The following is a 55,017-nucleotide window of genomic DNA, read 5'->3' as shown; positions in this document are numbered from 1 at the left end:
GTTTTTGCCGCGGATTCACAATGGATGACCGGGGACTGGGGCGGTGAGCGCACCGCGCTGCTCGACAAGGGCATCGATATCCAGATGGAATATCTCGGTGAATCCGCCAGTAACCTGCGCGGCGGCTACGACAAACGCCATACCACGCGCTACGCCGATCAGTTCACGTTGGGCGCTGAGTTCGATCTGCAAAAGCTGCTGGGTTGGCAAGACGCGACATTCGCGCTGGAACTGAACAACACCAACGGCAAAAGCCTCAATGACGAACGCATCAACGATCCGCGGGTTGAAGGTTTGTCAGCGACTCAGGAGGTTTCGGGCAACGGCAGTGTTACGCGACTGAGCAAGCTATGGTTGAGCAAGGGCTGGTTTGACGATGCCTTGAACCTCAAGGCCGGCCGATTCGCGGTCGGCGATGACTTTGCGGTGGAGGACTGTGAGTTCCAGAACCTGGCCTTCTGCGATTCGCAACCTGGCAACTTCGTGGACAGCTTCACCCAGAGCCCTGTCAGCACCTGGGGTGCACGGGTCAAGTACAACGTGACGGATCAGGTCTATGCGCAAGTGGGTGTGTTCGCTGTCAACGATTCCTACGCCGACAACCACAATGGCTTCAAGCTCAATGGTGCTGGCACCTCCGGGGCGATGATCCCGGTGGAACTGGTGTGGGCGCCTGCATTCGGTCAGCTGCCAGGTGAATACCGCGCAGGGTATTACTACAGCACCGCCAAGGCTGACGACCTGTACAAGGACGCCGACAATCGGCCAGCGGCCGTGACTGGCAATGATTACCGCCGCGATGACAGCCAGCATGGTTGGTGGTTGACCGCCAAGCAGCAACTGACCACGGTCGGCGGTGACGCTTCGCGTGGCCTGGTGCTGTATGCCAACATCAGCGCCTTCGATGCGGCGACTACTCAGGTGGACAGCCTGCAGAAACTGGCACTGGTGTACAAAGGGCCGTTCGATGCGCGTCCTGACGATACCCTGGGCCTGGGCGTTGCGCGCCTGCACGCCAGCAGTCGATACCTGCACAACGCCCGTGCGGCCAATCAGGCCAGCGGTTTGAGCTACGACGATGCGGACTTCGTGCCTGAACAGCACACCGAGTACGACATCGAGCTGAACTACGGTATCCAGGCCACCGAGTGGCTGAGCATCCGCCCCAACCTGCAGTACATCGCTCATCCGGGTGGTGTGCGTGAAGTACGCAATGCCGTGGTCGCCGGCGTGCAGATTCAGTCCACGTTCTGATTCCATGCAGTGATTGGCTACAACCCTGTGGAGAGGGGGCTGGGTCCCGATGCGGCGGGACTGTCACAAGCTTTTCGTGTGACCCGCTGTATCGGAGCAAAGCCCCTCGCCGCAGGGAGTGCAGGGTCATCGGCGTCAGATCAGGGCCGCCGCCAGGAGTGCGATCTGTTCGTCTTCCTGGGAGGTCAGGGTGCGAACGTTGCCCTCGAGATTCAGCCAATGCAGGCCGTTGACGATCCGCTGGCGCACCTCGTCGTCATGCTCACCTATCCCGCCAGTGAACACCACCAGGTCCACGCCCTCCAGCACCGCAACCATTGCAGCGATTTGCTTGCGGGCCGCTTGGCAGAACATCTCGATAGCCAGCCGCGCATCCGCGTTGTCGGGCGCCGCCTGATGCAGTTTGCGCATGTCGCTGGCCACCCCGGAGATGCCCAGCAGCCCGGATTGGTGGTCGATCAACTGTTCCAGTTTCGCGACGTCCAGTTTTTTTTCCCGCAGCAGATAGATCAGTACACCAGGATCGAGGTCGCCGCTGCGCGTGCCCATGATGATCCCGCCGCTGGGCGTCAAACCCATGCTGGTGTCCACCGACTTGCCCTGCTTCACGGCAGTGACGCTGGCGCCATTGCCGAGGTGGACAATGATCAGCCGCTCCGGAATCTCGTCCTCCAGCTGGCGCACGATCGAGGCGCAGGACAGGCCATGGAAACCATAGCGGCGAATGCCCTGAGCATGCAGCGCGCGGGGCAAGGCCAGGGTCTGCGCCACCGCTGGCAGGTCGGCATGGAAACCGGTATCGAAACAGGCGACATGGGGCAGTGTGCTGAAATGGGTACGGGCCTGGTCGATCACTTCCAGGGCCGCCGGTGTGTGCAATGGGGCGAACACGCTGGCCTGTTGCAGTTGCTGACGCACCTGCGCATCGATCAGGCACGGCTGCAGATGCTCTGGGCCGCCGTGCACCAGGCGATGACCGACTGCGTCCAACGTCGGTAACCGCGCCCGTTCGAGCACCTGGCCGAGCCGCTGCATGACGCCATTGACGCTCGCGTCGGCGAGCGTCTTCTGCTCGATGCCGGTGGCGCCAAACGTCGCGCCATCTTCACCCAGGCCCTCGGCCTCGCCGCTCAGCAGGGTGTCTATACGCTGGCCATCGACACGGTAGACCCCGAATTTGAGCGACGACGAGCCGCTGTTCAACGCCAGCACCGTGCTCATGGCGCCGTCCATTGCCAATCGAGGATTTCCGGCAGGTCCTCACCTTGTTCGCTGACATACAGCTTGTGCCGCTCGATGCTGGTCCAGTAGCGCTTCTGCGCCTTGTCGACCTCAGCGTGAAGACGCGGTACGCGCATGATCGCGTCCAGGGCCAGTTGGTAGCGGTCGAGGTTGTTGAGCACCACCATGTCGAACGGCGTGGTGGTGGTGCCTTCCTCGCGGTAGCCACGCACGTGGAAGTTGTCGTGATTGCCGCGGCTGTAGGTGAGTTTGTGGATCAACGCCGGGTAGCCGTGGAAGGCGAAGATCACCGGTTTGTCGGCGGTGAACAGCAGGTCGAAATCCACATCCGTGAGGCCGTGGGGGTGATCGGCGCGGGTCTCCAGGACCATCAGGTCGACGACGTTGACCACACGCACCTTGAGGTCCGGCACGTATTCGCGCAGCAGCGTCACCGCGGCCAAGGTCTCGAGGGTCGGCACGTCGCCTGCGCAGGCCATGACCACGTCTGGCTCGGCATCGCCGGTGTTGCTCGCCCATTCCCAGATGCCAGCACCGGCGGTGCAATGGCGCACGGCGGCGTCCATGTCCAGCCATTGCCATTCCGGCTGCTTGCCGGCGACGATCAGGTTGACGTAGTGATGGGTGCGCAGGCAGTGGTCGGCCACCGACAGCAGGCAGTTGGCATCCGGCGGCAGGTAGATGCGCACGGTCTCGGACTTCTTGTTGGCGACGTGGTCGATAAAGCCCGGATCCTGGTGCGACAGGCCGTTGTGGTCCTGGCGCCAGACGTGAGAGGTGAGCAGGTAATTGAGTGAAGCGATGGGCTTGCGCCACGGGATGGTGCGCGTTTCCTTCAGCCATTTGGCGTGCTGATTGAACATCGAATCGATGATATGGATAAACGCTTCGTAGCACGAAAACAGCCCGTGGCGGCCGGTCAGCAGGTAGCCTTCCAGCCAGCCTTCGCACAGATGCTCGCTGAGCACCTCCATCACTCGGCCTTGCTGGCTAAGGTTGATGTCGACTTCTTCGACCTTGGCCATCCAGGCCTTGCCCGAAACTTCGAGCACCGCTTCGAGGCGATTCGAGGCGGTCTCGTCGGGGCCGAATACGCGAAAATTCTTGCTTGCCAGGTTGAGCTTCATCACGTCGCGGATGAAACCGCCGAGCACGCGTGTGGCTTCAGCCCGTACACTGCCAGGCTGGCCAACCTTGACCGCGTAATCATGAAAGTGCGGCATGGCCAGCGGCTCGAGCAGTTCGCCGCCGTTGGCGTGAGGGTTGAAACCCATGCGCTGATGGCCAGTGGGGGCCAGCTCGGCGTATTCCTGAAGCAACTGGCCGTTGGCGTCGAACAGCTCTTCGGGTTTGTAGCTTTTGAGCCAGCTTTCGAGTTGGCGCAGGTGTTCGGGGTCTTTGAAATCGGCGATGGGCACTTGGTGTGCGCGCCAGGTGCCTTCGACCGGCAGGCCGTCGACGATCTTTGGCCCGGTCCAGCCTTTGGGCGTGCGCAGGATGATCATCGGCCAGCGTGGGCGGGGCAGGGGTGTGTCACCCTGGTGCGCGCGGGCAGCGCCTTGAATATCGCGGATCTTGGCCAGCACGGTGTCCAGCGTGGCGGCCAGGTCTTGATGGACCCGTTCCGGATCATCGCCTTCGACTCGATGGGCCTCGTAGCCATACCCCAGCATCAACGCATCGAGCTCGGAATCGTCGATACGCGCAAGCACCGATGGATTGGCGATCTTGAAGCCGTTGAGGTGCAGGATCGGCAGCACCGCGCCATCGCTGGCCGGGTTGAGGAATTTGTTCGAGTGCCAGCTGGCAGCCAGCGGACCCGTTTCGGCTTCGCCATCACCGACCACGCAGGTGACGATCAGGTCAGGGTTGTCGAACGCCGCGCCGTAGGCGTGTACCAGGGAATAGCCCAGCTCGCCGCCTTCGTGGATCGAGCCAGGGGTTTGCGCCGAGACGTGACTGGGAATGCCCGCCGGCCAGGAAAACTGCCGAAACAGGCGATGCAGGCCGTTGCGGCTGCGTTCGACGGCCGGGTAGCGCTCGGTGTAGGAGCCTTCGAGGTAGGTGTTGGCGACCAGGCCGGGGCCACCGTGACCCGGGCCGGTGATGAAGATCATGTTCAGGTCGTTGTCACGGATCAGTCGGTTGCAATGCACATAGAGCAGGTTCAAGCCGGGGGTGGTGCCCCAGTGGCCGAGCAGGCGACGCTTGACGTGTTCCTGGCGCAGGGGCTCTTCGAGCAGCGGGTTGTCGGCAAGGTAAATTTGCCCTACCGACAGGTAGTTGGCCGCGCGCCAGTAGGCATCCATCTTGCGCAGCTGTTCGGTCGAAAGTGTCTTGCGCATGCTGTTCTCCGCGATAGACGCGGCCCGAACGGGCCGCGGTATTGCCTTTAGGCAGGGCGCGTATAGCCCTCCAGGAAACCTCGGCCGGGGGTCAGATTCCAGGCCGCGATGATCGGTACGTTGGCGTGTTTCGGGTCTAGCGTCAGTACGCTCAGCGAGGCCGTGGCCAAGGGGAAATGCCCGGCCTCGGTCAGCGCCTGGCCCAACCAGCGAGTCGCGAGCACACAGCCGACATGGCCGTGGGCGAACAGCGCGACATCGCCGCTAAGCGTCTTGAGGTGTGCAATCAGACGGTCCATACGGGCCGTCATCTGGGCAGCGGATTCGCCTTGCGGGCAGCCGTCGCGAAAGATGTTCCAGCCAGGTTTTTGTTGCCGAATCTCCGGGGTACGCAGGCCTTCATAGGCACCGTAGTCCCATTCGGCGAGGTCGGGCAGAATCTCCACCTGATCGCCCAGCCCGGCCAGGTCGCAGGTCTGCCGCGCCCGTTGCAGCGGGCTGCTGAACACGTGGCTGAAGCTGACGCTGCTCAGCAACGGCGCCACGGAACGGGCCTCGGCTTCGCCCTGTTCGGTGAGCGGTATATCACTGCGCCCGGTGTGTTGGCCGGTCAACGACCATTCGGTCTGGCCGTGGCGCACTAAAAACAGTCTCAGTTGCGGTGCAGCTGCATTCATTTAGGTTCCATCCCGGCAGTGTAGCGGCCTTGAACGGCGGCGCGGTTGAGCGCAGCGCGTTGCTCCAGTTCCTTTTGCGCGGCGGCCACGTTGGCCGCTTCACCGTTCCAGGCATTCAGCGCCGGTTGCTGCAAGGCCCGGCCATAGGAGAAGGTTAGCGCCCATGGCAACACGCGACCTTGATGCATGTCATTCAAATGCGCTGAAGCCAGGGCCGGCGATTGCCCGCCGGAGAGAAAGGCGATGCCCGGTACTGCGGCCGGTACGCAGCGCAGCAAGGTGTCGAGGGTCGCTGCCGCGACGGCATGCACGTCCGCCTGCTCGGTGCTGTCGGCGCCGCTGGTGACCATATTGGGTTTGAGCAGCATGCCTTCGAGCAACACGCCTTGGATGTTCAGTTCGGCGAAGACCGCGTGCAGAACCTTTTCGGTGACTTCGCTGCAGCGTGCCAGTGAGTGGGCGCCGTCCATCAGTACTTCGGGCTCGACGATGGGCACCAGCCCGACGTCCTGGCACAGCGCGGCGTAGCGGGCCAGGGCATGGGCGTTGACGGCGATGGAGGCAGTGCTGGGAATACCGTCGCCGATGTTGATGACCCCGCGCCACTTGGCGAACCGGGCACCGAGTCTGTGGTAATCCTCCAAGCGCGCGCGCAGGCCGTCGAGGCCTTCAGTAACGGTTTCGCCTGGATGCCCGGCCAGCGGCTTGGCGCCCAGGTCGACTTTGATACCGGGGATCATCCCGGCCTTGACGATCAGCTCGACGAACGGCGTACCGTCTTTTTTCGCCTGGTGAATGGTCTCGTCGAAGAGGATCAGGCCGCTGACGCTGTCGCTCAGCCTGGGTGTGGTGATCAGCAGCTCGCGGTAGGCGCGGCGCATTTCTTCGGTGTCTTCGATGCCTTGCTCGACAAAGCGCTTGCGGCAGGTCGAGCTGCTTTCATCCATGGCCAGCAGGCCCTTGCCATCTGCGACAAGGGCGTTGGCAATATCGATCAGTGCTTGGGTGTTCATGATCTGTCCCCATTAACCGGAAGGTCGCGCCGTGCGCTAGAGCACTACGACGCACTGGGGTGTGACCATACATCGCGCGAGATGTTTCGTGTAGAAAGTGTCATCCCACAAGAGGGAGCAAAACTTGCTCGCGAAGACACCAGCTGCATCACTGCACATCATGAGACTGAACCTGGCACCGGCATCGATGCTTCGCCCCAAGCCTTTCAGTACAGCCCCAGCCCTTGTTTGCGCAGCACCTCGGCGAGGATTTCGCGGCCATGCAGCGAGCCTTTGTCGCGCAGCCGCTGCACCACTTGCTCGCCCCATTTGCCACTGACCTGACCCTGCTCGCGGCTGAAATCGGCGGCGACTTGCTCATAGGCGGCGATCCGCTGCGGCTCCGCATCATCGACCTGGTAGGTTTCATGGTGCAGGACCACGTCCTGGCCCAGGCGCGGCTTGATTGCGGCCGGGGCTTGCGGGTCCGGATAGCCGACGCACAAGCCAAACACCGGGAACACCAGCGGCGGCAATTGCAGTTCGTCGATCACCGCCTGCACGTTGTTGCGCAGCGCGCCGATGTACACGGTACCGAGCCCCAGCGACTCGGCAGCCACCACGGCATTCTGCGCGGCCAGCGCGGCGTCGATGCTGCCCAGCAACAGGCTGTCGAGGTAGGCCGGCGCTTGCAGTTCGATGGCGCGGGTGTCGGCGATGCGCTGGGCGCGGGAGAAGTCGGCCAGCCAGATCAGAAACAGCGGCGCTTGGCGAATATGCTCCTGATCGCTGGCAATGGCCGAGAGCCGAGCCTTGCGGGCTGGGTCTTGCACGGCCAGCACGCTCCAGGCCTGCAGGTTGGAAGATGACGATGCGGACTGCGCCGCAGCCACTAAGGTCGCCATGGTGTTCTCAGGCAGCGGCGTGGTCAGGTAGCGGCGCACGCTGCGATGGTCGAGCAGGGCGTCGATCACCGGGTTCGCGGCCCGCGCAGTGTCACTGGGGGTTCGGTAGCGGTGTTGCCAAGGGGTGTCTGGCGCGGTGGTCATGGATAAATTCCGGTAGATGGACGGAGTAAAGCCAGGCTGGCGGAGGGCGGTCGATCGGGTACACATCCGTCAGGATGCTACCCCCTATCACTCATCAAACAAATACGACCGCCCGATGATTTCATAATTGGCGTGTGCACTCGGCGGATGCCCCCCCGGCGCGGACATCGCGATATAGCCGCTCCAGCTCGTTTTTCTTCGACAACGAGGCGGCTCCGGCGATTTCCAGTGCCAGATTGACCACCTGTTGCGCCGATTCGACCGCGTGCTGTTTGGCCGCGAGGATCACCGCCGCCCACAACGGCCCATGGCGTACGCGATGGTCCCAATCGCCGGCTATCCGTTGCAGCAGCGCCTCGATGCTGTCCAGGGCGATCGCGGCCTGGACCACGGCGTGCTGGGTAAGCGGTTTATGGGCATAACTCTGGCCACCCAGCACCAGCGACGGGCGCTGCTTGGCAGCACCTGTGGAATAAGTACGAGCGAACAGGTTTATATACGCCTATATCGTTGTTGCGGGCACGGCGTTGAGGTGGGCGCCTGCGTCGTTGGTCATGCCCTGTAGAAATGAGCCGTGAGATGTGCATCCGGGCGGCGACGAGGCCTCTACAGCTGGCACGAATACCAGAACCCGCCCCAGTTCTTTGAATAGAACCAACAGGTCTTGGAGTTCCGGCCCCGATCCCGGCAACGTAATGCGCTATTTGTCCTAACCAAGGAGCGCTGCATGAGTCAGGATTTCGCAGGAAAAGTCTATTGGGTCACCGGTGCCACGGGCGCGCTGGGCCGGGCCACGGCGCTGGCGTTGGCGGAGCTGGGAGCTACGGTGGTCGCCTCTTCACGCTCGGTGACCGCCGCGCAGTTCGCCGACTGGCCCAAGGTGTTCGCCTTGCCGCTGGATGTGGGCGACAGCCACGCGGTGGACCAGGCCACCGCCGCCATCGTGGCCGAACACGGCCGAATCGATGGGCTGGTCACCAGCACCAACGTCGGCGCCTTCGGCGAATTTCTCGAGTTGGCCGATGAGGACTGGCAACGGGTGATCGACGCCAAGTTGCTGGGCAGTGTGCGGCCGGTGCGCGCGGCGCTGCCGCATCTGATCGCTGCAGGCAAGGGTGCAGTGGTGGTGATCAGCGGCCGAGGCGGGATCGATCCGTCGCCGCAGCATTTCATCGGCTCCAGCGTCAACGCTGCCCTGGACTTGCTGGTGCAGGGCCTGGGGCGTCGTTATGGGCCACACGGGGTACGGGTCAACGCGGTAGCGCCCGGGCCGATCGAGTCGCCGCGCCTGGCCGAATTGCAAGGCGCGAGCCTTGAGAAGTCCGAACCCTTGACGCCGCTCGCCGGGCCCGGCAAACCCACCGATGTGGCCAACGCCGTAGTGTACCTGCTGTCCGATGCCGCGGCGTTCGTCAACGCGTCGCGGCTGTATGTGGATGGCGGCGGCAAGCGCTACGCTTGATCCGCATCAGTGGGATTGCCCGTGCCACGGTACCAGTCGGCGTTGCAGCGCACGCAGGCCCAGCTCCATGGCAAAGGCGATCACGGCGATCAGCAGAATCCCGAGGATCACCACGTCGGTCACCAGAAACTGCGCAGCCGACTGCACCATGAAACCCAGACCTTGCGTGGCGGCGATCAGTTCGGCCGCCACCAGCGTCGACCAGCCCACACCCAGGCCGATGCGCAGGCCGGTGAGAATGTCCGGCAGGGCGCTGGGCAAAATCACATGGCGGATCAGCTGGGCGCGGGTGGCACCCAGGCACTGCGCGGCACGCAACCGGGCCGGGTCGACGGTGCGCACGCCGTTGGCGGTGGCAATCGCGATCGGGGCGAAGATCGCCAGATAAATCAGCAGCACCTTGGACAGCTCGCCGATGCCGCACCAGATGACGATCAAGGGAAGATACGCCAGCGGCGGTACCGGCCGGTAGAACTCGATCAACGGGTCGAAAATGCCTCGGGCGATACGGTTGCGGCCCATGGCCAGCCCCAGCGGGATGGCGGTCAGCACCGCGGCCACCAGCGCGATGCCGATGCGCCCCAGGCTGGAGCCCAGGTGTTGCCACAGGGTGACGTCCATGTAGCCGTTGTTGAGCACGTCCCAGCCCTTGGCCAGCACCGCGCCGGGACCGGGCAGGAACAGCGGGTCGATGAACCCCCAGTGGGTCACGGCCCACCAGATCAACAGCAGCGCGGCGATGGTCACTGCGCTGATGCCGCGGGTATCGTTGGACGGTGCTTTCGGTATGGGCGGGGGCTGGGTGGCTGTCGTGCTTTCAAGCAGTTCGATGCTGCTCATGTGGGCTCCTGAGCGCTGGCTTGCTGCAGGCTTTGTTGATAGGCAAAGACCTGCGCGAGTACATGTTCACGGGTGGTGATGAAGGCTGGATCGGACTTGATCGCGCGGGCCGGCTCACCGGCGGCGTGACGGCGGCCGAAGTCGAGTTGCAAGCGCTCGACGATGCGCCCCGGATGGGGCGCCAACAGCACCAGATCGGTGGCCAGGAACACTGCCTCCTCGATGTCGTGGGTAATCAGGAACACCGGCTTGCGCGTGCGTTGCCATACGCTGAGCAGCAGCTCCTGCATCTGCTCGCGGGTGAAGGCATCCAGCGCGCCGAAGGGCTCGTCCATCAGCAAAACCCGCGGTTCGGCGGCCAGTGCACGGGCCAGGCCGACACGTTGGCGCTGGCCCCCTGAAAGCTCCCAGACCTTGCGCTGCTCGAAACCCTCCAGGCCGACCAGTTGCAACAGCTCGCGCCCGCGGCGCTCACGTTCGTTACGGGCGATGCCGGCCAGCTGCAAACCGAAGCTGACGTTGGTCAACACGTCCTGCCAGGGCAGCAGCACGTCGTCCTGGAACACCACGCCGCGATCGGCACCCGGCCCTCGAACGGGCTTGCCGTCGAGGGTCAGGGTGCCGGCCGTAGGGGCGACGAAACCGGCGATCAGGTTGAGCAGGCTGGTCTTGCCGCTGCCGCTGGGCCCGAGCGCGACCACCAGTTGGTCGGGCTCCAGGCGCAGCGACAGATCCTTGAGCACCGGCTCCGGCGCCCCGGGGTAGTGGGCGCTGATGTTTTGCAGTTCAAGGGTTGCCATGGCTCTGGCCTCAAGGGATGTATTTGGCGCTGACGAACGTGCTGTAGTCAGGGAGTACGTCAGGGATCTTTTTCTGTTCCTTCAAAAACGCTGCGGTGGCGGCGATGTCCTTGGCGGTACCGCCACCGAGCAGGGCGGCGCTTTTTTGTGCAGCAGCGTCGGGGTAGGTCGCGCCTGCCAGCAATTCGGGAACGTCGGCGGCGTTGGAGCCGGTAAGCCTGGCGATGGCCTTGACCGGCACCGAGTCGGCGGTCCATTCAGCCTTGTGCGCAGTGTAGTCAGCGTAGGCGGCGAGGGTGGTACCGGCGAACTTGGCGATCACGTCAGGGTGCTTGTCGGCGTAGTCCTTGCGGGCCACCCAGACCTCGAAGGTCGGCGAACCCCAGCGGCCGACTTCGGCGGCGTCGGTGAGCGTCTTGCCGGTCTTGCGGATCTCGCCCAGGGCTGGCGACCAGACGAAGGCGCCGTCGATATCGCCGCGCTTCCAGGCCGCGGCGATCTCCGTCGGGTTGAGGTTGACCACCTTGACGTCCTTGCTGGTCAGGCCCCAGTGCTTGAGGGCGCCGAGCAGGCTGTAGTGGGAGGTCGACACGAACGGCGTAGCGATGGTCTTGCCCTTGAGGTCTTCGGGTTTTTCGATGCCGCTGCCAGTGCGCACCACCAAGGCTTCGGACGAGTTGATCTGCGCCGAAACGATAAAGGCCACGATCGGGATGTTGCGCGACGTGGCGGCGGCCAGCGGGCTGGAGCCGAGGTTGCCGATCTGCAGATCGCCGGAGGCGAGCGCCGCGACCACTTCCGGGCCGCTGTTGAAGCGGCGCCAGTCGATCTTCTGGCCGGTGGCTTTTTCATACTCGCCGTTGGCCTGGGGCACCTTGCTCGGATCGGTACCGGTTTGATAGCCGATGGTCAGGTCGGCGGCCTGGGCCGTCCAGGTAAGGCCAGCCAGCAGGGTGGCGACGAACAACTGGCGAAGCGAGGGCAGTGTGGACATGTGCGATAGGCCTTGTGCGTTTCGGAATGGCATAAATCTATTTGATCTAAAAAAGGTAAATCCAATAATTTAACTGCATATCCATATATCGGCGGCAGATTGTTGTGTTTGGAGGGATAAGGTTAGCGGGTATATCGGGATTGGGCAGGTTCGGCCTCTTCGCGGGCAAGCCTGGCTCCCACAGGTGCATCATGCACTAACGTGGGAGCCAGGCTTGCCTGCGAAGGGGCCAGTCGCCTCTCCACGCCTATCATGAAATCTTCTATGCAAAGACCATTGGTTATTGGACCAACCCGCCTGCATGGTCGATGCTAGGCCCTTTGACCATCAAGGGGCCAATGCCATGAGCACTTCCCGGCAACTCAAACTCGGCGCCTTCATGCGTCCGGTCAGCATCCATACCGGCGCCTGGCGCTACCCCGGTGCCTGGGCCGATGCCAACTTCAATTTCTCGCGCCTCAAGCGCCTGGCGCAGACGCTTGAGCGCGCCCGCTTCGATGCCTTCTTCATGGCCGATCATCTGGCCTTGCTGAACATGCCCATCGAGGCCCTCAAGCGCAGCCACACCGCGACCTCGTTCGAACCCTTCACATTGCTCTCGGCCCTGAGCCAGGCCACCGACCACATCGGCCTGATCGCTACCGCCTCGACCACCTTCGACGAGCCGTTCCATATCGCTCGGCGTTTCGCCTCGCTGGATCACCTGAGCAACGGCCGCGCCGGCTGGAACATCGTCACCACCTCCAACCCGGACGCGGCGCTCAACTTCGGGCTCACTGAGCATCGCGCCCATGACGAGCGCTATGCCCGCGCACGGGAGTTCTATGACGTGGTCACCGGGCTGTGGGACAGCTGGGCCGATGACGCTTTCGTGCGCGATGCCGACAGCGGTATCTTCTTCGACCCCGACAAGCTGCACACCCTCGACCACAAGGGCGAGTACCTCTCGGTGCGCGGCCCGCTGCACATCGCCAGGCCGCCCCAGGGCTGGCCGGTGATTGTCCAGGCAGGCGCTTCCGAGCCCGGCCGGCAACTGGCCGCGCAAACGGCCGAGGTGATCTTCGCCGCCCACGGCACGCTGGAGGAGGGGCAGGCGTTCTACGCCGACGTCAAAGGCCGCATGCCGGCCTTCGGGCGCGATCCCGAGCACATGAAAATTCTGCCCGCGGCTTTCGTGGTGGTGGGCGATACGCTCGAGGAGGCACGGCGTACCCGTGCGCATCTGGACAGCCTGGTGCACGAGCAGAGCGCTATAGCTTCGCTGTCGGTGTCCCTGGGGGTGGATGCCAGCAAGTTCGACCTGGACGGCTATCTGCCGTCGATCCCGGAGACCAACCAGAGCAAGAGCTCGCAACAGCGGGTACTGGCGCTGGCCGACCGCGAGAAGTTGACCGTGCGCCAGTTGGCGCAGCGCCTGGGTGGCTATGCGGGGCTGAGTTTCGTTGGCACTGCCAACAGCATCGCCGACGAGATGGAAGGCTGGCTCGAAGGGCGAGGCAGCGACGGCTTCAACATCATGTTCCCGTGGTTGCCCGGTGGCCTGGACGATTTCGTCGCCAAGGTGATTCCCGAGCTGCAAGGGCGGGGGATTTTCAGGCGTGAGTATGAGGGCAAGACGTTGCGCGAGAATCTCGGGTTGCCGCGGCCGGCGAATCGCTTTTTCCCGTGAGTGAGTCGCGGCGAGCAACCGTGACCGTGCCGGATGACGCGCGCGAACCATGATCCGCAGATCAAGTTCCCGCGTGGCGACGCATATCTTTCAATCGAGCCCATAGGCTCAAGCAATTTAGGCACAGCGCTCGGCGTGGTTACCCTCATGGACTCAAACCATAAGATCCATGAGGGATTTCCTAATGAAAACAACTACTTTTTCCGGTCACGCGGTCAGCGTGCTGGCGTTGAGCATGCTCTTTTCGTCAGCCTTCGCTGACACGTTGACCCGTGATAATGGCGCCGCCGTTGGCGACAACCAGAACTCGCAGACCGCCGGCGCCAATGGGCCAGTCATGCTGCAAGACGTGCAACTGTTGCAAAAGCTGCAGCGCTTCGACCGCGAGCGCATCCCGGAGCGCGTGGTGCATGCCCGCGGCACTGGCGTGCACGGCGAGTTCGTCGCCTCCAGCAACATCAGCGATTTGAGCAAGGCCAAGGTGTTCACCCCGGGCACCCATACCCCGGTCTTCGTGCGCTTCTCGTCGGTGGTTCACGGCAACCATTCACCCGAAACCCTGCGTGACCCGCGCGGCTTCGCCACCAAGTTCTATACCGCTGACGGTAACTGGGACCTGGTCGGCAACAACTTCCCGACCTTCTTCATCCGCGACGCGATCAAGTTTCCGGACATGGTTCACGCTTTCAAACCCGACCCGCGCACCAACCTGGATGACGATTCGCGCCGGTTCGATTTCTTCTCTCACGTACCTGAAGCCACCCGCACTCTGACGCTGCTGTACTCCAACGAGGGGACGCCTGCCAGTTATCGCTTCATGGATGGCAATGGCGTACACGCCTACAAATTGGTGAACGCCAAGGGCGAAGTGCACTACGTGAAATTTCACTGGAAGAGCCTGCAAGGCCTGAAAAACCTCGACCCTGCCCAAGTGGTGCAAACCCAGGGCAAGGATTACGCGCATTTGACCCACGACCTGGTGGGCGCCATCAACAAAGGCGATTTCCCCAAGTGGGACCTGTACATCCAGGTGCTCAAGCCTGAAGACCTGGCCAAGTTCGCCTTCGACCCGCTGGATGCCACCAAGATCTGGCCCGACGTACCTGAGCAGAAGATCGGCCAACTGGTGCTGAACAAGAACGTCGACAATTTCTTCCAGGAAACCGAACAGGTGGCCATGTCGCCAGCCAACGTCGTGCCGGGCATCGAGCCGTCCGAGGATCGCCTGTTGCAGGGCAGGGTGTTCTCCTACGCCGATACGCAAATGTATCGCCTGGGCGCCAACGGCATGAACCTGCCTATCAATCGCCCCTTGGTGGCGGTCAATAACGGCAACCAGGACGGCGCGCTGAACACGGGTCACACCACCACGGGCGTCAACTACGAGCCCAGCCGCCTGAATCCGCGCCCGGCCGACGACAGCGCGCGCTACAGTCAGATGGCCGTCAGCGGCAAGACCCAGCAGGCGAAGATCCAGCGCGAGCAGAACTTCAAGCAGGCCGGTGATCTGTATCGCTCTTACTCGCCCAAGGAGCAACAGGATCTGATCAACAGCTTCGGCGAGTCGTTGGCCGACACCGATGCCGAGAGCAAGAACATCATGCTCTCGTACCTGTACAAGGCCGATCCCGCCTATGGCACGGGTGTGACCAAAGTCGCCAAAGGCGACCTGGCCAAGGTCAAGCAACTGGCCGCCAGTCTGCAGGACTGACCTGTGGGGTCACCGGCCGCCATTGCGCGGCCGGTGACCGCAATGCGAGTGAGGGATGTGCCATGCGTGATCTGATTTTTTTCCTGTTCGTGGGCCTGATGGCGTCTAGCGCTTTTGCCGACGACGCGCCGGCGGGCGATACCCGCCAACAACTCCAGGCCCTGTATTTCGAAGCCGCCCGCGAGGGCAGCACCGATCGCCTGGGGGTCTTTATCGATGCCCACTACGACCTCGATACCCGTGATGAAAACGGCTACACCGCGCTGATCCTTGCCGCCTACCACGGCCAGCAGGCCGCAGTGGAGCAGTTGCTGCACGCGGGCGCCAATCCGTGCAGCCAGGACAAACGTGGCAACACGGCGTTGATGGGGGCGATTTTCAAGGGCGAGCTGAGCATCGCGCACCGGCTGATGAATGCCGATTGCGCGGTGGACGAGCGCAATGGCTCTGGGCAGACCGCGGCGATGTACGCGGCGTTGTTTCAGCGCAAGGATATTCTCGATGCGCTGGCGGCAAAGGGCGCCGACCTGGATGCACGGGATGCGACGGGCAATGATGCGCGGTCGTTGGAGAAAGGGCAGTTCAGTGCGGCGCCGGTGCGGTGATCGAATTCCGGCCGACGGTTAACCGCGCGCATGCTGACGGGGCAAACTCGACTTATCGTGATGGATGGCGGTGGTTGAATCAGGCAATGACCTTCGCCATCTCCGACGTACCCTTCCACCCCAACCGTTCATACACCGGTTTGCCGACCTGAGTCGCGTGCAGTATCGCGAAGCTCAATCCCCGGCGTTTGAACTCGGCATCGGCCAGTTGCATCAATGCCGACGCCAGGCCGCGACGGCGGTGGCTGGGTTCGACGAAGACGTTGAGCACATAGCCGCGCTGGTCATCAGTGGGATGGGAAGGGTGCGGCGGCCAGTCGATGCTCATCAGGCCGATGGCGGCGATGGGGCGATCGGCGTCGAGCAGGGCGAAGCCATAGTAGCGGCCATCGGCGAGCCGCGGTTGTAGCCACGGGCGAAAGTGCGCGGTCATGATTTTCAGTGTCTCAGGATCGCCACCGGCTTCGAGGAACATATGCTCGCGGTGTTCGCAGATCATTTCCAGGTCGTCTGGTGTGAACGATCTACAAGTCCAACCTGCCCGTTCGATGTCGTCTGCCATCTTGATCCCTGCCTGTGTCCGGTCGTGGCGAGCGATAGTAGGAGACTGCAGCGACGAGCGTCAGATACAGATCGATGGATAAAACGCCATACAGCCACCTTGCCCGTCTGCGGGTATCCGATCGTCCCGGCTATATCCTTAGCGTGCGAAGTTCTAGGGCTGGCTCAAGCGTAATCAGTAGAGTGGAACATCTGTCTTTCTTACAGGAAAAATTCCATGTCTACAGGTGCCGAAGGGGTCGTCTGGATCACCGGTGTCGGTGCGGTTGAAGGGCTGGGCGCGGCGCTGGCACGGCGTTTTTCGGCCGGTGGCTATCGCGTTGCGGCTTGAGGATATCGCCGAAGCGTATTGGTATCTGCATTCGCAGCCGCGCAGTGCCTGGACACAGGAGCTGGATCTGCGGCCGTACAAGGAGTCTTTTTGATCCGCTGCGGTCGATCATGATACCTCTGCGGTGAGTCGGCTGGCCTGTTCGCGAGCAAGCTTTGCTCCCACGGTGCACACTCTTCATGAGTCATGCACCTGTGGGGCTTGCGCCTGACCGTAGACTCGGATTACTTCGCCGGACTCACCCACGCATCATACAAATTGGAAGGCGAATCCAGCTGCGCCTCGAACCCCAACCCGTGCAGCGTATCTTTCGCTGCAATCTGATAACTCGGCGCAAACAACGGTATCAGATAGGCCTGGTCCACCGCGCGCTGCTGGATGCTGTCCAGAATCGGCTGCCGAGCCTTGAGGTCCGAAGTGGCCCGCGCCTTGGCGATCAAATCCAGAATCAGCGGATCCGCCTTGTCCCGCACGCCGCTATAGAAACCCGGACTGCCGAGCACATCGCGCAGCGACAGGGCGGTGTCGGACGGGTTGAGCGTGTTGGGGTAGATGCTCCAGGTGCCATCGACCCGACGCTTGGCCCAGTCGCCGCCGGTGGTGATCTTGAGGTCGAGGTCGAAGCCGATGTTCTTCTTCACCGCAGCCTGGATCGACTGGATCAGCACGTCGCGGTTGTCACGCACGAAGGGCTGCGGGAAGCCGACTTCGATGCGCAAGCGCTCGCCGTCCTTGGTGCGGTAGCCCTCGGCATCGCGGCCGGTCCAGCCGGCGTCGTCGAGGAGCTTGTTGGCGGCGTCGATCTTGTTGCCCCAGGTACCTGCCAGCGCTTTGTTATAGGCCGGGTTGTCGGGGCCGATATTGGACCACGCGCGGGGAACCGTGCCCAGGTACAGGCTCTTCACCAGCGCATCGACATCGAAACCATCGCGCAGTGCCTGGCGTACGCGCACGTCGGTAGCGACGCCGTGGGTGTAGTTGATGTTCAGAGTGAAAGACGTTTCCGCCGACGGGCCGACCAGATACTGAAAGCCCTTGGCGTCCTTGAACAGCGAGATGTCGGTGGGCTGCACGCCCTCGATCAAGTCGACCTGACCGGAGCTCAAGGCGCCGGCACGCACTGCATATTCGGGGATGAAGCGGTAGGTCACCGAGTCCAGGTAGGCGGCGCCAGTGTGCTTGGCGTAGGCCGGACCCCAGTTGTAGTCAGGGTTCTTGACGAAGCGGGCAGTCTGGCCGCGCTGGTAGTTCTGGAAGATGAACGGCCCGGTGCCGACCAGCCCAGGGCCACCGGCGCAGGAGTCGGTCGCGCTGTCGAGGGTCTTGGGCGCAAGGAAGCCGAGTTTGACGCTGGACAACGATTCGAGCATCGCTGAATCCGGACGCGAGAGGACGATCTTCACTTCGTGGTCGTTGACGACCTCGGTATGGTCGTAGTACTCGAGGAACCAAGCGGCGATGGCGGTGTGTTTCGGGTCCTTGATGTAGTCGAGGTTGGCTTTCACCGCCTCGGCATTGAAGGGCTCGCCATCAGTGAAGGTCACGTCGTCACGCAGCACGAAGCTATATTGCAGGCCGTCCGGGGAAATGCTCCAGCTCTTGGCCAGCCACGGTGCGAAGCTGCCGTCGGCCTGCTTGCCGATCAGCGAATCGACGTAGTTGCGGATGATGATAAAGGCGTTCTGCTGCCCGGAGCGGTGCGGGTCGAAGCACACCGGTTCCGTGGTAATGCCCCACGACACATCGCCGCCTGCATGGGGCTTGGCCGCTTCGGTGGACGCTTGCGCAGTGGCGGCTGGGGCGGCGGGTTTGTCGCAGCCACTGAGCAGCGCGCTGGCGAGCAGGGTGAGGGTAAGACCGTGGCGAAGAGGGTGCATGCGGAACCTGGATAGATATGCAAAATGGTAATATCCAGTTGAATATATATGCCGAAAATGCAGATCGTCCAAGGCTTGTGGGGTCTATGGATATAACCCTTCCCTGTAGCGAGAGCGCTGCCGCTGAGCGGACTGGGTCAGCTACGGCGGGAGGACTAACCCCTCGCTACAGGGTTGTTCATGTTGGGCAAATTGACTCCAAGGCCGCTCCAGGCCCAGATGTTCGCGCAGCGTGGTGCCGGTGTATTCCTGGCGGAACAGTCCGCACCTTTGCAGCTGCGGGACCACTTGATCGACGAACTCGGTCAGCGCATCCGGCAGGTACGGCGGCATGATGTTGAAACCATCACAAGCCTGCTCGCTGAACCATTGCTCCAGGTCGTCGGCGATCTCGCTGGCGGTGCCGGCCAGCACCCTGTGCGAGCGGCTACCGCCAAAGCGCTTGCCCAGTTGGCGCAAGGTCAGGCCTTCGCGTTGCGAGAGCTCCTGGACCAGCTTGGTTGGCGACGGCGATTGCCGCCACGGTAGAGAGCAGTTTGAATGGCAGGCGCATGGCACGTCCTCGCAAGTGAGTGGCGGCGAGCGTAACCATCGGCGCGGTGGGCCGATAAATACCCAGTAGTGCTGAGCTTATGGCGGCGAGTTCACTGAACCGGAATGTGAAAAAGAGTATAAATAAATAATTAAATATTCTTTCCGGTTCTAACCTGCAACCGTGATCATCCTCCGGTCGAGGGGGGCGTCCTGCTCTTCCTGATACGTGCAACCCACCCGAACCATCACTCGACAGGTAGAGAGCCCCGCCCATGCAGCCGAATAACAATCGCCGACTGTTCCTCAGACATTGCGCCGTCGTGGGCGCCGCTGGCGCCTTGGGCCTGGGCCTCAGTGGCTGCGACAAGGCGGACAAGGGCGCCAAGACCGCCAGTGGCGCGCCGGCCGTGGTCGGCAGCGTCGGCGACAAGGTCGTCGAGTTCAAATACCCGGACAACCCCAGCTTCGACCTGATCTACGTCGCCGACTCGCTCGGTTACTTCGACGGCAGCCGCGCGCGTCCCAAATACATCGGCAAGATCGCCGCGCCGCAGGTCATACCGCTGACCGGCACCGGTGAAATCGACTTCGGCGCGCGCATGGTGCCCTTGGTGATTTCGGCGATTGCCAGCGGCCTGGACCTCAAGGTAGTCGCCGCTGGCGGCAAGACCCTGCAGGAAGCGCCGCACATGAAGTATTTCGTGCGCAACGACTCAGGCATCTTCAAGCCCAAGGACATGGAAGGCAAAACCGTCGGCTTCAATAGCTTTGGTGCCTGCGCCGAGTTCGTCACCAAGAAGTACCTGCGCGAGCAGGGCGTCAACGTCGAGAAAATCAACTGGGTGGTGATTCCCGACAACCAGGCCGAGCAGACCTTGGCCACCGGCAACGTCGACATCGCCATCATCCACCCGCCTGCTTCGGGCGGTGCCGAGCACAACCCGGCGCTGCGCAAGCTGTGGAGCGATTACGACCTCGACGGCGGCCTCGGCGGCATGGCGCCCTACAGCGTGTACGGCAAGTTCATGCGCGAACACCCTGAGGCCACCCGCGATGTGGTATCGGCCATCGCCCGTGCGGCCAACTGGGTCAATGCCAACCCGGACGACGCGCGCAAGATCACCTCTGAACGCATCGGCATGAAGCTCGAGCTGGTGGAGCGTTTCGCCTATGTCGACAACCTGGTAGTGACCGAGCCGCCGATCCAGTACTACATCGATATCCTCGAAAACGAGGGCAAGCTGAAAAAGGGCTCGATCCAGGTCAAGGACGTCTACACCAACCAGTTCAACCCCTTTGCCAAGGCCTCCGTTTAATGAATGCTGCGCTACCTCACAAGATCGTCGCCACGGGCGTGCAGATGGCTTACCAGGCCCGCGATGAAGCCGGCCGAGAAGAGCGCGTGGCGGTGCTGGATGATTTCAACCTGCAGGTCCGCGAGGGCGAGTTTCTGTCGATCCTCGGGCCATCCGGTTGCGGCAAGTCGACGTTTCTCAACATTCTGGCCGGGTTGACGCGCAAGACCGGCGGCCAGCTCGATATCGACGGCCAGCCGCTGCAAGGCATCAACCGCAGCCAGGGCGTGGTGTTTCAGGGCTACGCCTTGCTGCCGTGGCGCAACGTGCTCGACAACATCGCCGTGGGGCTCGAGATTCGCGGTGTCGGCAAGCGCGAGCGCCTCGAACGCGCCCGCGAGTACTTGTCGCTGGTCGGCCTGGACGGCTTCGCCGCGCGTTACCCCCACGAACTGTCCGGCGGCATGCGCCAGCGCGTGGCGATCGCCCGCTCGCTGGCTTATCAGCCGGACGTGCTGCTGATGGATGAACCCTTCGCGGCGCTGGATGCGCAGACCCGCGAAAACCTGCAGGACGAGTTGCTGCGGATCTGGGAGTCGTACAAAAAGACCATCGTGTTCATCACCCACAGCCTCGACGAGGCGATCTTTCTGTCCGATCGCGTGGCGGTGATGACCCAGCGGCCGGGGCGCATCAAGGAAATTTTCGATATCGACCTGCCGCGTCCACGGGCGCCGGGGCTGCGCAACACCCATGCCTTTGTCGAGCTGCGCCAGCGCGCCTGGGAGGCTCTGCGTGACGAAGTCACCCATGGCGCAGACAGCGGCGAGCCCACGCCGCCACAGTCGTGGCAAGGCGTGGCGACATTAGGCGGTTATCGCATCGGAGTGTGATCCATGAGTTTCAAAGCGTCTTCGCGCAAGCTGTTCGACAGCAGCTTGGGCATCGTTCTGTTCTTGCTGTTATGGGAAGCCTTGCCGCGCCTGGGCATCGTCAACCCGGGCTACCTCAGCCCACCGTCGGCGGTGGTGGCAGCGATATTCGACCTGGCGGCCAACGGCCAATTGGTCAAGCACCTGGAGGCCAGCCTGTTGCGGTCCCTGGCGGGGCTGGCATTGGCGATCGTCTTCGGCGTCGGCCTGGGCTTGCTGATGGGTTGGTTTACGCGGCTCGAGAGCATCGTTGATCCGTTGCTGCAGCTGTTTCGGCAGACCTCGGCGCTGGCGCTGTTTCCGGTGTTCATTCTGTTTCTGGGCATTGGTGAAGGCTCGAAAATCGCGATTATTTTCTGGGCGTGCTTCTGGCCGATCCTGTTGAGCACCATCAGTGGCGTCAAGCAGGTCGATACGCTGCTGATCAACTCGGCGCTGTCGATGGGTGCCAACCGGCGCTTTCTGTTCCTCAAGATCGTCCTGCCTTCGGCCTCGCCGTCGATTTTTACCGGCGTGCGGCTGGCTGGCGCCTATTGCATCACCGCACTGGTGGCGGCCGAGATGATCGGTGCGCATTCGGGCCTGGGGTTCCTGACGCTCAACTCTCAGGAGGTGTTCCAGATCCCGAGCATGTACGCCGGTATCCTGTTGCTGGCTCTGGTAGGCCTGGCGCTGAATTTTCTGCTGGCGTTGCTGGAGCGACGCTTCACCCGTTGGCGGCGAGGCTTGAAACACAGTGGTTAAGCCGCAGTGGGCGCTGGCGGCCACCTTGTGGCTGGGGCTGGCCGCGACCATTGTCTGGCTGCAGCGCACCCCCGATGTACACAGCGTCATGCCGGGCCCGCAGTTGCAGGCGGCTCAGGCGCGCCAGGTGCTGCGGGTGGGCGTGCGCAGTTACCCGCGGCCCACCGACAGCCGCGAGGCGCTGGTCTCCGAACCGGATGAAATGGACAGCGCCTTGGCGCGGGCGCTGGCGGCGTACTTGAAGGTGCCGGTGCAACTGCGGGCATTGCCGGACCGCGATCCACAGGCGCTGCTCAAGGATGGCAGCATCGATGTACTGATCGCCGGCAGCCTCGACTTGCCCACTCTGGAGGCCCAGAGCCGGGCGCTGGACGGGCCGCCCAGCGACTACCGTGAGGGTCGTTTGTTGGCGTTGCGCAATGCGCCCTTGCCGAAAACCGGCCTGCAGGGCGTGAGCGTCTGCGTGGCCGAAGGCAGCCCGTGGAATGCGCCGTTGCAGAAGCTGGGCACCGTAGCGCGAATCTATCCATCGTCGATCCGCGCGGCGGTGGCGTTCATGGCCGGCGATTGCAGCCTGCTGGCCGATGAGCGCAATACCCTCGAACGCCTCCAGGCGCAACCGGACTGGCGCTTCTACCGCATGCTCGACACCCGCCTCAAGGCCAGCGACGACGCCCGCGTGTACCTGGCCAGCAACGACCGCCAGAGCCTGGCCTACCTGCGCGCCGCACTGCACAGTTGGCAACGCGACGGCGGGCAGGAACAGGCCTGGGGACTGCATGGCAATGCAGTGCTGATCGACAGCTTGAAGGTGGGGCAGGGGTTGGTGTGTCATTGACTGCCAATAGTCGCCGGTACTGATGCTGTGGGAGCTTGCTCGCGAAAAGGCATCGATGGCGCGGTGATGCGGATGGCCTCTTCGCGGGCAAGCCTTGCTCCCACACTGCAATGGCAAGCCCGAACCCTGTGGGAGCAGAGCTTGCTCGCGAAGGGACCGGTCCTGGTTGCCCAAATCGGCAGTGGGCAAGGATCACGCCTTGCGCACGATTTCGGGTAGCTCGGTAGCAGCACTCGACGCGTCCAGGCTGACCTTGTTGCGCGGCATGAAGATCATCCCCAGCCCACCCGCCGCCACGAATGCCGCGATCACCAGAAAGCCTGCAGTGTAGCTCCCGGTCGTGGTGTACAGCACGCCCGTCAGGTACGGCCCGGTGAACCCGCTGAGGTTGCCGATGGAGTTGATCAAGCCGATCCCCGCCGCCGCGCCGACCCCGGTCAGCACCTGGCCCGGTACCGCCCAGAACACGTTGATGGCGCTGTACACGCCCACCGCCAGGAGGATGAAACCAATCACGATGATCCATGGCTGATTGATCAACAACGCCACCGCGATCGACACCGCCGCCAGCAAGGCCGCGCCACCCGCGTGCCAGTGACGCTCCTGCAAGCGGTCGGAGCGTCGGCTCCAGAGAATCATCGCCACGGCTGCCAGGGCGTAGGGAATGGCCGTGATCAAACCGTTCTGCATCAGCCCCAGTTCCAGCCCGAACGACGCGCGGAAAGACTGCAGCACGCTGGGCAAAAAGAAGTTCATGGCGTTGGAGCCCGAGGTGATGCCGAAGTACACCAAGGCGAGCATCCACACCTGACGATTGCCCAATGCCTTTTTGACCATTTGCCACTTGGTTGGCTGCACGCCGACCACCAACGGCTTGGCGCGCTCTTCGCGCTCCAGGGTGTCCATCAGCCAGGTACGTTGCTCCAGGGTCAGCCAGTGGGCATCGGCCGGGCGATCGGTGAGGTAGAAGTAGCACACCACGCCAAGGATGATCGCCGGCACCGCTTCGGCGAAATACATCAACCGCCAGCCGACCATGCCGTAGGCGTCGCCCAGTTGAATCAGGCCCACCGACAGCGGCCCGCCGATGACCTGGGCGATGGGTACGCCCAGGTAGAAGGTGGCGATCATGCGCGCCCGATAGCGGCTCGGGAACCACAGCGAGAGCAGGTAGATGACCCCCGGAAAAAAACCCGCTTCAGCGATACCCAGCAGAAAGCGCAGGGTGATGAAGTGCCCGGTGGTCTGCAGAAAACCCATGGCCCCGGCGATGATGCCCCAGGTGACCATGATGCGGGCGATCCACACCCGCGCGCCGAAGCGATGCAGCATGACGTTGCTGGGCACTTCGAAGAGGAAATAGCCGAGGAAGAAGATGCCCGCGCCGAGGCCGAAGATCGCCTGGCTGATGCCGATGTCGGCGTTCATCTTCAGCGCGGCGAAACCGACGTTGTTACGGTCCAGGAAGGCGACCACGAACAGCAGAATCAAGAACGGGATCAGCCGCTTGGTCACGCGGCTGATGGTTTGTCTTTCGATGTCGCTGACGTCTGCTAGCGGTGTGTTCATGGTGCGCGTTCTCATGTTGTTATTGTTGTGGTCGGCGATTTGTAACCGGGTGCTGATCTAGGCGTGAGCCGTGTCCTCCAGGTGTGCGCGCACGATGCTGTCGAAGTCGGCATCGGCCTTGAAGCCCAGTGCCCGGGCCCGCGGCGCATCGACCTGGCTGGGCCAGCTTTCGACGATGCGCTGGATGGTGGCGTCGGCTTCCCAGCGAATCAACTCGACTGCGGCGCGGCCGGCGACCCGTTCGAGGGCGGCGACCATGTCGGCGACCGTGGTGGTCAGTCCTGGTAGCGGGATGATGCGCTCGCTGCCCAGGCGCTGGGCCGACAGGGTCATGGCCAGCAGCATCGACTCCACGGCGCGGCGCGGCGACGAGATGTACACCTGAGTGTCAGGACGCACGGGGCACACCGCGGGTTCGCCCACCAACGGCTCGCGGATGATCGAACTGAAGAAGGTCGAGGCCGCCTTGTTCGGCTTGCCGGGGCGCACGACGATGGTCGGCAGGCGCAGCACCCGGCCATCGATAAAGCCTTTGCGCGCGTAATCCGCGACCAGCAGTTCGCCCACTGCCTTTTGCATGCCGTAGGAGGACTGTGGAGTGAGGGCGGTATCGTCGTCGACCACCTCCGGCAAGGCACCGCCGAACACCGCAAAGCCGCTGGCATACACCACGCGTGGGCTCTGGCCCTGGCGCCGCAAGGTTTCCAGCAGGTTGAGCAGGCCGTAGAGATTGACCTGCATGCCGAGCTCGAAATCGGCTTCAGCGGCCGAGCTCACGACGGCGGCCAGATGCCAGACCAGATCGACGCCCTCGCAGACCTGGGCCAGCGTGGCGGTGTCGCTGATGTCGCCGGTCACTAACTCGATACGCGGATCGCTGGGCACACCTTCACCCGCGAAGGCGTCGAACAGCACGATACGCTCGATGGTGTGTGCGGGTTGCTCGTCGAGGCTCAATTGCCCGGCATCGAGCAGGCGCTGGGCCAGTTGCTTGCCGATGAAGCCGGTGCCACCGGTGATCAGGATGCGCATGGGGTTTCCTTATTATTGTCGTCTGGTGGTCGAGCGCCATACGGCGCTCGACTGGCATTGGCGCAGCGGTCAATCCGCTTGCACGGTACGCTGACGCTGCTCGCCCAGGCCCTCGATACCCAGGCGAATTTCCTGGCCGGGGCGCAGGTACACCGCGTTGGGTTTGACGCCCATGCCCACGCCCGGTGGCGTGCCGGTGGAAATGACATCGCCGGGCTGCAGCGACATGCAGCGGCTCAGGTAGGCGATCAGTGCCGGGATCTGGAACACCAGGGTACGGGTGTTGCCGTCCTGGTAACGATGGCCGTCGACTTCCAGCCACAGATTGAGCTGATGCGGATCGGCGATTTCATCGCGGGTCACCAGCCAGGGCCCCAGCGGCCCGAAGGTGTCGAAGCCCTTGCCCTTGTCCCAGGTGCCGCCGCGCTCCAGCTGCCACTCGCGCTCGGATACATCGTTGATCACACAGTAGCCGGCCACGTGCTCCAGGGCGTTGGCCTCGTCGATATAGCGTCCGCCCTTGCCGATCACTACGCCGAGTTCGACTTCCCAGTCGGTCTTTTTCGAATCGCGGGGGATCTGCACGTCGTCGTTGGGGCCGTTGATGGCGCTGGTCCACTTGTTGAAGATCACCGGCTCGCTGGGCACCGCCATGCCCGATTCGGCGGCATGGTCGGCGTAGTTGAGGCCGATGCAGATGAATTTGCCGACCTGCCCCACGCAGGCGCCGATGCGCGGCGAGCTAGTGACCAGCGGCAGGCTGGTTGGGTCGAGGCGGGCGAGGGTGGCCAGGCTGGCGGGGTCGAGGGCGGAGCCGGCGATGTCGCTGACATGGGCGGACAGATCGCGGATCTGCCCCTGGCTGTCGAGCAGGCCGGGTTTTTCCTGGCCTTTGTTTCCGTAACGCAGCAGTTTCATCGAGAGGGTTCCCTATACGAGAGGAGTTGCAAAGCAGATGTCAGACGCTCATGCCGCCGTCGATGACGTGCACGCCGCCAGTAGTGTAGGCATTGGCATCGTCGGCAAGGTAGAGCGCCAGTCGGGCGATTTCTTCCGGAGTGCCGATGCGGCCCATGGGTTGGCGCGCGACGAAGGCCCGGTACACCTCGTCTTCGCTGCGCCCTTCGGCTTTTGCCTGGGTGGCGATACGTTGGCGCAAGGAGGGCGAATCGACGGTGCCGGGGCAGATCGCGTTGCAGCGAATGCCCTGTGCGACGTAGTCGGTAGCCACTGATTTGGTCAGGCCGATCACCGCCGCCTTGCTGGCCGAGTAGGCAAAACGGTTGGGTACGCCTTTGACGCTGGAGGCCACCGACGCCATGTTGACGATACTGCCGCTGCCGGCTGCCAGCATTCCCGGCAGGAAGGCGCGGATCATGCGGTACATGGCGGTGACGTTGAGGTCGAAGGAAAACTGCCAGCCTTGCTCGTCGCAATCGAGCAAGGCCCCGCTGTGCACATAGCCCGCGCAGTTGAACAGTACGTCGATGTCGCCGATCTGTTCGCGCACCGATTCGATCGCTGCAGGTTGGGTCACATCCAGGGTCAGTGCCTGGATGCCAGGCAGGTCGCGAAGGCTGTCGATGTGCAGGTCGGTGGCAATCACCTGGGCGCCGGCCTGCTGGAACGCCAACACCGATGCCCGGCCGATGCCTTGGGCGGCAGCGGTGATGAGGACGCGTTTATGCTCGAGGCTCATGGGCTGGGGGTTTCCCTGTTGTTATTGGTTTGAAGGGCGTGACGGTATGAACCCTAGTGCGAGTGTTCGATAATCTCCAATGAGAAATGCTTAATGGTTGATAACGGCTGGTTATCGTTCTGCGTTGATGCCACGACTAAGGAGATCCCTCTGGCAAGGGCTGCCGCCGATGAGAGATGGCGCAGCGATGATAACCCCAGGTTATCGATCGATGCGGGTATGTCATTGGGCAATCCTGACTGCGCTCTCTAGAGTGACCGGTGCCCGACCGTGCGAGTCCGGGCATCGAACGCTCAGCAGAGGCGCTTATGAAAACAATAAAAAGCTTCCAGACGATGACGATCGTCTTCCTCTTCATGATCGGTGTGGTGAACTACCTCGACCGTAGCGCACTGTCCATCGCCAATACCTCCATCCAGAAAGACCTGCTGATCAGCCCGACGCAAATGGGCTTTCTGCTGTCGGCGTTTTCCCTGGCCTATGCGTTTTCGCAGCTGCCGCTGGGGGCACTGATCGATCGGCTGGGCAGCAAGCTGGCCCTTGGGGGCTCGCTGATCCTGTGGTCGCTGGCGCAAGCGGCGTTCGGGCTGTTCAGTGGCTACGGGCAGTTGCTGGGCATGCGCGTGCTGCTGGGGATTGGCGAAGCGCCGGTGTTTCCGTCGGCGGCAAAGGCGCTGTCGGAGTGGTTCGATACTCAGGAGCGCGGCACCGCCACGGGCTGGGTGTGGTCCTCGACGTGCATGGGCCCGTGCTTGGCCCCTCCGCTGTTGACATTGTTCATGGTGCATCTGGGCTGGCGCGGGATGTTCATCCTCACCGGTGCCATCGGTATTGTTCTGGCGCTGTGCTGGTTCGCCTTCTACAAGAGCAAGGCGCAGTACATGGCCGACACCGGGCGCGCCGAGCCGCAACCGATGCAGCGCAGCAAGCGGCCACGAATCCCCTGGACCACGGTGTTCAAGGATCGCAATACCTGGGGGGCTTTTCTGGGCTTCATGGGGGTGATCTATATGATCTGGCTGCACCTGACCTGGATGCCGGGTTATTTCGAGCGCGAGCATGGTCTGGACCTGTATCGCACCGCCTGGGTGGTGTCGCTGGCCTACCTGTTCGGCGCCATCGGCACGGTGTTCGCCGGCAAGGCCTGCGACTGGCTGGTCAAGCGCGGTATGAAGGTGCTGGCCAGCCGCAAGCTGATGGTCATCCTCGGCCTGGTAGCGGCGGCGTTCTTCACCTTGATCGTGGCCTTCGTCGCCAATGTCGTGGCCTGTGTGGTGCTGCTGTGCCTGACGATGTTTTTCATCAACATCTCCAGCGCCACGGCATGGATGATCGTCAACACCATCGTGCCTTCGGAGCGTGTCGCCTCGTTCGGCTCGATCCAGAATTTCGGCGGCTACCTGGCCGGTTCGATCGCGCCGATCCTGACCGGTTTCAGCGTGCAGCAGAGCGGCTCGTTTTCATCGGCCTTCGTGATCAGCGCGGTGGTGGCGGCCTGCTCGGCACTGGCGTATTGGCTGCTGCTTAAAGAACCACGCACGGTGCCGACGGCGGCACCGGTTGCCAACGCCGGGCTGACGCCGCGAGCGTTGTAAGGCCAGGGCCGCGAGGCGGCCTGCCCTTGGCTACTTGGGTAGATGCTGGCCTTGATACAGCGAGCTGTTGGTTTCGTCCTCTAGCGCATTGTCGGTGTGGGTTTTGACCTGCTCATGGCTCAACTCGGGGTCGGCGGCGGTCTCGTCGTCTTCGTGTGGGATCTCTTCATCGCCGCCGAACAGTTCGTGGATGCTTCGCAGTTCTTCGGGCTCGAGCTGCACGTTGCCCGGTGCGCGGGAGTCGTCTGTCGCGCGGAGTTGGCTATCGTTGCCTTCGATTTTCATGGTCACCTCGCTTGGGCCCGGAATTGGGCGCATAAGCATGTGAGGTGGCGCTGCGCCAGACGTTCGATCGCAGTGCCGACCGGTCATCAGGACGGCACTGCAGCTGACCCCGGCAGGGGGCCGGGGTCGGGGGAGGCTTATTTGCTCAGCGCGGCCTTGGCGATATCCAGGCCTGGCCGACCATCCAGGGTGGTCACCCCGGCCAGCCATTTGTCGAGGATCTGCGGATTGGCCTTGATCCACTCGCGGGCGGCGACTTCGGGGCTCTTCTTGTCGGTCAGGACCTTGTCCATCAGCTCGTTTTCCATCGGCAGGCTGAATTCGAGGTTGGTCAGCAGTTTGCCGACGTTGGGGCAGGAAGCCGAATAGCCTTTGCGCTCGATGGTTTCGACGGTGGCACCGCCATAGTTGGGGCCGAAGGAATCATCGCCACCCTCGAGGTATTTCATCTTGTAGTGGGTGTTCATGGGATGCGGTTCCCAGCCCAGGAACACGATCCAGTCCTTGCGCTTGGTGGCGCGATCGACTTGGGAAAGCATGCCGGCTTCGCTGGACTGCACCATCTTGAAGCTGCCCAGATCGAACTTGTTGCCGTCGATCAGGCCTTGAATCAGCTTGTTGCCGCCGCCACCGGGCTGGATGCCGTAGATCTCGCCGCGAAATTCCTTCTTGTGCTTGGCGATGTCGGCAAAGCTGTGCACGCCGGCGTCATACACGTAGTCGGGCACGGCGAGGGTGTATTTGGCGCCCTGCAAGTTGACGCGCACGGTACTGACGGTACCGGCTTTCAGGTAGGGGGCGATGACATCGACGCCTGAGGGCATCCAGTTGCCGAGGAAGAAGTCGATCTTGCCGTCTTGCATCGACTTGAACGTTACCGAGGCGGCCAGCAAGGTCGTGGTGGTCTTGTAGCCCAAGGCTTCGAGCACGGCGGCGGTGCTGGCGGTGGTGACCGAAATGTCGGTCCAGCCGACGTTGGACAAACGCACGGTTTCACAGCTTTGCGGGTCGGCTGCCTGGGCCACCAGGGGCGCGGCGAGCAGGGGAGAGCACAGCGAAATTGCAGCAAGCAATGACTTGATTTTATGCATTCGAGAGTTCCCTGAAAAATGGATGTGACCATCATTTCCATAAAGCGCCCGCGCCCGGATTGAGCTCCGGGCACGGGTGAGCGCTCTACTATGGGGGACTCGTGTGACAGTGCCTAGTCTGTTGACGCGTTCAGTTAGATTGCGTCGCATTTGGCACAGGGTTGCCGATGTTGTCCTGCAGAATGCGTCCAGATCGAACCAGGCGCCATAGCGCCCGGTTGTCACGGCACCGGTCTAGCGCTCGCGCCAGTGGCCCGGGACCCAGATCCAGTCGCGCTCGCCTTCACGGTAGTGTCCGGGGACCCAGTGCAGGCCGGGCGCGGGCATGACCGGCACGACTTCAACCGGTGGCGGTGGTGGACGGTGGGGGCGGGGTTGCTCGACGACACAGCCTGCCAGCGAGGCGGCAATCAGGGTAGCAGCGAGGGTGGCACGGAAAATCGGCTTCATGGCAGATCCTTGTGGACAGTCACCGGCACTCTTTAGCGCGGTGTACGGGAGTTAAACGCGGCTGTTGGGGAATTCCGTCGGTATCCGTACAAATCTTGCGGGCCTCTTCGCCGCCGAACGTGCAACCTTGCTCCCACAGGTGTACTGCTTAGGCTCTGCTTCCACTGTAGGAGCAAGGCTTGCCCGCGAAAAGGGCGGAACATTCAGCCCCGATATCCCAGGTTTCACTCATCCCGCGAGTACACCGATTGAGCCAGGGTCTGTCGTTCGTCCGGCGCGAGGTTGCCGGCGAAGTCAGCCAGCAGCGTGTCGACCTGCGCGCGCAGGGCGCCGTCGGCTTCGCGGGCCTTGCTCAGGTCGCGGTCCAGGGCCTCGCGGTCCAGGCGTGGCTCACGCAAGCGTTGGACCACCGCCTGTCGTGCCTCGCGGCGAGCGGCCAAAAGATTCTGATTGTCGCTGCGGCTCTGGCGTAGGGCCAGGCGCAACTCGTGGCGCCTGGCTTCGGGGAGTTGGGCCAGGGCCTGGCGCAAGCCATGCGCATGGTCCGGCTCGAGCACTGCTTGCTGATTGCGCCAGTGGTACAGGCCACCGCCGATACTGCCGAGCAAAAAAACATTGAGCAGCAAGGATGCCGCGAGCAGCGGGGTAAAACGTCGACGGGCCGTCATTGCGGGGTTTCCTCGGCAGCATCCAGGTTGAGCACGACGTCGCCATCGCCTGAGTCGAATACATTGGGCAAGGCTTCATGTTCCACCGCCAGCGGCAAGGTCAAGGAGGCCACCAGGATGCCGGCGGCTACACCGGCCAGGCCAACGCCGACGAAGCTGGCGCCGAACAGCCAGGAAAACGATCGAGCCCAGAAGGAAGGCGCTCGCGTGGCATCGGCAACGATCCGGTGCACCAGGTGTGGCGACACGGCTGGCGATGGATGGCGATCGAGCTGCCCGTCCAGCCAGCTGGCCTGGCGCAGTACCGCGTTCAGCGCGCCGTCGTCGCTCGCCAACAGCGCATGCGCAGCGTCGCGCTCGGCACTGGGCCAACGTCGCAGATCACCGCCATAGGCCTCGGCCAACTCGCTAAATCGGTGCGGTGTCATCGTTGTCCCCCTCCTGGTCGGGCGTCGCCGTGGTAAGCGGCCAGAGTGTTGCGCAGCGTGCGGCGTGCCCGTGACAACAGGCTTTCCAGCGCTTCGACGCTGATGTTCATCAGCGCTGCCGCTTCGATATTCGATAGCCCCTGATAGTACTGCAACACAATGGCCTCACGCTGACGGTCGGGCAGGGCCGCCAGTGCGTCGGCGACCTGGTGGCTCTGCGCGGCAGCCTCCAGTTGTTCGTCCGGGCGCGGCGCGGTGTCGGCCAGTTCGCGGGTATCGTCCTCATCAGCCAGTGGCTGCGCCTTGCGTCGCCGCAAACGGTCGTGGCACAGGTTCAACGTCACCCGATGCAGCCAGGTATCGAAGCGTGCCTGGCCGGCCCGCCAATGCGCAGCGTGCTTCCAGATTCGTACAAAGCTCTCCTGAGCGACATCCTTGGCTTCCTCGGCATCGCCCAACAGGCGGCTGGCCAGCGCAAGCAGGCGGGGCAACTTGCGCTGGACCATCTCCTCGATGGCGGCCGGTTCGTTGTGGCCGATACGGGCCAGCAACTCGACGTCCGGATCAGGTTCGTTCAAAGGGTGTTTCTCGGGCGGTTGACTGGATCGGCAGCCTCGCATCACAGATGCGGGAGGGAGACGCTCTGTGTGTCTCCCTCGATACAGACAACAACGCGCAAAATGGTTCATCGCCAGGGTGCTCGGCACGTGATCGCTCAGTGCCAGGGCTCTCAGCGCAACCAGTGCCCTTCAACCCAGAACCACTGCGGGCCGCGTGCTTCCCAATGTCCTGGTTCCCAACGACCCGGGCCGCGCATCTCTTGCCAATGACCGGGGAACCAGAAATATGCATGGCCGTCCCACTTCCAGTGGCCCCGATCCCAGGCATAGCCTTGGCGATCCATCGGCGCCCGCTCTTCACGCATCGGTGGCGGCGGAGGTTGCTGCATATATTCGCGGGCCAGGACCGGTGCACTTGCCAACGCGCTTGCCAGCGCGGAGGCGGCCACGGGAATGATCAGGGCGTATCGCAACTTGGCCAGAAGGCTCATGACATCTCCTCATGCAGCGTTCACGGTGAACGTAGCTGCTGAGTTGAACGCATAAGGCTGGCGCAATCCGTCGCGAAAAAATAATTATTTTTGCACCGACGGATTTTGCCGGGGAGCGGCGTTGAATGTGTGTAGCCCGATACGTTGATGGGCTGCACCGTCATTACTGCCATGAGGAATTACCATGTACCGTCGATTTGCACTGATGCTGGCCACCGTGATGATGCTCAGCAGCCTGAGTGGCTGCATCATCTTTCCGGACCACGGGCATGGGGGCGGGCACTGCTGCTGGCGCTATGACCGCTGAGGATTGATTGCGGGGCTTGATTCGCTCTTTGGCTTGCGGGCCTCTTCGCCGCCGAACGCGCACCCTTGCTCCCACAGTATCAACAGTTGCGTACCTGTGGGAGCAAGGGTGCGCGTTCGGCGGCGAAGGCGCCGGATTGGCTGGCGCAAAAAATCCGATCAGTACCCCAACGCCTCGCCCGTATTGCGCCGTGGGTCATTGGCGCCATAGAACCTGTTATCGCCCACCGGCTTGGCGCCTAGCGCGGGTGCCCCTACCAGTATCGCTGCCACATGGTTGGCCGGTTGTGCGCCGGTGAACTTGTGGCCCCAGCTTTCAAGAATCTTGCGCGTATCGGCGCTGACCGTGAACGGCTCCAGGTTGGTGGTCTCCGGCATCCATTGCTGGTGGAAGCGCGGCGCATCCACGGCTTCCTGAATGGTCATGCCGTAGTCGATCACGTTGAGCATGGTCAGCAGGGTCGCGGTGATGATCCGGCTGCCCCCCGGCGTGCCGACCACCATCAGCGGCTTGCCATCCTTGGTGACGATGGTCGGGCTCATGGACGATAGCGGCGTCTTGTACGGGGCGATGGCGTTGGCCTCGCCCTGCACCAGGCCGAACATGTTCGGCACGCCGACCTTGACCGTGAAATCGTCCATCTCGTCGTTGAGGATGACCCCCGTGCTGCTCGCCATCACCCGCGCGCCGAACCAGTTGTTGAGCGTGTAGGTGACCCCCACGGCGTTGCCCCATTTATCGACGATGGAGTAATGGGTGGTGTTGCTGCCTTCGTGCGGGGCGACGCCGGGCTTGAGCTCGGCGGAGACACCGGCCTTGTTCGGCACGATGGCGGCGCGCAGGCTGGCGGCGTAGTTTTTGTCGAGCAGATGGGCTACGGGGTTCTTGACGAAATCCGGGTCGCCCAGGTAGCTGTTGCGGTCCACGTAGGCGTGGCGCATGGCTTCGATCTGGTAGTGCATGCCTTGGGCCGAGTGATAGCCCAGGTCGGTCATCGGGTAGCCTTCGAGGATGTTCATGATTTCGCAGATCACTACGCCGCCTGAGCTCGGTGGCGGCGCCGAGACGATGTGATAACCACGGTAGTCGCACTCCACCGGTGGCAGCTCGCGGGTACGGTATTTGTCCAGATCGGCCTGGGTGATGATGCCGTCGCCGGCCTTGCTCGAGTCCACCAGGGCCTTGGCCACCCACCCTTTATAGAAACCGTCGGCGCCGTTGCTGGAGATGCTGCGCAGGGTCTTGGCGAGGTCCTTCTGCACCAGTTTTTCGCCGACCTTGAACGGCTCGCCGTGGTTCAGGAAAATCGGCGCAAGGTCTTTGCTGTCCTTGCGAAAGTCGGCAGTGGTGGTGCCCAGCATGTCGACGTCACCCTGATCGAGGACGAAGCCTTTTTCGGCATAGGCGATGGCCGGGGCGATAAGTTTGGCCCGTGGCTGGGTGCCGTATTTGTGCAGCACATATTCCATGCCTGACACGGTGCCCGGCACGCCGACCGCGAGGTGGCCGTCGGTGCTCAGCCCGGGGATGACCTTGCCGTCCTTGTCCAGGTACATGTTGGCGGTGGCTGCCAGCGGGGCTTTTTCGCGAAAGTCGATAAAGGTCTTGCGGCCGTCCGCCAGTTGCAGGGTCATGAAGCCGCCGCCACCGATATTGCCCGCGGCGGGATAGACCACCGCCAGTGCATAGGCCACGGCGACGGCGGCATCGACGGCGTTGCCGCCGTGCTTGAGGACATCGACGCCGACTTCGGTGGCCAGGTGCTGGGCGGTGACGACCATGCCGTGTTCGGCGGCGACCGGTGCTACCGAGGCGGCTTGCACCGAGGTCCAACTCACGATCAACAACGATGCGATCAGCGTCCGGGTGGGGTTTGCCAATTTCAAATCGATACTCTCTTCTTCCAGGAAAAGGGATTGCGGTATGGAAGCGGATTGCGCCCGCGAAGGGTGTTCTGTGTGGTCGTCAGCGGCGCCTTCGCGGGTAGAACCCGCTCCCACAACAGCATCGTCGTTATTCAGGATTGCGCAAGTCTGCTGCGCTGCTGGCCGCTGGCGTCGAAGTTTTCCGGTGCGAGCCAGCGCTCGAAGGCGGCACGGCGGGCTGGCCATTCGCTGTCGATGATCGAAAACCACGCGGTGTCGCGGCTGCGGCCCTTGTAGATGACGGCCTGGCGGAAAATACCCTCGAAGCTGAAGCCCAGTCGCAACGCGGCTTGGCGCGAGGGCGCGTTGAGGGCGTCGCACTTCCATTCATAGCGGCGGTAGCCGAGGGTTTCGAACACAAAGTGCATCAACAGGAACTGGGCTTCGGTGGACACCGGGGTGCGTTTCATCAGCGGCGAAAAGGTCACGTTGCCGACTTCGATGGCGCCATGCACGGGGTCAATGCGCATCAGCGACAGTGTGCCCACGGCGCTGCCACTGGCTTGGTCGACCACGGCCCAGTGCTGCGGATCGGCGCTGGCGGCGGCGCCTTCGAGGTAAGTGCGATAGCTGGCGGCGTCGGGGAAGGGGCCGACGAACAGGTAAGTCCAGTCGCTGCCATCGGTCTGCGCGCAGTAGGCGGCATAGAGTGAATCGCCATGGGCTTCGACATTCAGCGGTTCGAGCCGGCAAGTGCGGCCCTGCAGGACCTGGCGCGGTGGGCGCTGGCGTGGTGTCCAATCCGCGACGTCGGGGCCGATGGGTTGGTCGAAGGCGTTGAGGCGGGTGGTCATGGGGCGTTCCTTGAGCAAAGGCAAGCAGGGTTTACAGGTCGCTTCGGCTGGCCTCTTCGCGAGCAAGCTTTGCTCCCACAGGCGTACGACTCAGGGGCGGTTTACACCTGTGGGAGCAAAGCTTGCTCGCGAAGAGGCCCTTCGGCCCAACGCTGTTCAAAGGCCAAGTTACCGGCCAATGGCCCGACAACCAAGAGCCAATGGCCGCTCGAATCAGGGAACCATTCCATTACCGGCAGCACGGCGGCGCTATTTTCAGCACAGGGGTGCAATACCCCGCTGGAGCAATCCTTCATTCTGCAGGCAGATGCAAATCCAGTTCGTGCATGTGTTCCTCCCTTTTCGGCGGCGCAGCGGTCTCCTCCCTGGCCAGCGCCGCCGCTTTTTATCCGTATCGATGCCGGCCTCCCTGCCGATGATCGCTATCAGTGCGGTTGATTTCTGTGGTGCCAGCGCCCCCCCTAGAATCAACGCATTACTCATCAAGGAAGCCTCCTCATGTCCACTTACGCCGCGGCCACGCCGCAATCGCGCCATAGCGTGTGGCTGCATATCTTTGCCGGCCTGTGTGCCAGCTTGGTCAGTATCGGTCTGGCGCGGTTCGCCTACACGCCGTTGATTCCGCAACTGATCGAAGCCCATTGGTTTGCCCAGGCCGACGTGGTCTACCTCGGTGCAGCCAATCTGGCGGGGTATCTGATTGGCGCCTTGCTCGGTCATCCGTTGGGCAAGCGCATCGGCAACCCACACACGTTGCGCCTGATGCTGGTGGTGGCAAGCCTGTCGTTTCTGGCCTGTGCCTGGCCGTTGTCGTTCGCCTGGTTCTTCGTCTGGCGGTTGCTGTCGGGCATCGCGGGCGGCGCGATCATGGTCCTGGTGGCGTCCACCGTGTTGCCCCATGTACCGGTCGCCCGTCGCGGGCTGGCCAGTGGCGCGATCTTCGTCGGCATCGGTTTGGGTATCGCCGGTTCCGGTACGCTGGTGCCGGCCTTGCTGCACTGGGGTTTGCGCGATACCTGGATAGGCCTGGCCCTGGTGGCGGGCGTGTTGACGGCGGCGAGCTGGTTTGCCTGGCCCGCCGCCACGGTGGCCAACCCGGCGGCGACATCTGCGGGGCAGCCGGACAAGCCGAGCGATACCAGTGGCGGCGGCTTGCGCCTGCTGTTCTCACAGTACGCGCTGATGGCCAGCGGGTTGGTGCCGGCCATGGTGTTTCTGGTGGACTACGTCGCTCGTGGTCTTGGTCAGGGCGCGCATGTCGCAGCGCTGGTGTGGGTGATGTACGGCATCGGCGCGATTCTGGGGCCGATGGTCTACGGCCTGTTGGCGGATCGCCTGGGCGCGCGGCGCGGCATTCGCTGGGCCTTGGTCGTACAGGCGGTGGCGGTGGGGCTGTTGGGCGTCAGCCAGCAACCCTTGCTGTTGTGCGCGCTGGCGCTGGTGATCGGTTCGTTCCCGCCTGGGATCGTGCCGCTGGCCTTGGCGCGGGTGCATGAACTCAAGCACAGCGCTCATGCTCAGCAAGTGGCGTGGAGCAAGGCGACGGTGGCGTTCGCGAGCTTCCAGGCGTTGGCCGGTTTGCTCTACTCGCTGATCTTCAACGGCACCGGCGGTCATTATCAACTGCTGTTCGGTATAGCCGGGGGTGCGCTACTGCTGGCCCTGCTGCTGGATTACGTCGCATTGGGCTGGGGGCAGCGTCGTTCCCGGCGTTGAGCCGGCCGCACGATGATGTGCGAGCCGCCACGGCAGGTAGTCAGGAGCCTGGACAAGGATTATGCTTAGAGGATATTTCCTTTGGCTTTTTCATGTGCAGACCGAATGAAAATCGATGACATAGACGCCTTCGTGGCGGTAATTCGTTGCCAGTCGATCAGTGTCGCGGCGCAGTCGCTGGCGCTGACCCAGCCGGCCATCACGCGCCGCGTGCAGAACTTCGAGCAAGCGCTGGGTGTGGAGTTGTTCGACCGCAATACCAAGCCGCTCAAGCCGACGGTGATGGGCCATCAGGTCTACCAGAAGTGCCTGGCGATCCTGCGCGAGATGGATGCCCTCAGCGAGCTGGTGGCCAGTGATACTCCGCCGTCTGGCTTGCTGCGCCTGGGGGTGCCGCAGACCCTGGGCGATGCGGTGTTGCTCGATGCGCTCAAGCAGTTGCGCCAGGTCTACCCCGAATTGCAGCCAAGGGTGGCCACTGGTTGGGGCAGCCAGTTGATCGACAAGATCGCCAATGGCGAACTGGATGCCGCTGCGGTGTTGTTCCCGGCTGGCAAGGTGTTCCCTGAAAACATCGTCGGCCAGTCGCTGGGCAAGCTGGAGCTGGTGGTGGTGTGCGCCGCAGCGCAGTTGCCGAAAAAGCCGATCAAGCTCGCCGACTGCTATGCCCAGGGCTGGGTGCTCAACCCCGACGGTTGCGGTTTTCGCGCCGGCCTGCAGCGCACATTGGGGGACATGGGCCTGAGCCTCAAGGTCAACCTCGAAACCTTCGGCACCGAGCTGCAGTTGGGCTTGGTAGCCGACGGCATGGGCCTGGGCCTGGTGCCGCGGCCCTTGCTGGAGCGCAGCGTGCATCGCGAGCGCCTGGCGGCGATGGTGGTCAAGGATTTCAAGCCGGTGATGGACCTGTGGCTGGTGCAACCGCGCCTGCTCGGCAATCTGCAGGCGCCGGTCGCGGCTTTTGGCGATCTGGTGACTCGGGCGCTGTGATGTCCGGGATGCTCGCGTGCAGGCACCGCACACCCCGCGCACTAGCTGCATGAAAACAAACTCAGAATCGCGGATCGCCAGAGGCGCTTCGCGATTTTGCCGTTAGACTCCGCCCAATTCCGCTCAGCCGTTGTTCTTCCCGTCGTCATCGATGGTCGTCAGCGGCTGGGCCTGGTTGCCACTGACACGAGGCGTTTTTCAATGGTTGGACGTTTACTCGTCAGGGGGCTGTTCGTTGGTCTGCTCGCCAGTGTGCTGGCGTTTGGTTTCGCCAAGGTGTTCGGCGAGCCGCAGGTCGACAGTGGCATCGCGTTCGAGCAAAGCGTGGTGCACATGCACGGTGACGACACCGATGAACCCGCCCTGGTCAGCCGCCAGATGCAGGCATCCTATGGCCTGTTCAGCGGTGTGGTGGTCTATGGCACGGCACTCGGCGGCCTGTTCGCGCTGGTGTTCGCCTGCGCCTTGAATCGCGTCGGGCCGATCGGGCCGCGGGGGCTGTCGGCACTGCTGGCGCTGGTCGCGTTCGTCGCGGTAATCCTGGTGCCGGACCTCAAATACCCGGCCAACCCGCCTTCGGTGGGCGATCCGGATTCCCTCGGTCAGCGCACCGAGCTGTTCTTCCTCATGCTGCTGGTGTCGGTCGCAGCCATGGCCATTGCCGTGCGCAGCGCCTGGGGATTTATCGCGCGATACGGCCTGTGGGGCGGGGTGACGATGACGGCGCTGCTGTACATCATCATCGTCGCCTGTGCGGGTGCGTTGTTTCCGTCGGTCAATGTCGTACCCGAGCATTTCTCTGCGGTGCAGCTTTGGGATTTTCGCGTGGCGTCCTTGGGCATCCAGGCGGTGCTGTGGTCGGCGATCGGGTTGATTTTCGGTGCCTGGGCGCAACGGATGCTGGTCGAGGCGCAGGTGTCGTCGATCTGAATCTTTGCGCCATCTGATCCGCTTTTTTATCGTCTATCTGCCGCTGTTATGAAAATCAGCGGCGGCGCACCATAGCGCTGTCATCCGAATTCAACGGTGTGGAGGTGCAAGATGGACGGTCTGATCATGTTGATCATTGTCGCGGGGACCCTGGGCTCCTTTGGCTATGTGATGTATCTGATCCACAAGGAAAGCCGCGAGAGCAAGTGAACCCCGCGTCGGTTCACGCCGACTCGAGTATGCGTCTGGCGCGCAGGATCACCGGTAGGTCTATGAGCTTGCCGTTGAGGCTCAGCGCCCCGACACCCTGGCTGGCGTCCACGACGTCCAGCACCGAGCGCGCCCACTGCACTTCACTGGCATGGGGGCGCAGGCCGTCGTTGATGGCCTGCACCTGCTTGGGATGCACGCACAGTTTGGCGCCGAAGCCTTGCAGGCGCGCGCGCTCCACTTCATGCGCGAGCAGGGTGGCGTTGCTCAGATCGACCGTCACGCCATCCACTGGCGCCTCAATCCGCGCCATGGCGGAGGCGATCACCAGTTGCGAGCGGGCGAACAGCAGCTCCTGATCGTCGCCGACGATTCCGGTATCGACCTGAAAATCCACCGAGCCGAACGCCAGGCGCAGTACCTTCGGGGCTTGCGCCAACTCGGCGACGTTCCAGATCCCGCGGGCGGTTTCGACGATCGGCAGGATGCGCAGTTTGCCCGGCAGCCGCGCAGCCAGTGCAGCCAGCTGCGTGGCGCTTTCCGCTTTGGGCAGTGATACGCCCAGCAGTCCGGGGCAGTCGAGCAAGGCACAGTCATCTTCGTACCACGCGGTATCGCTGCCGTTCAGGCGTACCCAGGCACGGCCCCCTGCGCGCAGCCATTGGCCGATAGCGTCGCGGGCGGCGTCTTTGCCTTCTGGGCTGACCGCGTCTTCAAGGTCGATGATCACCACATCAGCGCCGGCCGCACAGGCCTTGTCGAAGCGCTCCGGGCGGTCGCCGGGGACGAACAGATAGGATCGAGCAGCCATGGTGTGGGCTCCGTGGTGTGTCAAAAAGAGCAGGCGGGTGCTTTCAGGACGCCGCGCCCTGCCATTTGAGCTGTTGGCTGAAGGAATAGCTGAAGCGCTCGCCGGGGTGCAGGCTGACCGCTACTTCGAGCAACTCCTGATTGTGGCCGTAGTAGCGGCGGATGATCCGCAGCCCCGCCGAGCCCGCGGCCACCTGCAGGCGCTGGGCATCGGCGGCATCGATCAGCACGGCGCTGATGTCCTGGCGCACGTCGGTGACGCGCAGGCCGAAGCGCCGTTCGATCAAGGCGTAGATGGGTTCACGCCCATCGCCCAGATCCTCCGCCACGCTGCGGTAGGCGCGGGCGATATAGGCATGGGTGAAGGCCAGTGGCAGTTGGTCGCCCTCGCGAAAACGCAGGCCGCTGACACAGAGCCATTCCTGGCCGGGCTGACACTCCAGCCACTGCGCCAGTTCGGCGTCGGCGCTGATATCGTGGATGCCGTGGATATCCAGGCGCACATCGCGCACGTACTGGTGCAGGTCTGCGATGTCGGCATGGGCTTGTACATAGCGTGCAGCGACTTCGACGGCTTTGACCCGACTGCCGATGCCGTGCTGCTTGTGAATCAGGCCCAGGTCACTGAGTCTGCGGATCGCCTCGCGCACGGTATGACGGCTGACGCCGAACTGCTGGCACAGCTCGTGTTCGGTGGGCAGCAGGCTGTCCAGCGGGTAGCGTGCGGCCTTGATGTCGTCCATCAAGGCTTGCGCCAGCAGCAGGTAGCGGGGCTGCCCGCCGCCCAGTGGCGAAGGCGAATCCTGGCTCATTCAGATCACTCCAGCGGCTTTGCGCGGTGGCACGGCGCGCAGCGGCCCCAAGACGCTCTGATTATGCGCACCCAGGCGTGGCGCGGCCTGGCTGGGCAAGGTCTCGCCAGGGCAGCGGATCGGGCAGGCGAGGGTCTTGATGGTACCCCGCGCCGGATGCTGGGACTCGACGATCAGGCCCTGGGCACGGGCAAATGGATTGTCCAACGCCTGGCCGACATCGTTGACCGGCGCGGCAGGGACCTGGCCGGCGAAATGCTTGAGCCATTGCTCGGTGGTGGCGGTCATCAGCACGGCGTCGAGTTCCTCGGTGAGCTGATCGCGGTGCGCCAGGCGCGCTTTGAAGTTGCAGTAGCGCGGGTCGCTGGCCCACTCGGGACGGTCGATCAGTTGCGCCAGTATGCCCCAGAACTTTTCCTTGTTGCACATGATGAACATCCAGCCGTCCTGAGTCCGATACATCTGGCTCGGGGTCAGCGATGGGTGTGCGGAGCGCGGCGCCCGATCAGTCTTGATGCCGTCGTTGAGGTACCAGGTGCCCAGGTAGTTGAGGTTGTGCATGGCCACGTCATACAGACTTACATCGATATCCCGGCCGATGCCGGTAGCCCGCGCGCCCACCAGGGCCGCCAGCAGGGCCAGAGCCGCAGTGGTGCCGGTCATCATGTCGATGATCGAGATGCCGAAGCGCGCCGGCGGGCCGCCGGGCTCCCCAGTGATTGCGCAATAGCCGGCTTCGGCCTGCATCAGGTAGTCGTAGCCGGGCCAGGCCTTGCGCTCACCCTCGCGACCATAGGCCGACAGGTGCGCGCACACCAGTTTCGGATTGTGCTCGGCCAGGTCCGCATAGGTCAGGCCGAGCTTGGCCGGCAGGTCGCCGCGCAGGTTGTCGTAGAGCGCGTCGGCGGTCTTGATCAGTTCGATCAGAGTGGCCTTGTCGGTCGGGTCCTTGAGGTTGAGGGTCACGCTTTTTTTGTTGCGATTGAAGGACTGGAAGAAATGGCTGTCGCCTTCTTCGAAGAAATACGGCCCGACCGCACGACCGACTTCGCCGCCTTCCACCGGGTTCTCGACCTTGATCACCTCGGCGCCGAGATCGGCCAGGTGCTGGGTGCCGAAGGGGCCGGCACCGTATTGTTCGACGGCGATGATGCGCACGCCAGCAAGGGGCAGGCTCATACCGGATTCCTCTCGATGAGTTGACGGGCAATGATGATGCGCTGCATTTCATTGGTGCCTTCGCCGATGGTCAGCAGCGGCGCGTCGCGGTACAGGCGCTCGACGTTGTATTCCTTGGAGTAGCCGTAGCCGCCATGAATGCGCATGGCTTCAATGGCGTTTTCCAGGGCCGCTTCGGTGGCGAAGTACTTGGCCATGCCGGCTTCCATGTCACAGCGCAGGCCTTTGTCATAGGCGTTGGCGGCCGACTCGGTGAGCAGCCGTGCGGCCTCTACGCGGGTGGCCATTTCGCCGAGCTTGAGCTGGATGGCCTGGTGTTCGCAGATCGGCTTGCCGAAAGTCTTGCGGATCTGCGCATAGCTGGTCGCCTCCTGCAAGGCGGCGCGGGCCGCGCCGACGCCGCGGGCGGCGACATTGATGCGACCCAGCTCCAGGCCCGACAGCACCTGCTTGAGGCCCACCCCTTCAACCCCGCCAATCAGGCAGTTGACCGGTACCTTGAAGTCTTCGAACACCAGCTCGCAAGTGTCGATGCCTTTATAACCGAGCTTCTCCAGCTTGCGCGCGACCTTGAAGCCCGGCCCTTTTTCCGCGATCAGCCAGCTCATGCCCTTGTGCCGCGGCTGGGCGGTGGGGTCGGTCTTGACCAGCAATGCCACCACATGGCCGTGCAGGCTGTTGGTGATCCAGGTCTTGGCGCCGTTGACGATGTAGTGGTCGCCCTCGCGTCGCGCAGTGGTGCGGATGGCCTGCAGGTCGGTGCCGGTGTCGGGTTCGGTAAAGCCCACGGCGGCGCGCATTTCGCCGCTGGCCAGGCGCGGCAGGTAATACTGCTTTTGCCAGTCGGTGCCGTGGCGGTGGATGGCGCTGGCCACGATCAGGTGCGAATTGATGATCCCCGAGAGCGACATCCAGGTGCAGGAGATGCGCTCGACGATCTTCGCGTAGGTCGAGGTCGACAAGCCCAGGCCGCCATATTCGGGCGGGATGATGCAGCCGAACAGGCCCATGGCTTTCATCTTCTCGACCATCTCCTCGGGATAGATATCGTTTTTTTCCAGCTCGTGGACATAGGGCTTGGCCTCGACCTCAAGGAAGCGGTCGACGGCATCGAGGATCATGCTTTCCTGTTCGTCGTATTCGTTCATGGTGGTTTCCTTATGCGTTCAAGCGCGGGCCGCCAGCGCCTGGGAGCAGGCGCGGGCAGGGCGGTCTTCGAGGTGGAGGACGGCATCGAGCAGGGCGTCGACGCGTTGCGGTGATTGGGTGGTGGCGGCGTTCTCGCGGAATTTGTCGACGATCTCGGCATTGCTCAATGGCCGATCGCTGCTGCCGCGGTTGACCGCTTCACGGTGGCGTAGCACGCGGCCGTCGTTGAGGGTCACCACCACTTCGCCGGAGTAGTGACGCGGAAAGCCCGAGGCCGGGTCGATGGCGTATTCGACCTTGTCGGCCAGCGCCAGCACCTGGGGATCGGTCAGCGCCTGGGCTTCTTGCTCGACCAGGCCGAAGCGCCCGCGCAGCAGGCCGCTGGCCACGGCATAGGGAATGCTGAACTGCGCCTCATAGCTGTTTTTCGGCCGACGTTTGCTGGCCACCGGCTCGCAGACGATACCGACGGTTTCCTTGGGTACCAGGGCGATGATGCTGCGCACGTCTTCGCTGCGCACACCTTGCTGGCGCAGCTGCATGGCGGCGTCGGCGCAGGCGTGGGTGAAGTGGCAGGCTGGCAGCGGCTTGACCGCTACCTGTGTGACCTCCCACACCTCGCCCAGATCGGCGGTGGCCAGGCTGTAATCGCATTCCGCAGCGCGTTCACCCAGGTGGCTGTTGAACAACCCGAAGCGGCCCTCGTAGGTGGCTTTCGGGCCGATGAAGCCGTGGCGTGCCAAGGTCGCTGCGGTGAGGCCGGCGACCCCGGCCCAGCCTGGGTGCAGGCGTTTGGTCCAGGCACCGTCTTCGAGAAACTCCAGGCTGCCGGAGGCGGTGCTCAGGGCGATGCCTTGGGCGTGGGCCAGTTGCGCAGCGCTCTGGCCTTGCAGCTTGCCGGCGATCACCGCGCAGGCGAAGGCACCGACCAGCCCGGTGGGATGAAAGCCGACTTGATGGAAGCCGCCTTTGGCCACCGAGGCGATGCGCGTAGCCAGCTCCATGCCGACGACGTAGGCACACAACAGGTCCGCGCCGCTGACGCCCAGCTTGGCAGCCACCCCTAGAGCCGTCGGGTAGCAACTGGCCGTGGCGTGGATCACGCCGCGGCCGTGGGTGTCGTCGTAATCCAGGCCATGCACCAGTACGCCGTTGAGCAAGATCGCATCGCGCAACGACAGCTTGGCACCCATGGCGATCACGTCGCTGTCACCCTCACCTAACTCGCGCGCTGCATTGAGGGTGCGCTGGGCGAATTCGTAGCCGGTTGAGGCGCAAGCGATGCCGGTGGCGTCGAGCATCAGGTGGCAAGCGCGTTCGCGCACCTGAGCCGGAATATCGTCAGGGCGCAGTTGCGCCGCAAAGGCCCCGAGCTGTTCGGCCAGGGTGGTGGACTGTGCGGCGCTCATCGGCTTTCTCCGGCGGTGCTGTGCAGGGTGCGGCGCAGGCGTTTGCTGTCAGCGCCGGGGGCGATGTCTTCGAGCGTGCTCTGGTTGGTGTCGACGCCCAGCAGCAGAATCGCCAGGGCCATCAACAGCAGGCAGCTGGAGACCATCGCCAACACGCCGATCAGGCCGAAGTTGGCGAACAGGATGACCGCCAGGTACGAGGTGGCCATCGATGCCAACCGTCCGCAGACTCCCGCCGTGCCGGTACCGCGCAGCCGCAGGTGAGTGGGGAACAGTTCCGGCACGTAGCCGAACAGGCCGAAGGTGACGATGGTGTAGATGCAGGTCACCAGGGCGAAGCCGACGCCGGTGATGCCCACTGCACTGGTCATGTTCGGGTAGATGATGCCCAGCACGATGGCCAGGACCGCGAACAACACCAAGCCTCGAGCGCGGCCCAGTCGGTCGGCGATGGCCAGCCCGAGCAGAGCGCCGGCCGGCGCGCCGAACGACATCAGGGTGGTAAAGCCCAGCGACTTGACCACCGTCAGCCCTTCACTGACGAAGAAGGTTGGCAGCCAGGCGACGAAGCCATACACGGCGACGTTGACAGCAATCGCCGTCATCGCCGCAGTGAGGGTGCGGGGCAGGATGGCGCGGCTGAACAGGGCGCTGAAGGGTGCTTTCGGGGTTTCCAGGTTTTGCGTGCGCGGGCAATCGGCGATCGCGCCGTGCTGGGCGATCACCTGTGCCTCGATATCGCTCACCGTGCGCTCGGCATCTTCCAGCCGCCCTTGGGATTCCAGCCAGCGCGGCGATTCGGGCATGCGGTGGCGCAGCACCCAGATGATCACCGCGCCGACGCCGGCAATGGCGAACATCCAGCGCCAGCCCAGGTTGGGGATCACCACGTAGCCGATCGAGGTGGCCAGCACCAGGCCGGAGTTGACGATCAGTGCCAGTAACGAGATCCAGCGTCCGCGAAACTGCGGCGGGATGAATTCGCTCAGGGTGCCGGCGGCGATGACCAGCTCGGCGCCCAAGCCGATGCCCATGATGAAGCGCAGGCCGATCAGCGTTTCGATATTGGGTGCGAAGCAGGCGGCCAGCGAGGCGAGGCCGAACAGCAGCAGGTTGAATTGATAGGAAGCGCGGCGGCCCAGGTGATCGCCCAGCCAACCGGCCAACGCGGCACCGATGACCATGCCGAAGAAGCCGGCGGAGACGAACAGCGCGTTCTGCGCCAGGGTCGAAAAACCGTCCTTGAACATCGCCGCGCTGACACCGCCGGCGATGTACACGTCATAGGCATCGATGCAGGCCCCGGCGCTGATCAGGCCGAGGATTTTCCAGTGGAAGCGCGACAAGGGCAGCCGATCGAGGCGCGCGCCTGAGCTCACGTAAGTCATCACAGCACTCTCCAGTTGTTGTTTTTGGCGGAGGTATCGCTATTGGATGTCGGGGTCAGCGGTTGTTCTCGCCTCCGTTTTCGAAGCCGACTCGGGCGATCAGGGCGGTGCGGATGAAGTCCATCACCGGGGTGCCGTCCTGTTTGAAAGCGCGGGTCTTGACGGTGACGATGCCCTGGGTGGGCCGGGATTTGGATTCGCGTTTTTCCAGCACTTCGGATTCGGCGTAAAGGGTGTCGCCGCAAAATACCGGGGCGGTGAGGTTGATCTCTTTCCAGCCGAGGTTGGCGATGGCCTTGCCGCTGACGTCGTTGACGGTCATGCCCAGCACGACCGCGACGGTCAGACCACTGTTGACCAGCAACTGGCCGAATTCGCTTTTGGCGGCGTAGGCGGCGTCGCAGTGCATGGGATGAAAGTTCATGGTCAGCAGGGAGAAGTGGATGTTGTCCGCTTCGGTCAGGGTGCGGCCGGGGCGGTGCTCATAGACGTCACCGACGGTGAATTCTTCGAAGAAGCGGCCGTAGCTGGCGCGGTAGCGTTGCGGACTGATTTCGATGGCGCCCATGGTTGAAGTCCTCTTGTTTTTTTTGTTATCCGGTTGTCCGGACAACTGCAACCTTAGCTTGCCGCGCGCTCGCGTCAACCGTGCAGCTGACGGGCTACTGCAAGATTGCTGGAGAATCCGGGTCGGGGCGGCCTCTGGATGGGCTGTTCTGAAGCGAAATTGCCGTTGGTCGCCCCGCGAGAAACTTGTGATATCAACAAGATCGAATTACCGTTGAGAACGGTTTCAGCTTGTCACCCGCGGTATTACGGAGAGCACCATGGCCATCGCCCGACGTCACTTCACCACATTCACTGCGCTGGGCTTGCTCGGCGCTGGAGGACTTTCAATGAAGCAGGCCATGGCTGCACCTGCCGTGCAGACACTGATGCTCAAGCGCAATGGCGGCATTCCCAATAACCCCCAATTGCCGGTGCTGATCTATCCCGCCGCGATAGCGGTGGCCGGCAGTGACCCGGCCGCCGTGTTCGAGCAGACCTTCAAGGCCAACGGCTGGCCGCCGCAATGGCGCTATGGGGTGTTTACCTATCATCACTATCACGTCCATGGGCATGAAGTGCTGGGGGTATACGCCGGCACTGCGCGGCTCATGCTCGGCGGCCCTGATGGGCATGTGGTGGAGGTCAAGGCGGGTGATGTGCTGTTGCTGCCGGCTGGCACCGGGCATTGCAACCTTGGGTCAAGCGACGACTTCATGGTGGTGGGCGCCTACCCGCCGGGGCAGGAAGGCGATATCAATCGCGACCTCGTGACGGATGCGCAGATCGCGCAGATTGCCAAGTTGCCGTTTCCGAACAGTGACCCGGTGCTGGGGAGCGGGGGTGGGGTGGTGAAGCTGTGGCGGGGGTGAGCCGGCGCTCTCCTGTGCGGATTATCAGACCCGTGCGATGCGGTCGGTCTGTGGAGTACGCAGTGCTTCGATAATGGGTAGCGGATGACTCATCAGAGGCGGCACTTGACTCGGCAATGGCGCTGGAGTGTAGAAACTATCCTCGGACAAAAAAACACCCCGGCGATCGCTCGTCGGGGTGCAGGTCATGCGGCACAGTGTGCCACGCCATATAGGCCTGGGGATCAGCAATACCGATCAACCACTTTGACTTCGTTGACCTCACCCCAGACGCCTTCCAGCGTCTGCAGCACGCGGCCGACATACTCGGTATCCGCAGCGGCCTTTTTGCCCAGGTAGCCCTGGCCGCGGCGATACATCTTCAACCGGGCGCGCATGTTGGGTCTGGTTTGCTCGAACTCGCTTTCACCAGGGTGGTCGGCCAGGCGGTCGATGTGCACATCGCCGTCTTCGCAAACCCACAAGATATGGCAGTCGACGGTGTCACGCTGCTGCGCAATAAGGTGAGCGAGTTGTTCTACGGTAGGCTGATTGTTCAGGTTCATCTGTAACCCCTTTGACCACTCATTGATCTGTCTGTTGGTGAGCTCAAACATGGCACCCAATTGGCCAGTTGATCGGCGCTGCACGACGTCTGCGACAGCATTCGCCGCGTCTGCGGGTTGGCAGGGGGAGGAGAAGTAGTGACGAATCAGCCTCGCTACACAAATGTCGGTGCGGGGCGGCAGGCGGAGATTCGAATGCTGATGGGGAGGGCCTTCGTGGGCCTGCCCGAGCAGTATGAGAACATCTCGCCAGCACCGCGCGCCCCTTGCAGACGGTCATGCCGGTTCAGCTTCATCACGCTGCCTTGTGGGCAGTTCACATCACACAAAACGATTCGGCAGCTCGCCGAACCTCTTCACTTGCCCCTTGCCAGCGCTCCCGATCAGGGAGACAGCCTCATCATGCAAGGGCATTTGAAAGGCGTCAATCATTTTTGTAGTGAAAAATAATTGTCACTACATATTGGCAGAAATGTCGTGTGCTCAGCCAATATGACCGGTCAATCTCATTGCGGCATCAACCGGTCCAGCAGCCTAGCGTTTGACGATGGAGACCCAGTTGGCGCCGTTGCCCACCGGGGCCTGGGATTTGAGGGTCAGTTCGCCGCTATGGCCATCGATGGCGAAAACTGACACTTGGCTGGACTTCTCGCCGCTGCAGATGAGGAATTTGCTGTCCGGTGTGATGCCAAAGCCGCGAGGTTGTTTTTCGGTCTTGAAGGTCTTGACGAAGGTGAGGGCGCCGTTGGCCTTGTTGACCTTGAACAGCGACAGCACGCTGGAGGTCCGTTCGGAGGTGTAGAGGAAATTGCCATCGGAGGTGATGTGGATATCTGCCGCCCAGATATCGTTGCTGTTGTCGGCGTGGGGCTGCATGCCTGGGGTCTTGACTCGGTCCGGGCCGCGCGGCGCGCCGGGTACCAGCGTGGTGTCGGCGGGCAGGCCGGCGGTCACGGCGACTTGGTGAAGTTGGCCGGTTTTGCTATCCAGGGCGTAGGTGATGACGCTGTCGTGCAGTTCACCCAGCACGTATAAAAAGCGGTTGTCCGGGGACAGCTCGGTGTGCCGCGGGCCGATGCCTTGGGGGGCGGCGACCTTGGCCGGGTCGTTGGCCGTGACTTTGCCGCTCGCTGCGTCGTAGCGGTACTGGTAGACCTGTTGGCCACCCAGGTTCGCGACATACAGGTATTGGTTGCTGTGGTCGATGCGCACGGAGTGGGCGTGTTGCTCGGTTTTGAGACTTTGCGTGGCGGGCCCGGTGACCACGCCGTTGACGATGGGGTTGACGGTCAGCACATCGTTGTCGTACGACGACCCGAACAGCGATTTGCCGGTGTTGTCAAGCGAGATATAGGCCAGCGATTCGTCCACTGGCGTCGTGGCGAGCAGGGTCAGATGGCCGTCCTGGGTGTCGATGGAATAGCTTTGCACGTTGTACGGCGTGGAGCGCACGGCGGCGTACAGATGACGGCGATCCGGGCTGACTGTCATGGGCATGACGTTCTTGCCGCTGGTTACAGTCTGCACGGCGGTCAGCTCACCGCTCTGCTCGTTCATGCGGAAGGTCGAGACGGTGCCGTCGGCGGCATTGGAAACGTAGACGAATGTGCGCGCGTGAACGGCGCCGGAAGTCAGGGCCATGGCAAGTACCAGAGGTGAGATGAGGTGAGAGAGGCGGGGCATGACGCGGATCCTTTTATGATTTTTATTGTGAGCTTGTATGTTGTCATACCTCTTCCTTGTTGAACAAGATGGCGGGGTCGTTTGGCATCGGACCGTGTTTGGATGGTTGAGATCCGTTGCTGAAGGGGCCCCAGCCGCAAGAATCCATCCCAATCCCCCATCTATTGAAAGCGCGCAACGTCTCTGATCCAAGAGATAGCGGGCTTGTGACATTTTTGATCAGCTTTTTTGACACAAATGTCACATTCGATGGCTTAGGTTTCGGCACCCGTTTTAATCCCGGCATAGCACTGCGCCACTATCTGCGTGCGGTCAATGTCGTATTTGGAAAGCCGATGACCACCGATATCCCCAACACTCCCGCCAAGCGCCGCTTCGATTGGAAAGGCCTGGCGTGGCTTTTCGTGTTTTTCTGGTACTTCTCCGGCGTCACCCAAGCGTTGATCCAGCTCAACGGTACCAGCGGCTTCGCTGGTTTTCGCGATGCGTTTTTCCTGAGTTCACTGTGGCTGATCCCGGTCTTGCTGTTCCCCAAACGCGCAAAACTGATTGCCGGCGTGCTGGGGTTGGTGTTGTTTCTGTGTTCGCTGCTGAGTTTCGGTTACTTCCTGATCTACCAGCAGGAATTTTCCCAAAGCGTGATCTTCGTCATTTTCGAATCCAACGATGCCGAAGCTGGCGAGTACCTCAGCCAGTATTTCGTCTGGTGGATGGTCCCGGCATTCCTGGCCTATACCGCCGGCGCGGCACTGTTGTGGACTCGAGTGCGCCCAGTGCAACTGGCCCGGCCCAAAGCGCTGATCGTCAGCCTGGTGCTGTTGGCCCTGTTCGTGGCGCTGCCGATCGCCAAGCAGATCCCTCGCACGCCGACTCTCGCCGACGCCTGGCAGAAATTCGAAGACCGCATCGAGCCCGCGGTGCCATGGCAGTTGCTGATCGGCTATCGCAACTACCGTCAGCAATTGAGCGGTATGGAAGCCATGCTAGAGGCCAATGCCAAAGTGCCTCCGCTCACCCATCTGGTGGACAGCGGTGCCGGGCTGCCCGCCACGCTGGTGCTGATCATTGGCGAGTCGACCAACCGTGGCCACATGAGCCTGTATGGCTATCCGCGTGAAACCAACCCCGAGCTGGATCGCATGAAAGATCAGCTCAGCGTCTTCACCAACGTCGTCAGTCCTCGCCCGTACACCATCGAAGCGCTGCAACAGGTGCTGACCTTCGCCGATGAGAAGCATCCGGATCTGTTCCTCACCACGCCGTCGATCGTCGACGTGATGAAGCAGGCCGGCTACAAGACCTGGTGGATCACCAACCAGCAGACGCTGACCAAGCGCAACACCATGCTCACCACCTTCTCGCAGCAAGCTGACGAGCAGGTCTACCTCAACAACAACCGCAACCAGAACGCCGCGCAGTACGATGGCGACGTGCTGGAACCCTTCGCCAAGGTGTTAGCCGACAAGGCGCCGCGCAAGCTGATCGTGATTCACCTGCTGGGTACGCACGTCAATTACGATTACCGCTACCCGCAGGAATTCGCCAAGTTCAGCGGCCGCGACGGCACCCCGCCGGGCTTGAACGACGACCAGGTCAAGACCTACAACAGCTACGACAACGCCGTGCTGTACAACGACTTCGTGGTGTCGAGCATCATCAAGCAGTTCGGCGCCACCGACCCCAACGGCTTCCTGCTGTACCTGTCCGACCACGGCGAAGACGTCTACGACTCTGGCAAGCACGACAGCCTGGGGCGTAACGAAGGCCGACCTACGGTGCCGATGTACACCATCCCCTTCATTGCCTGGGCGTCGCCGAAGTGGCGTGCGACCCACGACTGGAATTTCGCGGGTGCCCTCGGCCGACCGTACAGCAGCTCGAGCCTGATCCATACCTGGGCTGACATGGCCGGCCTCAGCTTCGACGAGCACGATCGCTCCAAGAGCCTGGTCAGCCCGGCGTTCGTGGCGCGCACGCGTTATATCGGCGACCCGTACCAGCCGTCGAGCTTGCGCGACTTCGGCGACCTGGCGAAGCAACAGCCTGACCAGGGGGCTGCGCAGAGTGTGACGAGCCAATAAGGCGTGCACTGCCGCCATCGACGCCCGGTCGCTGGCGGGGGGCATGGTGTCTGAACATAACTCCTGGTACGTGGCACTCAATCATCAGTGGCTGGAGACCTTTTATTAGTCTCGGGTAGCGTTTCTCGTTCGGGTGCTGATATTGTCGCCGCTCGTATGGAAACGCACTGTTTCTGCTCGGGATTTCAAGGACGCCAATGCCTGATTCAGCTCATATCAAGTTCACCCAGACCGCGCCCATCCTGCGCATTTTCGATGTGGCCAAAGCCAAGGAATTCTATCTGCAGTTCCTTGGCTTTCAGGTCGATTGGGAACACCGCTTTGGCGAGAATTTCCCGTTATACATGCAAGTGTCCCGCGCCGGCCTGGTGCTGCATCTGAGCGAACACCATGGCGATGCATGTCCGGGTGCGAATACCTTCGTGACCATTACCGGCATCGATGACTTGCAGCGCGAGTTGGCCGCCAAGGATTACACCTATATGAAACCTGGGATCGAAACACTCGATTGGGGCAGGGTGATGACGGTGACGGACCCGTTCGGCAATCGCATCCGGTTTTGCGAGTCGGCCTGAGGATTGATCCTCATACCGAGCGCCGGGCATGACTGTTGCGCATAACTTCCATTGCACTGTGCCGATGATTCTTCGCTCGACTGAGTTACCGTTGCAGGCCTTGAACGGGAGACATCAGGATGATTGAAGCGACCAGCTTGTGGGTGTTCGCCGGTGCCGTGGTGATTCTGTTGGCAGTGCCGGGGCCGAACATGGCCTTCGTCATGACCCATGGGATCACGCATGGCTGGCGTGCCGGTCTGGCGGCGGCGCTGGGTATCACCCTGGCGGATATGATCCTGACGTTACTGGTAGCGGTCGGGGTGGGCGCGCTGATCATGAGCTGGGCACCTGCGTTCGACTTGATTCGTGGCGCGGGCGCGCTGTATCTGCTCTGGCTGGGGTGGCTGGCGGTCAGATCCAGACCGGCCGCGGCGAGCGGCACCCAGGTGCCTTTGGCGTCACTGCGTTCGATCTTCATCCGGGCCACGCTCAACAGCCTGCTCAATCCCAAGGCGCTGGTCTTTTTCATGGTGTTCCTGCCGCAATTCGTCACGCCCGCAGCGGGGAACGCCGGCGTGCAATTGGTGACGCTAGGCCTGTGCCTGGCGGCTATCGCCTTGGTCTTTCACTTCTTGCTGGGCGTCTTTGCCGGAGCGGCTCACCGACGCCTGAAGCATCTGCCGATCTCCAGGCGCTTGGGCTCCTATGGCTTCGCCGCAGTGATGGTGGCGCTGGCGGCGCGGATGATGTTGATGGCGCGGCCTGCTTGATGCTCAGCCTTTGAGGTGCTCGATCACCGCAGCAATGCCCGCACTATCTGGCGCGCTAGCCACGGCTTGACCCACGTTGCACCACGGGCTCAGCGCCGACTGGCCTGTACTTGCAGCCAGCCGAGCAGATCACCCAGGCCCGCAGCCTGTTCCTGGCGCAGCGGCGTCACCAGGTAATAGCCGGCACCGGTACGCACCTTCAGCTCGAATGGCGTCACCAGTCGGCCGTGCAGCAGGTCGTCGCCGATCAGCGCCCAATCACCGATCGCCACCCCCGTGCCTTGGGCCGCCACCGACATCGCCAGATCGAGCGTCTCGAAATGCTGACCTTTGCGCACGTCCGCCAGCTTGCCGCCTGCTGCGCTGAGCCAGACTTCCCAGTCCTGTTCGTCACGGCTAGGGTGCAGCAACATGTGATGTTCAAGGTCCTGCAGGTAGCGCAGTGGCGCGCCGCTTTCGAGCAATTGCGGCGAGCAGACCGGGGTCAGTTGCTCATCGAATAGATGCAAGGCGCCGCTGTCGGCGTCGGGTGGCGGACCGAAGATGACCGCCGCGTCAAAAGATTCCCGGCGAAAATCGACCTTGTGCTGCACCGTTGTGGTGAGTTCCACCGGCACATCGGGACGCTCCTTTTGCCACTGCAGCAGGCGCGGCAGCAGCCAGCGCATCATGCAGGTCGGCGCCTTGATTTGCAGGGCCTTGCGTTTGCCGCCGACCTGCTCGACAGCCTCGTCGATCAGATTGAACACTTGCTCGATGCGCGGATACAGATCGCGACCTTGATCGGTCAGCTTCAAACCGCGTGGCTGGCGCAGGAACAACGCGTAGCCAAGGTGCTCTTCGAGGCCGGCGATTTGCCGACTGACCGCGCCCTGAGTGAGGCACAGCAGTTCTGCCGCCCGCGTGAAGTTGCAGCACTGTGCGGTGATCATGAAAGTGTGCAGGGCGGGCAGCGGTACAGGACGTTTCATCGGTACTCACGCATCAAGGGATCAGGCATGTGTCGGGAACATGCCTAGTATGACTATCTCTGCGCGGGCGCCGCCATACGTCGGCACATCGAGCCAGGGCCATCGCCTGCAGGTGGGCGATGGGCTTTGGGTCGGCTTGCCCGAGGAAGGCTGCCGCGTGCTGCAGCGCTAGGCGTCCTGCGCGCTGTCCGCGGGTAAGAGTGCGGGCGTGCGTTGCGGAATCTGGCGGCGCGACCCGGTCGCTTCGAACGCCGCCGCCAGGCGCAGCAGCGACGAGTCGTCATAAGCGCGGCCGGCGAACGTCAGCCCGGCGGGCATGCCGATGTCCGCCATGATGCCCATGGGCACGGTCACGGTCGGTACACCCAGGTGGCGCACAGCGAGGTTGCCGTTGGCGACCCAGACGCCGTTGCTCCAGGCGATGTCGGCGGCCTGTGGATCGACATCGGCGTTGGCCGGGCCGACATCGGCAACCGTGGGGAAGATCACCGCGTCGAGCCCCAGCGCGTCCATCCAGTCTTCGAGATCCAGGCGTCGAGTATGCTCAAGGCCACGCAAGCCGTCGGCCAGCGTCGGGATCTCGTTCCACGGCGTGATGCCGCGCTCGGCCATTCGCACGTATTCGTCCATGCCCGCGGCGAGGTCACCTTCGCGGTTGGGCAGGGTGCCGGGGTCGTGCGGGAAGATCAGCGGGCCGTCGACATCGACCAGGCGGTTGAGGGCCGGATCGCCGTTGGCACGCAGGAAATCATC

At 62.9% G+C, this 55,017-nt stretch carries 55 protein-coding genes and 1 pseudogene (2 of these 56 running past the window's edge); 20 read left to right on the top strand and 36 right to left on the bottom strand.

From position 1 onward, the window contains the following. Positions 1-1,254 carry the 3' portion of a carbohydrate porin gene (locus tag REH34_RS02610; protein ID WP_409373231.1) on the top strand. The gene continues 105 nt to the left of window position 1, outside the view, so 1,254 of the gene's 1,359 nt are visible here — the last part of the coding sequence; its start codon lies beyond the left edge, outside the window; its stop codon occupies positions 1,252-1,254. A gap of 135 nt (positions 1,255-1,389) precedes the next feature. On the opposite strand, the gene REH34_RS02605 is transcribed toward REH34_RS02610, so the two are convergent. The 6 genes from REH34_RS02605 to REH34_RS02580 all read right to left on the bottom strand — a co-directional run bounded on the left by REH34_RS02605 (position 1,390) and on the right by REH34_RS02580 (position 8,001). Continuing rightward, the gene (locus REH34_RS02605; RefSeq protein WP_311970630.1) at positions 1,390-2,475 is read right to left on the bottom strand and encodes an acetate/propionate family kinase; all 1,086 of its coding nucleotides are present in this window, start codon (positions 2,473-2,475) and stop codon (positions 1,390-1,392) included. Further along, on the bottom strand, positions 2,472-4,841 hold the full coding sequence (locus REH34_RS02600; protein ID WP_311970629.1) for a phosphoketolase family protein: 2,370 nt from the start codon (positions 4,839-4,841) through the stop codon (positions 2,472-2,474). Before REH34_RS02600 ends, REH34_RS02605 begins: the two co-directional genes overlap by 4 nt. A 47-nt stretch (positions 4,842-4,888) precedes the next feature. After that, a complete protein-coding gene (locus tag REH34_RS02595; RefSeq protein ID WP_226504683.1) occupies positions 4,889-5,518 on the bottom strand; it encodes a histidine phosphatase family protein in 630 nt (209 codons plus the stop codon). Further along, the gene (locus REH34_RS02590; RefSeq protein WP_311970628.1) at positions 5,515-6,531 is read right to left on the bottom strand and encodes a class I fructose-bisphosphate aldolase; all 1,017 of its coding nucleotides are present in this window, start codon (positions 6,529-6,531) and stop codon (positions 5,515-5,517) included. Before REH34_RS02590 ends, REH34_RS02595 begins: the two co-directional genes overlap by 4 nt. A gap of 206 nt (positions 6,532-6,737) precedes the next feature. Then, positions 6,738-7,559 (bottom strand): NADPH-dependent oxidoreductase, encoded by an 822-nt coding sequence (locus REH34_RS02585; RefSeq protein WP_311970627.1) that lies wholly within the window; start codon positions 7,557-7,559, stop codon positions 6,738-6,740. A 121-nt stretch (positions 7,560-7,680) separates the two neighbouring features. Then, a complete protein-coding gene (locus REH34_RS02580; protein WP_409373305.1) occupies positions 7,681-8,001 on the bottom strand; it encodes an acyl-CoA dehydrogenase family protein in 321 nt (106 codons plus the stop codon). Positions 8,002-8,286: 285 nt separating this feature from the next. Here REH34_RS02580 and REH34_RS02575 point away from each other — a divergent pair, with 285 nt between their 5' ends. Further along, positions 8,287-9,021 carry an SDR family oxidoreductase gene (locus REH34_RS02575; protein ID WP_311970625.1) on the top strand — a complete coding sequence of 245 codons (735 nt, stop codon included), beginning with the start codon at positions 8,287-8,289 and terminating at the stop codon, positions 9,019-9,021. A gap of 6 nt (positions 9,022-9,027) precedes the next feature. Here the strand turns inward: REH34_RS02575 and tauC are convergent, their stop codons facing one another. The 3 genes from tauC to tauA are packed head-to-tail and all read right to left on the bottom strand — an operon-like array spanning position 9,028 to position 11,655. Continuing rightward, positions 9,028-9,861, bottom strand: coding sequence for a taurine ABC transporter permease TauC (gene tauC, locus REH34_RS02570; protein ID WP_226504679.1), 834 nt, complete (start codon positions 9,859-9,861; stop codon positions 9,028-9,030). After that, positions 9,858-10,661 carry a taurine ABC transporter ATP-binding subunit gene (tauB, locus tag REH34_RS02565; RefSeq protein ID WP_226504678.1) on the bottom strand — a complete coding sequence of 268 codons (804 nt, stop codon included), beginning with the start codon at positions 10,659-10,661 and terminating at the stop codon, positions 9,858-9,860. Before tauB ends, tauC begins: the two co-directional genes overlap by 4 nt. A 10-nt stretch (positions 10,662-10,671) precedes the next feature. Further along, a complete protein-coding gene (gene tauA, locus REH34_RS02560; RefSeq protein ID WP_226504677.1) occupies positions 10,672-11,655 on the bottom strand; it encodes a taurine ABC transporter substrate-binding protein in 984 nt (327 codons plus the stop codon). A gap of 343 nt (positions 11,656-11,998) precedes the next feature. On the opposite strand from tauA, the gene REH34_RS02555 reads away from it, so the two are divergent. The 3 genes from REH34_RS02555 (at position 11,999) to REH34_RS02545 (ending at position 15,640) form a co-directional block, all read left to right on the top strand. Continuing rightward, positions 11,999-13,324 (top strand): LLM class flavin-dependent oxidoreductase, encoded by a 1,326-nt coding sequence (locus REH34_RS02555; RefSeq protein ID WP_226504676.1) that lies wholly within the window; start codon positions 11,999-12,001, stop codon positions 13,322-13,324. 235 nt (positions 13,325-13,559) lie between these two features. After that, complete coding sequence (katB, locus tag REH34_RS02550; RefSeq protein WP_226504902.1) at positions 13,560-15,035, top strand: catalase KatB; 1,476 nt, start codon at positions 13,560-13,562, stop codon at positions 15,033-15,035. 62 nt (positions 15,036-15,097) lie between these two features. Then, positions 15,098-15,640, top strand: a complete 543-nt coding sequence (locus REH34_RS02545; protein WP_226504675.1) for an ankyrin repeat domain-containing protein — start codon at positions 15,098-15,100, stop codon at positions 15,638-15,640. A gap of 79 nt (positions 15,641-15,719) precedes the next feature. On the opposite strand, the gene REH34_RS02540 is transcribed toward REH34_RS02545, so the two are convergent. Further along, positions 15,720-16,202: a GNAT family N-acetyltransferase gene (locus REH34_RS02540; RefSeq protein ID WP_311970624.1), complete on the bottom strand. Its 483-nt coding sequence runs from the start codon at positions 16,200-16,202 to the stop codon at positions 15,720-15,722. A 319-nt stretch (positions 16,203-16,521) separates the two neighbouring features. On the opposite strand from REH34_RS02540, the pseudogene REH34_RS02535 reads away from it, so the two are divergent. Continuing rightward, a pseudogene (locus REH34_RS02535) lies at positions 16,522-16,626 on the top strand (glucose 1-dehydrogenase); the annotation flags it as partial. 130 nt (positions 16,627-16,756) lie between these two features. Here REH34_RS02535 and REH34_RS02530 read toward each other — a convergent pair. Both REH34_RS02530 and REH34_RS02525 read right to left on the bottom strand, forming a co-directional pair. Continuing rightward, positions 16,757-18,409, bottom strand: coding sequence for an ABC transporter substrate-binding protein (locus REH34_RS02530; RefSeq protein WP_311970623.1), 1,653 nt, complete (start codon positions 18,407-18,409; stop codon positions 16,757-16,759). A 141-nt stretch (positions 18,410-18,550) separates the two neighbouring features. Then, a complete protein-coding gene (locus REH34_RS02525) occupies positions 18,551-18,868 on the bottom strand; it encodes a hypothetical protein (RefSeq protein WP_311970622.1) in 318 nt (105 codons plus the stop codon). A gap of 347 nt (positions 18,869-19,215) precedes the next feature. Between REH34_RS02525 and REH34_RS02520 the strand changes: the two genes are divergently transcribed. Genes REH34_RS02520 through REH34_RS02505 form a run of 4 tightly spaced genes read left to right on the top strand, consistent with a single transcriptional unit; the run spans position 19,216 to position 22,752 of the window. Then, complete coding sequence (locus tag REH34_RS02520; RefSeq protein ID WP_226504669.1) at positions 19,216-20,259, top strand: ABC transporter substrate-binding protein; 1,044 nt, start codon at positions 19,216-19,218, stop codon at positions 20,257-20,259. After that, a complete protein-coding gene (locus REH34_RS02515) occupies positions 20,259-21,131 on the top strand; it encodes an ABC transporter ATP-binding protein (RefSeq protein ID WP_311970621.1) in 873 nt (290 codons plus the stop codon). Before REH34_RS02520 ends, REH34_RS02515 begins: the two co-directional genes overlap by 1 nt. Before the next feature lie 3 nt (positions 21,132-21,134). Then, complete coding sequence (locus tag REH34_RS02510) at positions 21,135-21,914, top strand: ABC transporter permease (protein ID WP_311970620.1); 780 nt, start codon at positions 21,135-21,137, stop codon at positions 21,912-21,914. After that, the gene (locus REH34_RS02505; protein ID WP_311970619.1) at positions 21,907-22,752 is read left to right on the top strand and encodes a transporter substrate-binding domain-containing protein; all 846 of its coding nucleotides are present in this window, start codon (positions 21,907-21,909) and stop codon (positions 22,750-22,752) included. The genes REH34_RS02510 and REH34_RS02505 overlap by 8 nt, the downstream gene beginning before the upstream one ends. A gap of 192 nt (positions 22,753-22,944) precedes the next feature. On the opposite strand, the gene REH34_RS02500 is transcribed toward REH34_RS02505, so the two are convergent. From REH34_RS02500 to REH34_RS02485, 4 genes are all read right to left on the bottom strand, one after another. Next, complete coding sequence (locus tag REH34_RS02500) at positions 22,945-24,321, bottom strand: MFS transporter (protein WP_226504664.1); 1,377 nt, start codon at positions 24,319-24,321, stop codon at positions 22,945-22,947. A gap of 57 nt (positions 24,322-24,378) precedes the next feature. After that, positions 24,379-25,353, bottom strand: coding sequence for a D-erythronate dehydrogenase (gene denD, locus REH34_RS02495; protein WP_311970618.1), 975 nt, complete (start codon positions 25,351-25,353; stop codon positions 24,379-24,381). 69 nt (positions 25,354-25,422) lie between these two features. Continuing rightward, positions 25,423-26,271 (bottom strand): ureidoglycolate lyase, encoded by an 849-nt coding sequence (locus REH34_RS02490; protein WP_311970617.1) that lies wholly within the window; start codon positions 26,269-26,271, stop codon positions 25,423-25,425. A gap of 40 nt (positions 26,272-26,311) precedes the next feature. Beyond that, on the bottom strand, positions 26,312-27,052 hold the full coding sequence (locus tag REH34_RS02485; RefSeq protein ID WP_226504661.1) for an SDR family oxidoreductase: 741 nt from the start codon (positions 27,050-27,052) through the stop codon (positions 26,312-26,314). A 308-nt stretch (positions 27,053-27,360) separates the two neighbouring features. On the opposite strand from REH34_RS02485, the gene REH34_RS02480 reads away from it, so the two are divergent. Continuing rightward, on the top strand, positions 27,361-28,647 hold the full coding sequence (locus REH34_RS02480; RefSeq protein WP_311970616.1) for an MFS transporter: 1,287 nt from the start codon (positions 27,361-27,363) through the stop codon (positions 28,645-28,647). A gap of 30 nt (positions 28,648-28,677) precedes the next feature. Here the strand turns inward: REH34_RS02480 and REH34_RS02475 are convergent, their stop codons facing one another. The 7 genes from REH34_RS02475 to REH34_RS02445 all read right to left on the bottom strand — a co-directional run bounded on the left by REH34_RS02475 (position 28,678) and on the right by REH34_RS02445 (position 32,620). After that, on the bottom strand, positions 28,678-28,932 hold the full coding sequence (locus tag REH34_RS02475; RefSeq protein WP_226504659.1) for a hypothetical protein: 255 nt from the start codon (positions 28,930-28,932) through the stop codon (positions 28,678-28,680). Between the two features lie 137 nt (positions 28,933-29,069). Then, positions 29,070-30,023, bottom strand: a complete 954-nt coding sequence (locus REH34_RS02470) for a choline ABC transporter substrate-binding protein (RefSeq protein ID WP_226504658.1) — start codon at positions 30,021-30,023, stop codon at positions 29,070-29,072. A 234-nt stretch (positions 30,024-30,257) separates the two neighbouring features. Then, the gene (locus REH34_RS02465) at positions 30,258-30,473 is read right to left on the bottom strand and encodes a hypothetical protein (protein ID WP_226504657.1); all 216 of its coding nucleotides are present in this window, start codon (positions 30,471-30,473) and stop codon (positions 30,258-30,260) included. Between the two features lie 224 nt (positions 30,474-30,697). Then, complete coding sequence (locus REH34_RS02460; RefSeq protein ID WP_226504656.1) at positions 30,698-31,141, bottom strand: periplasmic heavy metal sensor; 444 nt, start codon at positions 31,139-31,141, stop codon at positions 30,698-30,700. After that, positions 31,138-31,569, bottom strand: coding sequence for a hypothetical protein (locus REH34_RS02455; protein WP_311970615.1), 432 nt, complete (start codon positions 31,567-31,569; stop codon positions 31,138-31,140). The genes REH34_RS02460 and REH34_RS02455 overlap by 4 nt, the downstream gene beginning before the upstream one ends. After that, complete coding sequence (locus REH34_RS02450) at positions 31,566-32,189, bottom strand: RNA polymerase sigma factor (protein ID WP_226504654.1); 624 nt, start codon at positions 32,187-32,189, stop codon at positions 31,566-31,568. The genes REH34_RS02455 and REH34_RS02450 overlap by 4 nt, the downstream gene beginning before the upstream one ends. Positions 32,190-32,299: 110 nt before the next feature. Beyond that, positions 32,300-32,620 carry a hypothetical protein gene (locus tag REH34_RS02445; protein ID WP_226504653.1) on the bottom strand — a complete coding sequence of 107 codons (321 nt, stop codon included), beginning with the start codon at positions 32,618-32,620 and terminating at the stop codon, positions 32,300-32,302. Positions 32,621-32,804: 184 nt separating this feature from the next. On the opposite strand from REH34_RS02445, the gene REH34_RS02440 reads away from it, so the two are divergent. Continuing rightward, positions 32,805-32,927, top strand: coding sequence for a hypothetical protein (locus REH34_RS02440; protein WP_260524786.1), 123 nt, complete (start codon positions 32,805-32,807; stop codon positions 32,925-32,927). Between the two features lie 158 nt (positions 32,928-33,085). Here the strand turns inward: REH34_RS02440 and ggt are convergent, their stop codons facing one another. Together ggt and REH34_RS02430 are read right to left on the bottom strand one after the other, a co-directional pair. Next, positions 33,086-34,813, bottom strand: a complete 1,728-nt coding sequence (gene ggt, locus REH34_RS02435) for a gamma-glutamyltransferase (RefSeq protein ID WP_226504652.1) — start codon at positions 34,811-34,813, stop codon at positions 33,086-33,088. A 131-nt stretch (positions 34,814-34,944) separates the two neighbouring features. Further along, a complete protein-coding gene (locus tag REH34_RS02430; protein ID WP_226504651.1) occupies positions 34,945-35,646 on the bottom strand; it encodes a GNAT family N-acetyltransferase in 702 nt (233 codons plus the stop codon). Between the two features lie 498 nt (positions 35,647-36,144). Between REH34_RS02430 and REH34_RS02425 the strand changes: the two genes are divergently transcribed. The 3 genes from REH34_RS02425 (at position 36,145) to REH34_RS02415 (ending at position 39,282) form a co-directional block, all read left to right on the top strand. Continuing rightward, complete coding sequence (locus REH34_RS02425; RefSeq protein ID WP_226504650.1) at positions 36,145-37,362, top strand: YbfB/YjiJ family MFS transporter; 1,218 nt, start codon at positions 36,145-36,147, stop codon at positions 37,360-37,362. A 105-nt stretch (positions 37,363-37,467) separates the two neighbouring features. After that, on the top strand, positions 37,468-38,352 hold the full coding sequence (locus REH34_RS02420) for a LysR family transcriptional regulator (RefSeq protein ID WP_226504649.1): 885 nt from the start codon (positions 37,468-37,470) through the stop codon (positions 38,350-38,352). A 201-nt stretch (positions 38,353-38,553) separates the two neighbouring features. Continuing rightward, on the top strand, positions 38,554-39,282 hold the full coding sequence (locus REH34_RS02415; protein ID WP_311970614.1) for a CbtA family protein: 729 nt from the start codon (positions 38,554-38,556) through the stop codon (positions 39,280-39,282). Between the two features lie 223 nt (positions 39,283-39,505). Here REH34_RS02415 and REH34_RS02410 read toward each other — a convergent pair whose 3' ends face one another. The 7 genes from REH34_RS02410 to REH34_RS02380 are packed head-to-tail and all read right to left on the bottom strand — an operon-like array spanning position 39,506 to position 46,807. Next, the gene (locus REH34_RS02410) at positions 39,506-40,303 is read right to left on the bottom strand and encodes a CoA ester lyase (protein ID WP_311970613.1); all 798 of its coding nucleotides are present in this window, start codon (positions 40,301-40,303) and stop codon (positions 39,506-39,508) included. A 43-nt stretch (positions 40,304-40,346) separates the two neighbouring features. Continuing rightward, positions 40,347-41,114, bottom strand: a complete 768-nt coding sequence (locus tag REH34_RS02405) for a GntR family transcriptional regulator (RefSeq protein WP_275948751.1) — start codon at positions 41,112-41,114, stop codon at positions 40,347-40,349. Next, positions 41,115-42,293, bottom strand: coding sequence for a CaiB/BaiF CoA-transferase family protein (locus tag REH34_RS02400; protein ID WP_226504646.1), 1,179 nt, complete (start codon positions 42,291-42,293; stop codon positions 41,115-41,117). Beyond that, a complete protein-coding gene (locus REH34_RS02395) occupies positions 42,290-43,441 on the bottom strand; it encodes an acyl-CoA dehydrogenase family protein (RefSeq protein WP_311970612.1) in 1,152 nt (383 codons plus the stop codon). Before REH34_RS02395 ends, REH34_RS02400 begins: the two co-directional genes overlap by 4 nt. An 18-nt stretch (positions 43,442-43,459) precedes the next feature. Further along, positions 43,460-44,851, bottom strand: a complete 1,392-nt coding sequence (locus tag REH34_RS02390) for an MmgE/PrpD family protein (RefSeq protein ID WP_311970611.1) — start codon at positions 44,849-44,851, stop codon at positions 43,460-43,462. Beyond that, entirely contained in the window at positions 44,848-46,239 is a 1,392-nt protein-coding gene (locus tag REH34_RS02385) for an MFS transporter (RefSeq protein WP_311970610.1), read from the bottom strand. Before REH34_RS02385 ends, REH34_RS02390 begins: the two co-directional genes overlap by 4 nt. A 55-nt stretch (positions 46,240-46,294) precedes the next feature. Then, positions 46,295-46,807: a MaoC family dehydratase gene (locus REH34_RS02380; RefSeq protein WP_226504642.1), complete on the bottom strand. Its 513-nt coding sequence runs from the start codon at positions 46,805-46,807 to the stop codon at positions 46,295-46,297. Between the two features lie 328 nt (positions 46,808-47,135). Between REH34_RS02380 and REH34_RS02375 the strand changes: the two genes are divergently transcribed. Continuing rightward, positions 47,136-47,657, top strand: coding sequence for a cupin (locus REH34_RS02375; protein WP_311972033.1), 522 nt, complete (start codon positions 47,136-47,138; stop codon positions 47,655-47,657). A 224-nt stretch (positions 47,658-47,881) separates the two neighbouring features. Here REH34_RS02375 and REH34_RS02370 read toward each other — a convergent pair whose 3' ends face one another. Next, positions 47,882-48,202: a hypothetical protein gene (locus REH34_RS02370; protein ID WP_226504641.1), complete on the bottom strand. Its 321-nt coding sequence runs from the start codon at positions 48,200-48,202 to the stop codon at positions 47,882-47,884. A gap of 534 nt (positions 48,203-48,736) precedes the next feature. Further along, complete coding sequence (locus REH34_RS02365; RefSeq protein ID WP_311970609.1) at positions 48,737-49,885, bottom strand: beta-propeller fold lactonase family protein; 1,149 nt, start codon at positions 49,883-49,885, stop codon at positions 48,737-48,739. Positions 49,886-50,220: 335 nt separating this feature from the next. Between REH34_RS02365 and cptA the strand changes: the two genes are divergently transcribed. The 3 genes from cptA to REH34_RS02350 all read left to right on the top strand — a co-directional run bounded on the left by cptA (position 50,221) and on the right by REH34_RS02350 (position 53,293). After that, entirely contained in the window at positions 50,221-51,966 is a 1,746-nt protein-coding gene (gene cptA, locus REH34_RS02360) for a phosphoethanolamine transferase CptA (protein WP_311970608.1), read from the top strand. 197 nt (positions 51,967-52,163) lie between these two features. After that, entirely contained in the window at positions 52,164-52,541 is a 378-nt protein-coding gene (locus REH34_RS02355) for a glyoxalase superfamily protein (RefSeq protein WP_311970607.1), read from the top strand. Between the two features lie 119 nt (positions 52,542-52,660). Further along, positions 52,661-53,293 (top strand): LysE family translocator, encoded by a 633-nt coding sequence (locus REH34_RS02350; RefSeq protein ID WP_311970606.1) that lies wholly within the window; start codon positions 52,661-52,663, stop codon positions 53,291-53,293. 89 nt (positions 53,294-53,382) lie between these two features. Here REH34_RS02350 and REH34_RS02345 read toward each other — a convergent pair whose 3' ends face one another. Next, positions 53,383-54,264: a LysR substrate-binding domain-containing protein gene (locus REH34_RS02345; RefSeq protein WP_311970605.1), complete on the bottom strand. Its 882-nt coding sequence runs from the start codon at positions 54,262-54,264 to the stop codon at positions 53,383-53,385. A 40-nt stretch (positions 54,265-54,304) separates the two neighbouring features. Here REH34_RS02345 and REH34_RS02340 point away from each other — a divergent pair, with 40 nt between their 5' ends. Then, a complete protein-coding gene (locus REH34_RS02340) occupies positions 54,305-54,436 on the top strand; it encodes a hypothetical protein (RefSeq protein ID WP_311970604.1) in 132 nt (43 codons plus the stop codon). Here REH34_RS02340 and REH34_RS02335 read toward each other — a convergent pair. Further along, positions 54,433-55,017, bottom strand: the end of a protein-coding gene (locus REH34_RS02335; protein ID WP_311970603.1) for an amidase. It continues 1,143 nt past the right edge of the window; the window shows 585 of its 1,728 coding nt (coding positions 1,144-1,728); its start codon lies beyond the right edge, outside the window; the stop codon is at positions 54,433-54,435. The genes REH34_RS02340 and REH34_RS02335 overlap by 4 nt on opposite strands.

This window comes from Pseudomonas baltica (assembly GCF_031880315.1).
Lineage (GTDB): Bacteria > Pseudomonadota > Gammaproteobacteria > Pseudomonadales > Pseudomonadaceae > Aquipseudomonas.
This window is presented reverse-complemented; position numbering and strand designations above follow the sequence as displayed.

Excerpts from the sequence above, each read along its gene's own strand:
- REH34_RS02605 (WP_311970630.1), bottom strand. The coding sequence starts at position 2,475 with ATGAGCACGGTGCTGGCGTTGAACAGCGGCTCGTCGTCGCTCAAATTC.
- REH34_RS02600 (WP_311970629.1), bottom strand. The coding sequence starts at position 4,841 with ATGCGCAAGACACTTTCGACCGAACAGCTGCGCAAGATGGATGCCTAC.
- REH34_RS02595 (WP_226504683.1), bottom strand. The coding sequence starts at position 5,518 with ATGAATGCAGCTGCACCGCAACTGAGACTGTTTTTAGTGCGCCACGGC.
- REH34_RS02590 (WP_311970628.1), bottom strand. The coding sequence starts at position 6,531 with ATGAACACCCAAGCACTGATCGATATTGCCAACGCCCTTGTCGCAGAT.
- REH34_RS02585 (WP_311970627.1), bottom strand. The coding sequence starts at position 7,559 with ATGACCACCGCGCCAGACACCCCTTGGCAACACCGCTACCGAACCCCC.
- REH34_RS02575 (WP_311970625.1), top strand. The coding sequence starts at position 8,287 with ATGAGTCAGGATTTCGCAGGAAAAGTCTATTGGGTCACCGGTGCCACG.
- tauC (WP_226504679.1), bottom strand. The coding sequence starts at position 9,861 with ATGAGCAGCATCGAACTGCTTGAAAGCACGACAGCCACCCAGCCCCCG.
- tauB (WP_226504678.1), bottom strand. The coding sequence starts at position 10,661 with ATGGCAACCCTTGAACTGCAAAACATCAGCGCCCACTACCCCGGGGCG.
- tauA (WP_226504677.1), bottom strand. The coding sequence starts at position 11,655 with ATGTCCACACTGCCCTCGCTTCGCCAGTTGTTCGTCGCCACCCTGCTG.
- REH34_RS02555 (WP_226504676.1), top strand. The coding sequence starts at position 11,999 with ATGAGCACTTCCCGGCAACTCAAACTCGGCGCCTTCATGCGTCCGGTC.
- katB (WP_226504902.1), top strand. The coding sequence starts at position 13,560 with ATGCTCTTTTCGTCAGCCTTCGCTGACACGTTGACCCGTGATAATGGC.
- REH34_RS02545 (WP_226504675.1), top strand. The coding sequence starts at position 15,098 with ATGCGTGATCTGATTTTTTTCCTGTTCGTGGGCCTGATGGCGTCTAGC.
- REH34_RS02540 (WP_311970624.1), bottom strand. The coding sequence starts at position 16,202 with ATGGCAGACGACATCGAACGGGCAGGTTGGACTTGTAGATCGTTCACA.
- REH34_RS02530 (WP_311970623.1), bottom strand. The coding sequence starts at position 18,409 with ATGCACCCTCTTCGCCACGGTCTTACCCTCACCCTGCTCGCCAGCGCG.
- REH34_RS02520 (WP_226504669.1), top strand. The coding sequence starts at position 19,216 with ATGCAGCCGAATAACAATCGCCGACTGTTCCTCAGACATTGCGCCGTC.
- REH34_RS02515 (WP_311970621.1), top strand. The coding sequence starts at position 20,259 with ATGAATGCTGCGCTACCTCACAAGATCGTCGCCACGGGCGTGCAGATG.
- REH34_RS02510 (WP_311970620.1), top strand. The coding sequence starts at position 21,135 with ATGAGTTTCAAAGCGTCTTCGCGCAAGCTGTTCGACAGCAGCTTGGGC.
- REH34_RS02500 (WP_226504664.1), bottom strand. The coding sequence starts at position 24,321 with ATGAACACACCGCTAGCAGACGTCAGCGACATCGAAAGACAAACCATC.
- denD (WP_311970618.1), bottom strand. The coding sequence starts at position 25,353 with ATGCGCATCCTGATCACCGGTGGCACCGGCTTCATCGGCAAGCAACTG.
- REH34_RS02490 (WP_311970617.1), bottom strand. The coding sequence starts at position 26,271 with ATGAAACTGCTGCGTTACGGAAACAAAGGCCAGGAAAAACCCGGCCTG.
- REH34_RS02485 (WP_226504661.1), bottom strand. The coding sequence starts at position 27,052 with ATGAGCCTCGAGCATAAACGCGTCCTCATCACCGCTGCCGCCCAAGGC.
- REH34_RS02480 (WP_311970616.1), top strand. The coding sequence starts at position 27,361 with ATGAAAACAATAAAAAGCTTCCAGACGATGACGATCGTCTTCCTCTTC.
- REH34_RS02475 (WP_226504659.1), bottom strand. The coding sequence starts at position 28,932 with ATGAAAATCGAAGGCAACGATAGCCAACTCCGCGCGACAGACGACTCC.
- REH34_RS02470 (WP_226504658.1), bottom strand. The coding sequence starts at position 30,023 with ATGCATAAAATCAAGTCATTGCTTGCTGCAATTTCGCTGTGCTCTCCC.
- REH34_RS02465 (WP_226504657.1), bottom strand. The coding sequence starts at position 30,473 with ATGAAGCCGATTTTCCGTGCCACCCTCGCTGCTACCCTGATTGCCGCC.
- REH34_RS02460 (WP_226504656.1), bottom strand. The coding sequence starts at position 31,141 with ATGACGGCCCGTCGACGTTTTACCCCGCTGCTCGCGGCATCCTTGCTG.
- REH34_RS02455 (WP_311970615.1), bottom strand. The coding sequence starts at position 31,569 with ATGACACCGCACCGATTTAGCGAGTTGGCCGAGGCCTATGGCGGTGAT.
- REH34_RS02450 (WP_226504654.1), bottom strand. The coding sequence starts at position 32,189 with ATGCGAGGCTGCCGATCCAGTCAACCGCCCGAGAAACACCCTTTGAAC.
- REH34_RS02445 (WP_226504653.1), bottom strand. The coding sequence starts at position 32,620 with ATGAGCCTTCTGGCCAAGTTGCGATACGCCCTGATCATTCCCGTGGCC.
- REH34_RS02440 (WP_260524786.1), top strand. The coding sequence starts at position 32,805 with ATGTACCGTCGATTTGCACTGATGCTGGCCACCGTGATGATGCTCAGC.
- REH34_RS02430 (WP_226504651.1), bottom strand. The coding sequence starts at position 35,646 with ATGACCACCCGCCTCAACGCCTTCGACCAACCCATCGGCCCCGACGTC.
- REH34_RS02425 (WP_226504650.1), top strand. The coding sequence starts at position 36,145 with ATGTCCACTTACGCCGCGGCCACGCCGCAATCGCGCCATAGCGTGTGG.
- REH34_RS02420 (WP_226504649.1), top strand. The coding sequence starts at position 37,468 with ATGAAAATCGATGACATAGACGCCTTCGTGGCGGTAATTCGTTGCCAG.
- REH34_RS02415 (WP_311970614.1), top strand. The coding sequence starts at position 38,554 with ATGGTTGGACGTTTACTCGTCAGGGGGCTGTTCGTTGGTCTGCTCGCC.
- REH34_RS02410 (WP_311970613.1), bottom strand. The coding sequence starts at position 40,303 with ATGGCTGCTCGATCCTATCTGTTCGTCCCCGGCGACCGCCCGGAGCGC.
- REH34_RS02405 (WP_275948751.1), bottom strand. The coding sequence starts at position 41,114 with ATGAGCCAGGATTCGCCTTCGCCACTGGGCGGCGGGCAGCCCCGCTAC.
- REH34_RS02400 (WP_226504646.1), bottom strand. The coding sequence starts at position 42,293 with ATGAGCCTGCCCCTTGCTGGCGTGCGCATCATCGCCGTCGAACAATAC.
- REH34_RS02395 (WP_311970612.1), bottom strand. The coding sequence starts at position 43,441 with ATGAACGAATACGACGAACAGGAAAGCATGATCCTCGATGCCGTCGAC.
- REH34_RS02390 (WP_311970611.1), bottom strand. The coding sequence starts at position 44,851 with ATGAGCGCCGCACAGTCCACCACCCTGGCCGAACAGCTCGGGGCCTTT.
- REH34_RS02385 (WP_311970610.1), bottom strand. The coding sequence starts at position 46,239 with ATGACTTACGTGAGCTCAGGCGCGCGCCTCGATCGGCTGCCCTTGTCG.
- REH34_RS02380 (WP_226504642.1), bottom strand. The coding sequence starts at position 46,807 with ATGGGCGCCATCGAAATCAGTCCGCAACGCTACCGCGCCAGCTACGGC.
- REH34_RS02375 (WP_311972033.1), top strand. The coding sequence starts at position 47,136 with ATGAAGCAGGCCATGGCTGCACCTGCCGTGCAGACACTGATGCTCAAG.
- REH34_RS02370 (WP_226504641.1), bottom strand. The coding sequence starts at position 48,202 with ATGAACCTGAACAATCAGCCTACCGTAGAACAACTCGCTCACCTTATT.
- REH34_RS02365 (WP_311970609.1), bottom strand. The coding sequence starts at position 49,885 with ATGCCCCGCCTCTCTCACCTCATCTCACCTCTGGTACTTGCCATGGCC.
- cptA (WP_311970608.1), top strand. The coding sequence starts at position 50,221 with ATGACCACCGATATCCCCAACACTCCCGCCAAGCGCCGCTTCGATTGG.
- REH34_RS02355 (WP_311970607.1), top strand. The coding sequence starts at position 52,164 with ATGCCTGATTCAGCTCATATCAAGTTCACCCAGACCGCGCCCATCCTG.
- REH34_RS02350 (WP_311970606.1), top strand. The coding sequence starts at position 52,661 with ATGATTGAAGCGACCAGCTTGTGGGTGTTCGCCGGTGCCGTGGTGATT.
- REH34_RS02345 (WP_311970605.1), bottom strand. The coding sequence starts at position 54,264 with ATGAAACGTCCTGTACCGCTGCCCGCCCTGCACACTTTCATGATCACC.
- REH34_RS02340 (WP_311970604.1), top strand. The coding sequence starts at position 54,305 with ATGCCTAGTATGACTATCTCTGCGCGGGCGCCGCCATACGTCGGCACA.